Below are 57,671 nucleotides of genomic sequence, written 5' to 3'. Positions count from 1 at the left end.
CAAATTATTAATGTAAAAAAAACCTTTCCCAAAATTGGGAAAGGTTTTTAATTGCATTTTTTTACTTACTTTCAATTTTCACATTATATTCCTTCAGCCACGTATCCATTTGAATCAGGTGTGCAATTAATTGAGGACCGGACATCAATTGTCCGAAATAAGGCTCTTTAAAGGAGGTTCCACTAGTTTCTGCCAACTGATTTAGAACATTTTTGTCAAATAAATCAAACAAAGGAGAATCTTTCTTTAAAATTTCCTTTAATCCGTTTGTCACTAGCTCCGTATATACGGGATGATGCGTCTTAGGATATGGACTCTTCTTTCGATATAAAATTTCATCAGGTAGAATACCCTCTAACGCCTTCCTTAAAATACCTTTTTCTCGATTACCGTGCATTTTAATCTCCCATGGAATATTCCATACGTACTCCACAAGACGATGGTCTGCGAAAGGGACCCGCACTTCCAAACTGGCTGCCATACTCATCCGGTCCTTCCGGTCAAGGAGAGTCATCATGAACCAAATCATGTTCACATAGAACAGTTCTCGCCTTTTTCTGTCTATACCTGTTTCTCCCTCTAATACTGGGACTTCTTCCAATGTCTCCTGATATCTTTTCTGAACATAATCCGCTAATTGAAGTCTGTCTCTCCAATGGGATTTAAGCATAGATTCCCGTTCTAGAACAGACCTCATCCAAGGGAAAGTCGGTTGATTCATCATTTTTTCGTCGTGGAACCATGGATATCCACCGAATATTTCATCGGCACATTCCCCTGATAAACCTACAGTTACATCTTGTTTAATCTGTTTGCAAAACCATAATAGAGACGAATCAATATCTGCCATCCCAGGCAGGTCCCTTGACCGAACCGCATCTTTTAAGTAGTCAAATAATAATTCGTTGGAGAGGATACAGTTTTTATGCTCTGTTCCAAACGCCTTATGCATTTTTTCCACCCATGGGGCATCGGAATTGGGCTGGAACTTACTTTCCTTAAAAAACTTTTCATTCTCTTCATAATCAATGGAAAAGGTTTTTAATGTCTCTCGCCCCTGCTCGTTAAAATAATTGGAAGCGATAGCTGTGATAGCACTGGAATCTACACCACCAGATAGAAAAGTACATACTGGCACATCAGAAACAAGTTGTCTTTGCACTGTATCAGTAAATAAGGAACGGATTTTTTCAGCTGTTTCTTCCACATTGTCCTCATGTTTCTCACTCTTCACTTGCCAGTACCGTCTTATTTCCAGCCCAGTTTGGGACACCCTCATCCAATGGGCAGGACGCAGTTCCTCCATCCCCTTATATACTCCATGTCCTGGTGTTCTTGAAGGACTTAAACCGAGGACTTCACAGAGACCCTCATCATCAATAACAGCATCCACATCAGGATGATTTAAAATGGCTTTCATTTCTGAACCAAACAGAATCCCTTCGCCGAGTTTATAAAAAAATAGTGGTTTAACACCAAGTCTGTCCCTTGCTAAAAAGACTTGTTTTTTATCCCCATCCCATATGGCAAAGGCAAAGATACCATTTAATTTATCAACGCATTGTTCCCGCCAATGTATATATGCTACTAGTAGTACTTCCGTATCGGAATGGGATTCGAATGTATAACCTAGTCGAAGCAACTCTTGACGAATATCATCTGTGTTATACAGCTCACCATTGTAGCATAAAGTAAACGTATTTCCTTGATGTTCCTTTACCATAGGCTGCCTACCACCTGTTGGATCAATTACGATGAGTCGCTTATGGCCAAATGCCACATGTTCCCCTATCCAAGTATTCGTGGCATCAGGTCCCCTGAATTCCAGTGGTTTTGTCATAGTTTCCACCGTTTTTGTGTGATGGGTTAACGGGCGATAAAAGTCGATCCAACCAGTGATTCCACACATACTATTTTATCCCTCATTTCAATATATTTGATCTTTTACCATGCTATTCACTTCCCTTTGTCCAATGTACCTTAACATTTTTAAAAAATAATAAGAAAAGCGTAAGCGCCTTTGGTCACGAGCGTAGGGCAGTGGAGGAATGACAACAGAAGTCCGCTCTTTGACTTCAGTTGTCACTTCCGAAGTGCCCCGTAGCGAGTAGGCGCTGGAGCTAGACAACTTGCCCGAAGGTGCAAAAACTTATACTTTCTACCTTTTAAGAAAAGCGTAAGCGCCTTTGGTCACGAGCGTAGGGCAGTGGAGGAATGACAACAGAAGTCCGCTCTTTGACTTCAGTTGTCACTTCCGAAGTGCCCCGTAGCGAGTAGGCGCTGGAGCTAGACAATAAGAAAACGTGTCTACCTATTCGATAGACACGTTTTCTTATTTAATTTGTCGTCGTTACAGCTTTAAGGATTTCCCCATTTCGTCAAGGCAACATCTTTACATCTAATTTCCCGCTCCCATCCTCTCACGGATGTGAGCTAACAGTCGTTCACACCCTTCTTCCACAAGCGTATATACTTCCTTGAAATTCCCAGTAAAGTAAGGGTCTGGAACATCCACAACGGAGTTGGAAGGAACAAAATCCAATAAACGCCTTATCTCTCCAGTCTTATTATCAGTCCCCTTAAGTCGATGGAGATTTCCCACATTGGATGCATCCATTCCTATAATATAATCGTACTCTTGTAAATCGTCCGGCATAACTTGTCTTGCTAACATCCCAGCATGACTCACGCTATGTTTCTCTAAAATTTCAATGGTTCCCTCATGTGGTCTGTTTCCCACATGCCAATTACCCGTCCCTGCAGAATCCACAACTATGTCTTCGCCTAATTCCGCTTCGTTTACTTTCTGTCTAAAAATAGCCTCCGCCATGGGAGACCGGCAAATATTACCGAGACATACGAATAGAACTTTTATCACAATACCAAACCCCTTTTAAACTTCTTTATCATTGCATTTATTATAACAGTCCACATTAAAAAGTAATACCGACTACAAAAAACCACACCTTTTAGTGTGGTTTTTTTGGGAGATGAATTATTAAATTTGGAATTAGCCTGATTTATTTTAATAAATGTTTATAGTTTTTTCGAATATCGTTTATAACTTCTTCTACGGAAGAGAAATCTTTCCCTACTTGATACGTTTTAATATTTGTTAATGAATCCACTGAGCATCCGGCTAAAATTTGAACCACTTCTTCCGGATCACACTCTATTTCTTCCACTTTCTCCCCATCACAGTGACAATCTGCATTATCAAACAGTTCATATATTACTGCAACATTTTCCCCAACTTCATCTAACATTAACTCTGTGGTTTCGACTAAATCTTTGACAATCATGACAAACGCCCTTTCCCCTCTAAGGTTTTGTACGAACCTCACTTTTATTTACAGCTTAACTATACATCTTTCCAGTACATATTTGGTTATAAATTTATGACGATTCTTTTAACATTTCCTCCTTCAGAATTTAATTAATAATTCAATATCTTAAGACTTTTACCTCCCCTTGCTCTCGATTAAATTTTAGAGTAAAATAAGAACAAACGTTCTTATTTATTGCGTTTTTTTAAGGAGGGATAAACAATGACTAATCGGGATCGGGGAGTAATTAAATGGACCTCCATGATGCTTCCAGAGCATGTTCAAATGTTAAAAAAACTTTCAGAGGAACACCAAAAAATAAAACCACCTGAAATAGATGGCCAAGTTTTAGAAGAATGGAGCAGAACATTAGCGGAGGCCTACCAAGGGGAGTCTCCCCTTCTTATCACTACCGTAACGGCCGGAAGAACAGAAACTTTTCGCGGATTCGTACGGAAATTAGACCAAATGGAGCGGCAACTTTGGCTGGAATGTCCCATCACTTCCAGAAGATTCCGAATTCCATTTCAGGAAATTGTGGATATATATATTGATACAGCCAATGAACAGGAGTCTTTATAATTTGTTGAAAATGATGTGGCGTATACACGAGGCCACTGAAAAAGTATAAAACAACTTTTTCAGTTCCTTTTATTTGTATACACCCACATCATTTTTCATTTCAAAAACCACGGCTCTAGCTCACTTAAAGCCCATTAATTTTTTTACGTGATTACAGTTTTCTTTTGAAGTCAACAGTTCTAGCAGTTTGAATGCCACATCAAATGCTGTTGAAGGGTTGTGGGAAGTAATGATATTCCCATCCATTACAACAGGTTGGTCCGGCAGCACATTCACCCCAAAACTTCTGAGCTGATTTTGTCTGTGTCCGCTACTAAGGTTATAGGTCGTTCCGTTCCTCCCTTTCAAAATACCACTCTTCCCAAGAGGAAGTGCGCCTACACAAATAGAAGCAATGAATTTCCCTTTTTCATGGAACTCTCTGATTAGCGTCAGTACGTCTTCCCGATAAGCATCTTTATAGTAATCGGCATGCTCAAATCCACCGGGAACGGTAAGGGCATCAAACTCATCAGTATTCACTTCAGATATGACCATTTCTGGAATGACAGTAAAATTCCAGGTGCCCTTCACTTGTTCCCTTGTCCCAACGGTTACCAGCTTTGTTGTGCCGTCCCCTTCTAATAGATTCCAACCAAAAACATCAGTAAATACACTTGCTTCCACTTCTTCAAAACCGTTCGGCAACAATAAACATATTCGCTTCACGAGTATCGCTCTTTTCTATCATTGGATGAGTTTATTATAGCACTGGAAAACCACAAAACTTTTTAAAATTTATGGCCTCCAATGAGGGTATTTCGATGTCTAGCTGTTCCCCCTTCAGTATAAGACACACCACGGAGCAGGGCATTGGCACCATGTTTTCTCCGGATCTCATCCATAGCATACCCAAGGGCTCTCTGCCTCGGGCGAGACGTATCGAAAAGGTTTAATTGAATCGAACTGTCCTCACAAACATTCGCTAAGGCAACAGAGATGCGCCTCACAATACTCCCATCATAGTTCCTCTCAAAAAGCTGCAAACAAGCTTCGTAGAGTTCCAATGTAATATTAGTAGGTTCGGCAACCGTTATCTGACGGTTGAATCCGGAATGACTAGCGTCCTTACTGTAACCAATCCCTAAAACGATCGTCTGCCCTGCTTTATGTTCCTTTCGGGCTCTTGCCCCTACCTCTTCACACATCTCTAATATCACACGTTTTACTTGAACAGGATTGTCATAGTCGCGCATTAATATCTGACTTTTTCCGTAGCTAATCTGTCCGTCTAGAAGAGGTGCACCAAGCTCGGAAAGATCTACTCCCCACGCATGGTAATAAAGCTGGTTTCCCATTATATCAAACTTTTTTTCCAGTTTATTCAATGGGTATTTTGCCAGTTGTCCCACTTTAAATATCCCCATTTGATGAAGTCGTTTCTCTAACCGGGAACCAATACCCCACATTTGCTGGAGGGGATAGATAGGCCACAACTTCTGTTCCACATCCTCATACCCCCATTTGGCAATCCCGCTTTTTTGCTTTTTTGCTTCAATATCCAAACAAACTTTAGAAAGGAGCATGTTTGGACCAATCCCAATGGCACAGGATAGTCCAAAATGTTTGTATAGATCTTTTTGAATTTGTCTGGCGAACTCCCACTCATTTCCCCATAGTCGTTCTGTCCCCCCAATATCCAAGAAACTTTCATCTACACTGTAAGTATGAATTGCCTCCATCGGAACATAATGATGAAACAGTTCCGTTACTTGGACAGAAATATTTAAATAGGTGGCCATCGTTGCATTCACTAATTGAATTCGAGAATCCTTCGGTACTTCGAATAGCCTGTTTCCAGTTTTAATGCCAAAATCCCGTTTCAACGCTGGTGTTGCAGCTAAAATGACGCTTCCATCACGGTTTTTATCTCCTACGACACCAAGATGACAGGTTAGGGGGTCTAATCCTAATGCAACTGCTGCGCAGCTGGCGTAAAAGCTTTTCATATCTATACATAGGATCGTCCGTTTAGGAAAAGAGCCATAATCCACATCCATTTTACCACCCCTAATAAAAGAACATACGTTCGAGTGTTTTTATTATATGTTACATTGTTTCTGTTTATCAACAGGAAATTAATAACTTATAATTAATGGTTTTTCCTTTTGTCCACATAGGTTGCAAACTCAGGGATGGCAAGATCAGAAGGGAAACTATCATACTGTCTAATGGAAAAGAAAAAAATTCATACAGTTTGACGAATGGAATCTTCAAGAAAAAATAGTAGGCTATAAGTAGAGATATCTGTATTACACAAAGGGGTGAATGAGATGAAAAAAGAAGGCGATACAAAAGCAAGGAAAGGCACCAGATCAGTTTGGTCTGGAGAAAAGGAATATTTAGTACACGGTGCAACACAAGTTCCAGTCGTGCACAGTGTATCTTTTGGATATGATGACATTGATGAATGGTTCGAAGTTGCAATTGGGAATAAACAAGGCCATATTTATGGTAGAAATACAAATCCGACAGTTCAGGCATTTGAAGATAAAGTGAAAGACTTAGAAGGGGCGATAGCTGCGACAAGTTTTTCCACAGGAATGGCTGCAATCAGTAATGCTCTCTCCACCGTATTAGTACCTGGTGATCGTGTTGTTTCCATTAAAGACACTTACGGTGGAACAAATAAGATTTTTACTGAATTTTTGCCAAGGTTAAATATTGATGTCACTTTATGTGAGACGGGAAATCATGAAGAGATTGAAGCGGAGGTAAATAAGGGCTGCGACATCCTTTATATCGAAACACCTACAAATCCCACAGTTAAAATTACTGATCTCAAGCGGATGGTGAAAGCAGGACATGGTGCAGGGGCTCTTGTTTTTGTGGATAACACATTTGCTACACCTATCCTTCAAAACCCATTAGAATTTGGTGCAGATTTGGTGATTCACAGTGCGACGAAATTCCTTGGAGGTCACGCTGATGCTTTAGGTGGGGTAGTCTGCAGTAATAACAAAGAATTAGTGGAAAGAATATATCATTATCGGGAAATCAATGGGGCAAGTCTTGATCCCATGGCTGCTTATTTACTTTTACGTGGGATGAAAACACTTCATTTAAGAATAAAACAGCAGTGTGAGAGTGCCCATAAAATTGCACACTTTTTACAAGAGCACGATAAAATTGAAGCAGTGTTTTATCCAGGTTTAGAATCTCATCCAAACCATGAAATTGCAAAAAAACAAATGCGTGATTTTGGAGGAATGCTGAGCTTTTCTGTCAAAGGAGAACTGGATTCTATCAGGGAATTCTTCCCTAAACTAAAATATGCCAATAAGGCAGCGAATCTCGGTGCTGTAGAGACTACAGTAGGTCCTGCACGTACCACAAGTCATGTTGAAAATACACCAGATGAACGGGCAGCACTTGGAATTCCAGAAGGGTTGGTCCGTTACTCCGTTGGAATTGAAAATGTGGAAGATCTCATAGAAGACCTTGAGTATGCATTAAGTTTTGTCACCGATAAATAAAAATTCTCACATGCGGCTGGGACATAGTTGTGTCCCAGCCCGTATTATTACGGCTACTATTTCTTTCTGAATTGTTTACCTGCCACCGCTTCCACCAAACCGGGAAACAACTGATATAATTTTGTCCCCATACTCATCCATCCTGGAAGATTAAGTTCTCGCTTTGGCTTTTCAAATAAATTCACTGTTTTTCTTGCAACATCTTCTGCGTCTAACATGTATCGCTCCACATTTTTTTGATATTCTCCAGATTGATCTGCAAGATCAAAAAATGGCGTACGAACAGGACCGGGATTAACAGAACTCACATGAATTCCGCTACCGGCCAACTCCAAACGCAAGCTGTTAGCAAATCCTAAAATAGCATGCTTAGTAGCAGAGTAGCCACTTGATTTGGGAGTAGCCAACTTCCCTGCTTGGGAAGCGATAAAAACAATATGACCCGTTCCATTCCTGTGCATGGATGGAAGTACCTCTTTCGTACAAGCCACCGCCCCAAATACATTAACATCAAACATCGATTTAATCTGATCTAAGGAAGCATCTTGAACATATTCAAAAATAGCAAATCCCGCATTATTAATTAAACCATGGATTTCCCCAATAGTATGTATTTTTTGAAAAATCCTTTCCACTTGTTCCGCATCTGTTATGTCCAGTGCAAATACAATGGGAACTATCCCGGTATCCCTTTCAATCTCTGTGGCTGTTTGACTTAATTTTTCATAAGACCTTGCCAGCATAATTGGAGTACCACCACGTCCTGCCACTTCCCGCGCAATCCATTCCCCTATTCCACTGGATGCACCTGTTATGACAATATGTTTTCCATCCCATGTCCACATAGTAACCTTCCTTTCCAACACATAAGTCTATGCTACTTATTATACTTGAATCTAAAAAAAACACCTCGAAATTTAGCTAATTTTTAAATATATATTGACATATGCGTCAATGCAACTCATAATTAGGAACAATTTATTAAATTAACGCAGATAAGTGAGCAGTAAAGAAAGGGGATTAAGCACCATGAAGTTACGTGTAAGTATGATTGGGGCAGGAAATATGGCTGAAGCACTCCTAAAAGGTTGGCTTAAAAATGGTCACTTAAAAGGGGAACAGCTTACTATTACTAATCGGTCAAATGACGATCGACTGAAAGAATTAAAAAATACGTACGGAATTAAAACAACAAGAAATACTGACGAGTTATTGGCACCAGGAACACTCGTCATACTAGGATGTAAACCGAAGGACTGGCGGGTAGCTATTAAACCATTTAAACCTTATTTCACAAATAATACGCCAATTGTTTCGGTCATGGCGGGTGTTACTACAAGATCGATAGAAGAAGAATTAGTGACAGAAATCCCAGTAATTCGCTCCATGCCTAATACATCTGCTTCTGTTGCTGCATCTATGACGACACTTTGCTACGGTCAACATGTCCCTTATCAAATCCGTGAAGAGGTGCGAACCCTCTTTCAATACATCGGTGAAACGGCAGAAGTACCTGAGGATCAGATGGATGCCATGACAGCGTTAGTAGGTACAGGTCCTGCTTACATCTATTATTTAATGGAATCTATGGAAATGGCTGCAATAAAGATGGGCATTGAACCAGAGTTAGCAAAAATACTTGTGTCCCAAACACTCTTAGGGGCTAGTCAACGAGTGCAGCAAAGTGACGAGCACCCTAAGGACTTATATCAGCAAATTATGAGTCCAGGGGGAACAACCGAAGCGGGATTTAATGTTTTATCAGAGCACAATGTCCAAGACGCTTTATTATCTTGCATCCTCGCTGCTTGGGAAAAATCAAAAGAGCTTGGAAGTCAGAATATATACACGAAGTAATATTCGTCATTCCCCCTTTAATTGATACCTTCCAATCACTTTCATAATAAGCTATAATGAAAGCAATATTGTTGCAGTGTTTAGTTATATCAAAGTACTTGCAAATGGTTTTTCCTGATTAGGAGGTATGAAGTATGAAAAAAAGCCAATACGACGTTGTCATCGTCGGTGGTGGCTTAGCCGGTTTATCTGCTGCTGCTTCCCTGGCTCACCATGGTAAAAAAGTAGCACTTATTGAACGTGGAAAACTTGGCGGACGTGCCATGACTATAAATATGAAAGGATTCCAATTTAACTTTGGAGCCCATGCCATCTACGGCCGAGATCAATCCTATTTAACAACCATGGAACGTGATCTCGGTTTAAAATTGTACTGGTCTGATTTTACACAGATGAAAGCGAAATATGATTTAGGGGAAGACGTATCTGTCGTCCCATCCAACATCGGTGGTCTACTGCAGACCAAACTATTAAAGGGAATGGATAAATTCCGTTTCGCCTATCATATTTTGTTTACAATGTTAGGATTTGAAAAGGGCGACCCTAACGTTTCTATCCAGCAATGGCTTGATCGTAAGAAAGTAAGTCCTGCCGTTAAAGAAATGATGCTAAACTTAGCATCGTCGAATTTTTTCACCGGTGAACCAGAAAAAATACCTTCCGATGTTTTCTTTGGTTATTACCGGAGATTGTTTAAAACAAATATTCCAGTAAGTTATATTCAAGGTGGGTGGAATAAGCTTGTGGAACAATTTGTTAACGTCATCGAAAAAAACAACGGTGAGATCATTACGAAGACTGCAGTGGAACGAATTACAGTTGAAAATGAAAAAGTAAGAGAAGTTCATACAAAAAAGAACACGTTTTATGCAGAGCATTTTATCTTCGCAATTCCTCCAGAGGAATTAAGAACGCTCTTCCAAGGGACCGTCATTGAATCGGATTTGGAAAGCTATTCGGATTATGAACCCACGTATGTTATGTTCTATGATATCGGTTTAAGGAAACGGATTGAGTCTCCTTATACATATATTTTTGATAGAGACCGGCAGATTTTCATTTCTGATATTTCTTATTACGATATGGAAGCCGCACCACCAGGAGGGCAATTGTTACAGGCTGTTGCATATTTAAGATCAAATGATATTCACGATCCTAAAGCACATGAAAGACTAAAAGGGGAAATTGAAGCCTTTTACGATAAACACTTCGAAGGTTGGAGAAAACAACTTGTGATACCAAGAGTGTCAAAAGTTGCTGTAGTACAAGCGATTAAGTGGACGATGCACCAGCGTGGTTTACCTACTTCGTTCTCGAAAATCTCCAACACTTACTTTGCCGGAGATTGGTGCCAAGGGGAAGGGCAGTTATCAGAACTCTCATTTTCCAGTGCATACCAAGTAAGTCAAAGAATCTTAAAAAAATCTGCGGATCAAAAAGGGGCATAATTCCATATCCATAAACCTCCGTTGTTAAATTACGGAGGTTTTCCTTTTTATTGTTTCTTATTTTAAAACTTTCTAGTAGAATAATATTGTATTTTTTGTTTTGGAGGCTTATACATGTTAAACAACACAAACAACTCAACTTCTATGCCAGAATGGAAAAAAAGGATAGGAACTATTGTAGATCATCGTTATTTTTCTAGAACCATTATTATATTAATTTTATTTAACGCCCTCGTCGTAGGAATTGAAACGTATCCACATATTTACGATGACAATAAAATGATTTTCTTTCGAATTGACTTAGCCCTCCTATGGATCTTTACAATTGAAATTGCACTACGATTACTTGCTTCCTCACGGTTAAAAGACTTTTTTAAAAGTCCTTGGAATTGGTTTGATGTATTAATCGTATCCCTTGGTCACATATTTGCTGGTGCCCACTTTATTACCGTACTAAGAATTTTAAGGGTTCTCCGTGTATTCCGGGCCATTTCTGTCATTCCTTCTCTCCGCCGGTTAGTGGATGCCTTATTAATGACTATCCCAGCCTTAGGAAACATTATGCTTCTAATGAGCATTATTTTTTATATTTTTGCCGTAACAGGAACAATGCTGTTTCGGGAAGTTGCTCCAGAGTTTTTCGGTTCCTTACAACTCTCTTTATTAACACTCTTTCAAGTTGTTACATTAGAATCCTGGGCTAGTCAGGTGATGCGTCCGATCTTTGAACAACTTCCATGGTCTTGGGTTTATTTCGTAGCCTTTGTTCTCGTTGGAACCTTCGTTATTTTTAACCTTTTTATAGGTGTTATTGTTAATAATGTGGAAAAAACAGAAGCAGTAGAGGAAAAGGAAAGTACAAAAAAAGAGATTATGGAACTAAGACGGGACATTTCAGAACTAAAATCTTTGATAGAACAACAATATAATCGAAAGTAATCTCACACTACCAATCCTTCTATACAGAAGTTTATGAGATGAAACATACCATAAAGATATGTGAGATAATCTGACAAAATCCCAAACAATCTTACTAACACGTGGTATAGTATTGATTAACTAAATCGTAAATCAATAATTGAAGGTAGGGATTCCTATTGTCATATAAAGATAAGAAAGTGATTGGTATTGGAATTGCAAGTGAACTTACTGGTTTATCAGAACGGAAAATACGCTATTATGAAGAAAGAAAGTTAATCTTCCCTGAGAGAAGTAAAGGTGGAACGAGAAAATATTCCTTTCATGATGTGGAAAGGCTAGTGGAAATTGCCAATAAAATAGAAGATGGTATGCAAACTTTTGAAATACGACGAGAAGAAATGAGAAAACTTAAGAAAACCGATATTCGTGATAAGATGTTACGTGGTCAATTAAATGTTGCATTTAAAATGAGAAAGTAAAAGTTCCCTGTCTCCTTTGGAGCGGGGATTTTTTTTATATCTTCAAAAATCATCTGTCCCCGTTTCCATTTATTTTTTTCATTTCAGGGCAAGATAAACCTACTATTGTCTTTCATTATATAGGAGGAAGCTCTCATGTGGAATTCACTAAGAAATACTATATTACTTCTCACCATCATGAATATTTACTTTATTACTACACCAATTACAGCATCTGCAGAATCTCCAGAAGAAAATAAAAACGGAAAAGTAGCCATTATCATTGATGATTTTGGTGGAGATACAGGAGGTGTAGAGCACTTTTTTGAATCTGACATCCCGATTACAGTGGCTATTATGCCTTTTTTAGAGGAGTCGACAGAACAGGCACACAAAGCCCATGAGTTAGGTCTAGAAGTGATGATTCATCTCCCATTAGAGCCAAAGAGGGGGAAAAAATCATGGCTCGGCCCCCTCCCCATAACAGCAGATTTAGAAACGGATGAAGTTAAAAAACGTGTAGAGAAAGCCATTGAAGATGTACCACATGCCCGGGGGATAAACAACCATATGGGATCAAAAATAGTGGAAGATGAAAGAATTATCCGTGCCATCTTAGAAGTAGTTAAAGACCATGGTTTGTATGTAATAGACAGTGGAACGAGTGGAAAAACAGTAATTCCTAAAATCGCAAAGGAGTTAGAAATTCCTTATTCAGTACGGGATTCCTTTTTAGATGATACACACTCCTCCAGAAGTCATGTCTATAAACAGATGGTTTATGTTTGTAATATGGCACGAAACTATGGAGAGGCAATAGCTATTGGACATGTAGGAGTTAAAGGTTTAAACACATATCATGGAATCACCGATGCTCTCCCTTATTTTAAAAATAAAAATGTCTCCATTGTCCCTGTTTCACATCTTCTGGAGACTAAACTCGAAGAGAAACCAGGGACGTTTTGGCAAGAGAAGGACTAAGGAGGAGATCAGGAAATGGGTGCAATTGACGTAATCAATGATCAATTAATCATGCGTTTTAAGGCAAAAGACGGAACGAATGTCACTCTTCGGCCTGCAGAGATAGAAGATGCATTCGATATCATTACAAATGTGGAGTGTATTATTCAAGAAGGAAAATATATTCAAAAAGAGAAGGTAAGAACAGTGGAGGAAGAGAAAGCGTTTATTGAAGAAATGAAAGTGAAGGATAATATGTATGCAGCAGTTGATGTAGATGGTCATGTTGTTGGTATCGCACGTTGCATTCGTGGTGACTTAAACATGAAACGGCATACTGGTTTATTTCGAACATGGCTCAGTAAGGAAGCACAAGGAAAGGGGTTAGGGAATAAAATTATGGACTACACCCTCGAATGGGGAAAGATCCATCAACTTCACAAAATTTGTTTAACTGTTTTTGCATCAAATCAAATCGCAAAACAATTATATGAAAAATATGGATTTGTTGTGGAAGGAGTTCAGAGAGAACAAGTTCTAATAGGAAATAATTTCGATGATGAAATATTCATGGCTTACTTTTATTCTTAATCATAAAAAGAGACTGGGACAAAAATATTTTAAATTAATGAGAAAACCGAACGAAGTAAAAGTTGATACATCTCATTCATTCCAGAAATATACTTCGCTAAGGTTGTATAAAGTTGGCATTCTCAGATAAACACTTTCATTGTGTCCCAGTCTCCTCTAATTTAAAGGTTTAGTTTGAAAAGATATAACGAATCCCTAATTTTACAATTTTCGGAATGTCGGTAAATGATTTTGAAATATTTAAACGCTCTGTCCATCTATGGGGATCTTTACCAACAGGACCAAAATTCATTACGGCTACATTCAGTTCTTCTATTTCCTCTAATGGTATATCATAAGAAATTTCCCACAAAGGCATACTCTTAGTTAAAGGAGACAAGCCACTAGTGCCTTCCGTCAAGGAGAGATAACTTAAATCAGACAAACCAGGAAAGTACTTAATTACGGTTAACTCTTCCTTCATTACTTCATTTGTCAATTTTTCTAACTCTTCACTTAATCCCTTTATTAATTCGTTACTTGCCGAGCATACAGCGGGGTAGTATGGAGGAGAATAATATAACACTATCATAGGAGCCAGCTCTTTACATATAGTCGAAATTTCATTGACGATTTGATAAGATTTTTCCCGATCATCACCACTGACAGTAGCAAGTACGCGTGAAAGTCTCCGATTTAATTCCTCATTACCCACTTTTTTTAAGGCATATTCCCATAGCTCCTGATAAGAGAGAACTGTTATTTTTCTTTCTTTCACAGAATACCCTGGACTATCAACAAATGCTGCCTCCTTTGCTCTATATTCTATCGTTATTTGTTCAGCCGCCTTTTTTGCGAGATGTAATAACTGATTAGTAATTTCCTCGCTTGATTTTTTCATAGTAAATAAGTTAAAAACAGACACAGCTTTGTGTGGAATTTGCACAGAGTAATCAACTTTTAAGTCTTTTTGTAATAAATTACTTGGAGGTGGTGTTTTCTCATTCTCTACCGTTTCTGAGAGATCTGGATTCAATTCTATTAATCTTGTGATATAAGAAGCCATAAAGTTTCCGTTTAATCCAGAGAAAGGCTCTGCAACGTGTGCTTCTTCTCCCATACAGTAGAACCCAGGGAGCATTTTTCCTAGAGAACCTTGATACACATATAAATGATCATCTCCAGGAAACTTTGCAAACATTGGCTCCGTATTCCATACTAACTCATATTTCAAATGATATTTTTCTTTCAACTCCAATAAAACAGGGACTGCCGCTCTCATTCCTGTAGAATTCACTTCTTCGTCAGGAACACCAAGGAATAAGATATTTCCATCAAATTCTCCATACGCTGCTGCCTCAACTAGACTCATACACAAGGCAATTCCAGCCTTCATGTCCATTACACCACGACCAAAAAGCCACTCTCCACTATTTAGATCATTCTGTACTGCTTTTGGTAGTAGATCGTATTGTTCTTCCATCTGTTTAGTAAATTCCCGAGGCCGAAAAGCCAAGTGTTTCCAATCACCATAATCTTCCACATCTACCACATCTAAATGGCCAGAAACAATTACAGTCTTGTCTGTATTTTTTGTGCTCTTCACTAGTGATGTAACAAATTTCCTTCCATCCTCGGTATGATAGGTTTGTATATGATCCCCATTATCTTGAAAATAAGGAAGAGACCGAAGTTCATGGTCAACAAATTCCACGATTCCCACTTCCTCCTCCGATCCCGTTACACTTCCATATTCCACTAATGCTATAGTTAATTCCTTTAACCCTTCTCTAGACTGCCACTTCTTCACTCACGTCACCTACCCATCGACTTTATCCCTTCTATCATACCAAAAATTCTTCGTTAACCGAATAATTTATTGTTTCATTGTCTGTTTAAAAGGGATAATTACTGCGGGGGGACGCTGGATAAATTCTTCTACCGTCCTGTATCCTTCCTTTTTTCTCTTATCGAACGTTGTTTTAGAAATGGGACGTTTTCTCCCCCATTGTAGAGATGAAATATCTTCCCAAGAGTTATAGGTAATAACTTCTTGTTTAAAGTAATAGCAGTTTCCAGAAGGATATTTTTCACAAATATATTTTACCGTCTGTTTACTGTGCAAATTAATCACCCCATTTGTAGTATGGGTGGACAATAAGAAACATAAACGATAGACAAGCACTAAATATATACATTTCGCACAAAAAGTATTGTAAGCGTTTTCATAAGGCATTGACTTTTCTCTCCATACCCACTAACATAGTAATGGGAAATTGATTTTTATTCGTATTTAGTTTTCGATCATGAAAACAAATCTAAAAAAGAAAGTGTGCATACACATGCAAAAAGTAGACGATTGGGGTATTTTAGAAACATCCATTGCTCCGTTTTTAATTCCCATTGAAAAGGTTGCACATGTTCAGCCTGAGAACTCAATAGAACATGCATTATTGGTATTAGTTAAATCTGGATACACTTCTATTCCTGTATTAGATACACGATTCAAATTGCAAGGATTAATTAGTAAGGCACAAATTTTAGATTCCATTATCGGATTGGAACGGATTGAACCGGAACGCCTTCAAGAAATATTGGTTTCGAGCGTAATGACGACAAAGATTGCCAGAGTAAATAGTTCAGAAAAACTTGAACGTGTCCTTTCCTATTCTATCAATCATCCTTTTATTTGTGTAGAGGATGAATCCGGGGCTTTCTTAGGAATTATTACTCGAAGTAAACTATTAGCCTATTTAAATGGATATTTCCATGAACAGAAGAGAAGAGCAAAAGAATAAGACCATTTCAGATGTGAGATCGAGAATAAAACTTAAAAGGTGCGGAACCTCGAATGGGTTCCGCACCTTTTAACGATCTTTTATCCAGCAGGATTTAATTCGTGAATGGAATGAATAAACTGAATCGTTGTTTTGTTAAATTGTTCCGGTTGGTCAATATTGCAAACATGACCTGAATTTTCAATACATTCTAAAGATAAGGAGTTTATATTTTGCTGTTCCACCAGATCTTCCACTGCTGGCAAGAACAAATAATCTTCCTCTCCCATCACAAATAAGGTAGGTATACTATAAAAATCATGCTGAAGCCGTTTTAATAAAGGGTTGATAGATTTTGTTAATTGAAACCAGCGGACAAATTCCTTTTGGCACATCTTTTTTGCCTGAAGTACAAAGGAATTTCGAGATTCAAGATGGTTTTTTTTTGGCATAATAATCCATGCGAACAGTCGGTATAACCACATATACGGAAGTATATATTTACTTAAGTTACCAAGAAAAATTAACAACTTCGTCCTTGCGTTTAAGTCTATTACTGCTCCACCTAAGATCATGGAATTTATCCGCAACCTATGTTTTTGGGCTATGGTTTGAATGACGATCGTCCCTAATGAAATTCCAACGAAATGGGATGATTTAATCTTTAGGTGATTAAGTACTTTCACTACTTCGTCTGCAACTTCGACAAATGAATCACCTTTTTCCCATGTGATATTTTTTGATTTCCCATGTCCCCTCAAATCCACTAACAATAAATTAAAGTGTTTTTTATATTCCTTGATTTGTTTAAACCATGTTGCAGAATTTCCCCCTGCACCATGGATGAATGTTACCCAAGGTTTTACAGGATCTATGATGTAGTGTCTGTAGTGTAACATTAGCAGAAACTCTCCCTTTCGTTTACAATTTCTAAGATAATACTATTCTATCTATCATTCTATCAAACTTTTAAGCTTGTCACAAAATTGTTTGGGTTAAAAATTGTATGGAGCATGGTCCCTTACATTTCTGTGACAGGTGTTATTGTAAACCAAAACAGCGAAGCTCAGAACCTTCGCTGTTTTGGCTATGTTAATTTACCCTCTTAAACTTTCGTAATCTTAGTGTGTTTAACACAACGGAGACAGAGCTGAAAGCCATTGCAGCACCTGCAAGCATTGGATTTAACAGAATTCCGAATGCTGGATATAGCATCCCTGCTGCGACGGGAATTAAAACAATATTATATCCGAATGCCCAACCAAGGTTTTGCCAAATCATCTTCATCGTAGCTTTGGAAAGGCGTAAAGCTGTCACAACGCTCATGATATCTCCACGCATTAACGTAATATTTGCCGTTTCCATAGCCACATCTGTTCCTGTACCGATTGCAATTCCCACGTCTGCCTGTGCAAGCGCTGGAGCATCGTTTATTCCGTCTCCAACCATGGCCACAACTTTTCCTTCTTCTTGAAGATTTTTTACTTCCTCTGCTTTGTCTTCAGGTAAAACTTCTGCAATAAAACGGTCAACTCCCGTTTCATGTGCAATCGCTTCTGCCGTTTTAAAGTGGTCACCCGTAATCATTACCACTTCGAGGCCCATCTTTTTCATTTCTTGGATCGCACGAATGGAGTCCTTTTTCACTGTATCTGCAACACCAATAATTCCTGCACATTCCCTGTTCACAGCAATAAACATGGGAGTTTTCCCTTGATTCGCTAATCTGTCTGCCTCTTTCCTAATCGTCGATGTCTCTATTTTTCGTTCCTTCATGAGTTTTATATTACCAATCAATACTTCTTTCCCATCCACTGTCGCTTCAATACCGTGTCCCGTTATAGAGTTAAACGTCTCAGGTTCACTAAGGCTAATTTTCCTTTCCCTTGCCCCTTGAACAATCGCATCTCCCAATGGATGTTCTGATGAAGTTTCAACAGAAGCTGCTATCCGCAGTATTTCATTTTCCGAAAGAGATGCTGTCTGGATAATATCTGTCAGTTTCGGCTTCCCTTCTGTAATTGTACCTGTTTTATCAAGAACTATGGTTGTTATTTTATGAGCCTTTTCTAAACTGGATGCATCTTTAATCAGAACTCCATTTTCCGCACCCTTTTCCGTCCCTACCATAATTGCAGTTGGGGTTGCAAGGCCAAGTGCACATGGACAAGCAATAATTAGTACTGCAATGAATGTCGTAAGAGCAAAAATAATTGGAGGTTCTGGACCAAGAAAGTACCATATAACAGCCGACAATGTAGCAATAATCACAACAGCAGGAACGAAATAAGCTGATATTACGTCAACAATCCGTTGGATAGGAGCTTTGGACCCTTGAGCTTCATTAACTAGACGTATGATCTGAGCTAGGGCAGTTTCTTTCCCCACTTTCGTTGCACGAAATCGGAAACTTCCAGATTTGTTCATCGTAGCCCCGATAACTTCATCATCTACTGTTTTTTCCACTGGGATAGATTCACCTGTGAGCATCGACTCGTCCACAGAAGACATCCCTTTAATAACGATACCATCTACAGGTATTCTTTCCCCCGGTTTAACAATAATCTCATCTCCACGGATTACTTGCGTAATAGGTATATCCATTTCATAACCATTACGATAAACCCGAGCTGTCTTTGCCTGCAGATTCATTAATTTTTTTATCGCATTCGAACTCTTACCTTTCGCCTTTGCCTCGAAATATCTGCCTAAAAGTATTAGAGTGGTAATAACTGTCGTGACATCATAGTACAATTGATACGGAAATCCCATTCCTGTCAATGTATTAGGGAAGATGGTTATGGCTCCACTATAAAGCCATGCTGACGTTGTCCCCATGGCAACTAAGACATTCATATCCGCTGATTTATTTTTTAAGATTTTATAACTGTTTTTATAAAATCTCCACCCTGGAACCAATTGGACATACGTGGTTAATAGTAACAAAAATAATGGGCTGGATAACAAGCTTGGAACCCACGTTCCCCATCCATGCATCATATGGGGAATACTTCCAATAAGCACGATAGTTGTTACAATAGCCCCATATGTGAAATCCCTTTTTAACTTGGTGATTTCCATCTCCTGTTCATCATCATCTGATTCTGGATTAGAATCCTCCAGAAGAGAGGTTTCATATCCTAACTTTGTAACACGTTCAACGATAGATTGAGGATTAAAGGAAGAATCATTAACTTCCACTTGGGCCTGATTAGACGCCAGATTCACCGTCGCGTGTTCCACACCATCTATCTTTTTTATAATTTTTTCCACTCGATTAACACACGATGCACAAGTCATTCCCTTGACGGAATACAAATATTTAACTTGATTAGGATCTTTCTTTAATGTTGCTTCAAATCCTATTTTATTGATCCTTTCTACAATATCAGCAGGTTCCACTGAATCTGGGTTAAACTGAACTTGCGCTTGATTTGTTGCCAAGTTTACACTGACTGTGTTAACACCATCTAGTTTTTGGACAACTTTTTCTACCCGCATCACACAGGATGCACAGGTCATACCTTTTATGGCAAATGTCTCTTTCTTTAATTCCATGTTTATCCCTCCTGATTCAAAATAACAAGGGTATCCTTTTCCAGCTACACATATACCTTTGTAAAACAAGGAAATAAGTTATATTTTTCAATATACCATTATGGGGTATAATAAACCAATTATAACTTATAGTTCTTAATATGTCATGGATTAACGACTCTTCATTTGTAAAGCCTACCTATATTATAATAACTCCTAAAGAAAGCAAAGACTAAGGGGTATTAAAGGATTCTTTTTGACGCTCCTTCCATGAAGGATGGCCTTTTTCTGCTCTATTAGTACTGCCAGATAAAATACTTATTAAGAAATAGATAGGAAATGTAAACTTTATGTAAATTTTTGTCGATGCAAAGGATATCCAAGCTTTTACTCGAATTTAATAATAATCAAAACAATGAGGTGATTTTATTGGATACACTTATTTTTGCCCATCGGGGAGCTGCGGGAACCCACCCCGAGAATACAATGGCATCATTTGAAGCTGCATTAAAAGCAGGTGCAGATGGTATTGAGTTGGATGTACAACTAACAAGTGATAATGTGCCTGTTATCATTCATGATGAAACGGTAAACCGCACAACAGATGGGGAAGGATGGATTAAAGACCTCACTTACGAGGAAATCTCTAAGCTCGATGCTGGAACTTGGTTTGATTCATCTTTCAATAAAGCTAGCATCCCTACCCTTGACCAAGTTTTAGACTGGGTAAAGCCTACCCGTTTACTTCTTAATATCGAACTTAAAAATGGTGTAGTACGTTATTCTAATCTCGAAAAAATCATTTTGGACCTTATTAATAAATACGAGATGAAGGATCGTGTTATTATATCCTCCTTTAATCATTATAGCCTTGTGGAAATGCATCAACTTGATCCTGAGGTGGAAACAGCAATCCTATTTATGGAAGGAATTTATGAGCCTTGGAAGTATGCTAAAAGCATTGGGGCAAAGGGATTACATTGTTTTTTACCTGTTGCTGTCCCTGAACTATTAATTGGTGCTGCACAAGCAGAAATGCCTGTTAGACCGTTTACAGTTAATGACGATAATCATATGGAAAATTTAATAAAAGCTGGATGTCCTGCAATAATTACTGACTGGCCAGAAAAAGCAGTTCATATTAGAAATAAAGCAGCAAATACAAAGTAATTTGGAGGGGAAGACATGGAACATGATAAACCTTTTTCCTATGGGAAAATATTTGTAATTGGAAGCGGTTTCTTCGCATTGACACTTATTTGGACTTTTTACAATGCCTATATGCCATTGATTCTTGGGGACTTTATAGAAAGCCGTGCTATCCGCGGAGCAATAATGGGGTTGGATAATTTACTTGCCGTTGTTCTCATCCCTATTATTGGGGCCTGGTCCGATAAGGTGGATACTAAGATAGGAAACAGATTACCTTTTATTGTTGTAGGGATGCCCCTCGCTGCCATATTCTTTATTTTAATTCCTTTTGGTGCATCTGTAGCGTTATGGTTACTCCTTATAGTGGATATTATTTTTCTTCTTGCTATGACGATATATAGGGCTCCTGTTATCGCCTTAATGCCTGATCACACTCCTACCGAGAAGCGTTCAACAGCCAATGGAATTATTAATTTGATGGGTGGTGTCGGTGCTATTATTGCATTGTTTGGTCTTTCTTCACTTTATGGTATGGACAGATCCTACCCTTTTATCGTTGCAGGTCTTTTCTTGTTCTTTTCCTTTGTTCTTCTCTATTTTACAGTAGATCGGAGACCTCCATATGTTGGGACTTCTCAGGAAGAACTAGAAGAAGTACAAGCATCAAAATCTTTTTTTAAAGGACTTGGCAAATTAAAGAATCCTGAGTTTAGAGGACATTTATTTGTACTTATTGCCATTTTTCTTTACTTTATAGGTTACGCTGGGGTGGAAGCACAGTTTACGGTATATGCCGTGGAATACTTAAACATGGAAGAAAGTGCTGCTGGATTTACCCTTGGATTTTTCAGTTTAGCATTTGTTATTTTTGCTATTCCAGCTGGGTTATTAGGGAGCAAAATAGGGAAAGCACCAATCATGCTCATTGGCTTAATTATATTGCCATTAATATTTATTGCCATTCCTTTTCTACCAATATTGAATTCTAGTCTACCAGGAATTAACCAAGTTTTACTACTGCAAATCGTTTTATTTACAGGTGGGATTGCTTGGGCTCTAATCAATGTACAGGCTTATCCATTAGTAGCAGACTTAGGTGGGAAAAGTAAAATTGGCTTCTTTACAGGATTGTATTATTTGTTTTCTATGGCTTCTTCTATTGTGGCACCTGGTTTCCTCGGTCTCCTTATGGATGTATTCGCTCATCCGGCATTATTTTTCGGGGCATCAGCGAGCTTTTTCATCGCCTTTTTCTTTTTACGAAAAGGAAGTATAATTATTCAATCGAAGAAAGAGTTACCTCTCACCAATGAAATTCGTTAAAGCATATCTAAAAGAAAGCATCTCCACAGAACCTGCGGAGATGCTTTTTTATAGAAGATTTTATCGATTTACTTCATCACTTTACATATATTATTCGTAAACTCAACTGGATCTTCTACAGGTAGTCCTTCTATTAACAGAGCCTGATTATAAAGTAGGTTCGTATAAAGATTCAGTTTTTCCTTATCCGTTTCAAAAGCCTGTTTCAGTGATTCAAATACTTCGTGGTTAGGATTAATCTCTAAAACCTTATCTGCTTTCACGTTTTGATTATCCGGCATTGCTTGTAGAATCTTTTCCATTTCAATTGTAACTTCACCTTCAGATGCTAGGCATACCGGATGGTTTTTTAACCGTTTAGACACCCGTACATCCTTCACTTTTTCTGATAAAACTTGTTTCATATGATCAAATATTTCTTTACTTTCCTTTACATCTTCTTCTGATTCGTCCCTTTTCTCTTCTTCAATCCCTAAATCCCCACTGGAAACGGACTTGAATTCCTTCTCTTTATAAGTGACTAACATCCTAATTGCAAATTCATCAATGTCTTCTGTAAAATACAGAATCTCATACCCTTTGTCAGACACCATTTCAGTCTGTGGGAGTTTATCAATTCGATCAATAGAATCCCCCGATGCATAGTAAATATACTTTTGATCCTCTGGCATCCTTGAAATGTATTCCTCTAATGTTACTAACTGTTTTTCTTTGGAAGAGTGGAACAGTAATAAATCCTGCAGATCTTCTTTATTACTGCCAAAATCACTGTAAACACCATACTTTACTTGTCTTCCAAAAGATTCAAAAAACTTCTCATATTTTTCCCGGTCGTCCTTCAATAACTTCTGCAATTCACTTTTTATTTTATTCTTAATGTTTTTCGCAATCATTTTTAATTGTCTGTCTTGTTGCAACATTTCGCGGGAAATATTTAACGATAAATCTTCTGAGTCAACCATTCCTTTAACAAAACTAAAATAATCAGGGAGTAGATCAGAGCACTTATTCATGATCAATACACCACTTGAATATAGTTCCAATCCTTTTTCAAACTCTTTTGTATAGTAATCATAAGGCATATTTTCCGGTATAAATAAAATAGCATTGTAGCGTAATGTTCCATCCACACTAAGATGAATATGTTTTAAAGGTTTATCAAACCCATAATGCTTTTCTGAATAAAACTTCTCATAGTCTTCTGTCGTCAACTCACTTTTATTTTTTCTCCAAATCGGTACCATACTATTTACCGTTTGTTCTTCTGTATATTCTTCTAATTCTTCTTCATTATCTTCTTTTGGTCGTTGTCCGGAAACATCCATTTTAATTGGATAACGGATAAAGTCTGAGTATTTTTTTATGATATTTTTTAGTCGATACTCCTCCAGATAATCATCAAACTGTTCATCCTCAGTATTTTCCTTGATTTTTAGAATGATTTCCGTACCTGTCTCAGCCTTTTCCCAAGGTTCAATTGTATACCCTTCTGTCCCTTCAGATTCCCACTTATATGCTGTATCACTTTCAAGCGCTTTACTAATAACGGTAACCGTTTCAGCAACCATAAAAGCAGAATAAAACCCAACTCCGAATTGTCCAATAATATCATGCCCGTCTTTCAGTTCGGTTTCCTTTTTAAACGCTAACGATCCACTCTTTGCAATAATACCAAGATTATTTTCCAGTTCTTCCTTTGTCATTCCTATACCAGTATCAGTGATTTTCAAGGTTCTATTTTCCTTGTCGGGAGTTACTTTTATGTAGTAACTGTCTTGGTCAAAATTCAACGATTCATCAGTCAGTGCTTTGTAATACATTTTATCAATGGCATCACTTGCGTTGGATATAAGTTCTCGAAGAAAGATTTCACGATGAGTATAAATCGAATTAATCATCATCTCCAACAGTCTTTTTGATTCTGCTTTAAATTCCATTTTTGTAGCCATAGAAACTCTCCTTTCCTAACTCCACCATTTTTTATTCTCCTAATATCAGAGGTAGTACCCCTCCATAAATAGATTAGCACTCAAAGCATCTGAGTGCTAATCTCTATCACTTTATTTACCATATCGTTTTTTCGCTGTCAACTATTGAACAGTTATTTAAGCATAAATATTTACAAGGAGACCTTTAATTTCTCCTACCATGTTTAAGATCTCTAAACCCTTTCGCTGCTCTTTTAAAACTGCATCTGTTAAATCCAGCAATTTGCGATCCACTTCTTTCACAATTTTATAGACCTTCGTACGCCCTCTTCGGTTAAATCCTTTCCTCTCTTCTAAACTTAAACCTAGTTTCACGGCGTCATCCATAAACTCTTTTACTAATTGTTTATATTTTCTCAGTTCGTCCACCGTTCTTGACTCCGAAAGGGTTTTTCCTTGACCTTCTATTTGTTCCAGGAGTTTTCCAAGTCTTTCGTAGGCTTGATTGTCCTTACCTTTTTGCATGATCTCCTGAAAGGAGACACCTGCCTTCGTCTGAGATGTTTTTTTTTCAACCGAATTGACAGTTGTTCTACCTATTTTTTGAACATCCATAAGTTTCTCCTTTTTTTTAAAGGCTAATATTTATTTTTCATAAAAACAAAAAATGAACAATGACATAGTCTAATTATAAGTAAATTCTGGGACAGAACCAAGGGAAAGTTAATAAAAACAAATGGAAGGTGATTTGCTCACCTTCCACTTGCTTATTGTAGTAACTGTAGCACCCCTTGAGGAAGTTGATTGGCCTGTGCCAGCATGGCAGTAGCAGACTGGTTTAAAATGTTATTTCTAGTGAATTCTGTCATTTCTAATGCCATATCTGCATCACGAATTCGTGATTCCGAGGCCGTAAGGTTCTCGTGAGTAATTTGAAGATTATTGATTGTGTGTTCCATCCGATTCTGCGTTGCCCCAAGTTTAGAGCGCGCTTCTGAAATGTTGTTAATCGCCCGGTCTAATTGATAAATAGCTTTGTTAGCACCATCATGTGTAGTGACGTCTACTTCTTCAATTCCTAGAGTCACAATATCCATTCTAGGAATATCAATCATCACTTGTTGATTCGTATTTGGTCCAATTTGAAATGCCAGGGAATTATTGGTAATTGAAAATGTGGAGATAGCTCTATCAACCGTTTCTCCAGAATCTTCCATTGTGTCTTTCATATCATTATGAAATTGAAATTCAATCCCACCGTGCCGGACAATTCCATTTTTTGTAGTCATCGTTTTTCCTGCTGTGATCAGATTCTGCTCTAGTGGTTCTTCACCCCTGTAAATGGAAAATGTAGCTTGTTGCTCAATAGATACCTTCACAGTACCAGCACCAATTATCTTTTTAGTATCAATTGATAGTCCGCCAATATTATAAATATCTCCGTCTTCCTGGCCAACTCTTACCGATCTTTCATCTAAAGGAAGTCCATCTGGACCGATTACTTGTACTAAAGCATTTTGATCATTTGGGGAGTAGTTTCGAACATTTATAGTATATTCTCCAAAAGGCTGTGGGTAAAATGGATTGCCTTCAACAAGGGATGCATCAAACTTAATATCATTTTCCCTATCCGTTAGTCCTGCATTTGGTTGAACAATATGAATGACGTCTTTCTTGTTTGTAACCTCAAGGTGATAAGTACCACTTTGTAATCTAGCATCCATAACGATGGGTAAGCTTGCAATTCTCGCTGCATTGTCTTCAGTAGATGTGATGGATGATAACACAGCGCTATTTCCGTCCAACAGTTTTCTAGTATTAAATTCTGTTTTATCTGAGATGCTGTCAATTTCCAATTTTAATTGATCAATTTCTTTTTGAATTTGCTCACGGTCATATTCCGTATTCGTGTCGTTAGATGCTTGTACTGCCAGTTCGCGCATTCTTTGTAACATAGCATGTACTTCCTGCATGGCACCTTCCGATGTTTGCATAAGTGAAATACCATCTAGAGCATTTCTTTCTGCTTGTTTTAACCCCCGTATTTGAGACCTCATTTTTTCAGAGATTGCTAATCCAGCAGCATCATCAGCAGCACGATTTATCCGTAAACCAGAAGATAGTTTTTCTAAGTTTTTGGAAGTCTTAAATTGATTTTGATAAAGATTTCGGTATGCGTTAAGTGCTTGAATATTATTATTTATTTTCATCGTGTCATCACTCTCCTTTAGTCTTCAAACAGACTATTTTGTTCGTATGCGCTCGCTTGTCGCTTATGAGATCTTGACTGAATATCCTGATTCTTTCCCATTGCCCCTTGCCAAGCAGTAGATAGTGCCAATAAGTGTGTATGTACTTCATCTATCATTGTAATGTCCTTTTTATAGTTTGCCTCTATCACTTTTTCTGCCATATAGTTATATACCGCATCCAATTGATCAGCGATGATCCCTGCTTCATAATTGATTCCCGCACCTAATCGTTCGAGAATATCGTTTACCTTTTGCAAATGATAGTTTCCATTAACAAAGTCTTTCATTACAATAGCATCTCTAGCCTCTTCTAAATGATCTAATCCTGCTCCATATAACAATGCAGTTAACTCTTGTGGTGTCTTTTTATGCAGAGCTTCCTTTGAAATCATAGTTATCTTCCCCCCACTGCTCATTACTTCCTCACACAAAGAATATTGTCGAATAGTATCTAATCTTTTTATCGGCACTTGTTTTGTAATGTTAATAGTTTTGTTCCATTTCTTCTAGTAATAATAGTATCTCAGCCATCACAGCATATAGCTGTGGTGGAATACTCTCTCCTAAATCTAAGTCGATTAAATTTTCCAACAATCCGATATTTTCTTCCATCGGAATATTATGTTCTGTAGCCATATCCATAATCCGTTGTGCCACATACCCTTTGCCATGGGCAACCACTTTAGGATCATCTCCAGAATTTTCATCATATCGGATTACCGCTGCTTGTGGTCCATTCATTTCTCTTCTTTTTATATGATTAAAATGCTTTGATACCATCATATTTTGAAATCAAATCCTTTCTCCGTTAAGGTAGGTGACAGGGAATCCTTATGTAGCTGTGATTCCTTTGTAGCATTTTCATGACCAGTTAATGGTGAATATTTAATACTGTGGATGTGGAAACCAACTTCTTTTAGACGATTCATATACTTCTCGGTTATCGGCAAAACTCTTTTTTTAAAATCAACATGATTATTCTTTAAGGTAACACTTAAGGCCCTTTCCGTGACATTAATGGCTATTCCCACTTCACCCATTTTTTTCGTTTCAATTAAGAAAAATAGGTTGCAATTCTCCCAATCCAGTTTTTCCCCTTCATTCCTACCATTTACATAGACTTGGAGATTTTCAGCATGACCCTTTATAAGAAGTGGCAATTGGAACATTAATAATTGCATGTTTTGCTGATAGTCCATCCTGCTCATTAACTGCTGACCAGTGAGAGACTGCACTCCCTGTTGTGCCTGCTGTTGGAAGTTTCCTTCCCTCTCCCGTTGTGCTAATTCCATTAACAGTGATTTCACGTCTTTTGGATGTGGAATTACATCTCTTCCAGTAACTAATTGTTGCGCCAGTTCAGTCTCCCTGGTTAACCCCATCATCCTCAACCCTTCGTATACTTGGCGTGGAGAGCCATCTTGCTGAAGGAGTATTTTAGAAGTTTGATCCAGTTGGTGAGAAAGACGATGGACGTCTGTGGGTCTTCCTCCCCACTCCTTCATATTCGTCATCAAATGCATTACTTTTTGAGAAGTAGGCTTAAAAAGTATTTTTTCAAGCGACTGCTGAACTTCACGCACGATTTGCCTTGCTTCTTCTGTTAAACCTTTCCCTAAAAATGTTTTAGCTTCTGCCAATCTACTGGTTGCCTCTAACATTCTTTTCTCCGTCTTCATATCTGCATGGAGAAGCCAATCACTTTTTAACAGTGCTCGATCAAGTTGTTTAATGACTGTTTCCAGCATTGGCTTAACTGTTTTGGTTGATGCTGTATTTAACTGTTCCATTAAAATGACAATACGGCCCAATTGTCGAGAAGTCTCCCTTTGAAATACTTTAAACTCATCCGTAGCCAGAGCAAGTCGTTCCGTTACTTCTGTAACAAGGATATCCTTTGATAATCCCGTTACCGTTTGTAATTTCACATCATTATATCCCTGTATTTCTGTTTGATTTAGCAGTTGTACATTTCTTTGAAGGGGCAATTGCCCTTCCATTGCATCTTTTATGGCACTACTTATAATCTGTCGCCCTTTTAACTCTCTTCCCTGATCAAGGCGTTCTTCTGCCTGTTTTATGGCCTGCCCTAACTCATGGTGAACTTTGTCTGGTAAGTTTGCCATTGTAGTAAGAGTAGAGCGAAAGAAATCCAATGTTTTTCTTAAATCAGGTTCGTTCTCCACTTTCCGTTGCCACTCTTGTAATTCTGAATGATTTCCACCTTGTACTAGTTGACTATTTTGACCGCTGATTTGATGTTCTGTCTTTTGGATAATTTCTGCAACTTGTTCCATCAATTTCTTATCGTGAGAATTCGAGATGTCATCTGTTACTCCATTCTGTTGCAACAAATCTTGGATAACTTTCCCATGTAATGCTTGATGAATCTTATTAATGTTATCTCCATTTGGTTCCATCCGTTTTCTGATCAGCATCTCTACGGTATCAAGTCGTTGACTGTCTTCTTTTATGTTAGAAAAATACTTTTGTAATTCTTGAAGGTTGTTTCTTGTTAATGAGATTCCGTTAGTTACGAATTGTTGAATAACTCGTTTTAATTCAATAGATAATTCACGTTGATTTGTGTGTGTAAGCTTTTCATTACGTTCCCCTGTGGGAGTTTGGGGACTAGTTCCTTCCCTTAATTCCTTAGTTGTAGTTGCCCCTTCCACAACACTCACTTTAATCCCATCTTTTGTACGCCCTTCTATTTTCACCATCATCATATCATTGTTAGGTATTTTATCTGTAAATTTCGCTTTTACTTCCTGGCCTCTAATAAGAAGTATTCCTTCCCTGTCTGATACTCTTGTTTCTACTTTCGCTTGATACAGTTCCCCTTCTCTTAGGGCAGACTGGTCTACTTTCTGGAAAGGGATATTTACTTGTTGTGATTGTATTTCCATAGGTGTACACTTCCCGTGATTTTGTCTTATCTATTGTATCGGATAATAACAATGAAAATTGAAGCGTAGACAATAAAAAAAGAATGTTCAAAAAACCACCTTTATTGAACATTCTTCATTATTTTATTCCTTTTGATTAAAAAGATTATCTCTCAAAAAGTCTTTCTCTAGACTTGTTCCCCTCTTTTTCTTATCTCGCAGTAGAGCACTCTTATCGTTTCCCAATTGAATTCCTTTCAAAAGAACATTTTCACCATACTTATTCTTAAGATGGTCCACAACCCCACTTAATTTCTCCTCTTTTTCATCATTATCATAGGAAAAAAGGTCTAATTGCTTGTGAGCATGTCCCTTTTCAACGAGATCCATAGCGGTTATTCCCAATAACCTGACTGATTCTCCACTCCAATATTTTTCCCACAGTTTCCATGCTGCCTCAAATATATCCTGGTGTGTACTTATTGGATAAGCTAATTTGCTGCTTCTTGTAATAGTATTCCAATCATGATAACGAATCGTCAATTGGATATTGCCTGCATACACATTCTTTTTTCGAATTCTCCTCCCAACAGAGTCTGCCAAATTCATCATCACTTTTTTAATGGTAGAAACATTCTTTTCGTCCTTTGGAAGAGTGGTGGAATTGCCAATACTTTTAAAGTCCTCCACCGAATCTGGGTCCACAGGACGTTGATCTATACCATTCGCACGTTCATGTATTCTTACTCCCCCAATCCCTAACTTTCGGTGAAGTAAGTGCGGGTCAGCATTTGCAATATCTCCAATCGTATTTATTCCAAGTTTCGTTAATTTTTCTGCTGTTTTTTTCCCAACCCCATGCATCTCAACAGTTGAAAGTGGCCATAATATCTCTCTTACTTCCCTTTTCCTGAGAACGGTGATCCCCATCGGTTTTTTCATATCACTCGCCATCTTCGCTAAAAACTTATTTGGGGCAATTCCAATACTGCAGGGGAGGTTTAATTCATGTATTAATCGATCTTGTATATGCTTAGCTAGTTGGATTGGATTCATCTTTAATTCTACTGTTGTAACATCCATATATCCTTCATCAATCGAAACTGGTTCCACAAGTGGTGTATACTCATACAACACCTGAAACATTTGAGTAGATGCCGTACGATAACGATCAAAATTCGGTTCCCTGACAATCAGATTAGGGCACAACTTCAACGCCTCCCATAGTGGCATAGGAGCTTTCACACCTCTCCCCCTCGCCTCATAGTTTGCAGTAACTACGATCCCCCTCCGTGCCTCAGCATTTCCGGCAATTGCCAATGGCTTCCCCCTTAAAGTCGGATCATAAGCTGTTTCAACAGAAGCGTAAAAACTGTTCATATCTACATGAAAAATTATTTTGTTCTTTCTGTCGGTCCCGTTCATAACCTATGGTCACCTCCAATCTAACTACATGATACAGCCTAATCCAGTGTCCCTTTTTAATAGTTTTATAATATTTTACATATAGTTGTAAACATTAAAGCCCTTATTTTATGATATGATTAAGGGAATCAATGGTTGGAAGGCGGTCGAAATAATGGAAAATACGCTTCAGCATGACACCATTTATAACAATGTATTGCTTCTAGTGATTGAAGTTTTGGTCCAATATGAGCAGAAAGAGTTGCCTTCACCTACGTTAAAAGACTTATCGAGCTTAATTGGTTATTCTGAAGAAATAATACTTGAATCTATGGAATTAGGTAATGTGGAACCTGAAAGCATTATTCAGTAATGTTTCCAGGTTCTTCTTTTGTTAAGGTAAGAAATTTATAAGTTTTGGCACCATCGTACAATGTCTAGCTCCACTGCCCTACGCTCGTGTTCATAGGCGATTCCGCTTTTCTTTGTCTAGCTCCATCGCCTACTCGCAAGGGAACTGAAAAAGTGGTGCTTTTCCACTTTTACAGTCCCTAAGCAATGAGCGTAGCCGTCGCAATCTTTAAAAAGCCTGATAGGAGCGGTTTTCTCCAATCAGGCGAGCGTCGAGCGTAGCCATTGCCATACAAATAAAAGGAACTGAAAAAGAGGTTTTAAACTTTTTCAGTTCCTTCCTACTCGCTGCGGGGCACTTCGGAAGGAACAACCGAAGTCAAAGAGCGGACTTCGGTTGTCATTCCTCCACTGCCCTACGCTCGTGTTCATAGGCGATTCCGCTTTTCTTTGTCTAGCTCCATCGCCTACTCGCAAGGGAACTGAAAAAGTGGTGCTTTTCCACTTTTACAGTCCCTAAGCAATGAGCGTAGCCGTCGCAATCTTTAAAAAGCCTGATAGGAGCGGTTTTCTCCAATCAGGCGAGCGTCGAGCGTAGCCATTGCCATACAAATAAAAGGAACTGAAAAAGTGGTTTTAAACTTTTTCAGTTCCTTCCTACTCGCTGCGGGGCACTTCGGAAGGAACAACCGAAGTCAAAGAGCGGACTTCGGTTATCATTCCTCCACTGCCCTACGCTCGTGTTCATAGGCGATTCCGCTTTTCTTATTACTGACTTAATTTTTCTGTTGTTTCTTCTACCCAATCCACAAAGTCACTACCATTAAAATGGTAATTCACTTCCCGATGGAAACGGATTAATTCTTCCATAAAATCTGGTTTTTGTTTATAATAATTATCAATGAAATCAAAAAATTTATAGTCTTTCTGTTGTGACTGTTCCCGCTTTCGTTTTCCCTCTTCTGTTAATGTCATATAAGTTACCCTCAAATCACGTTCATCTTTCACCGATTTAACTAAATCTTTATCCTGAAGTCGTTTCATAATTTGCATAACAGTGGACCGATCCCATAAACCTATTTTTGCAACATTGGTTACAGAAATTTTTCCCTTTGAATAAACAATCCACAATACATGCTGTTCAGCTAATGTTAGTCCTAATGTCTGTGCATTATTTTGCCACTCTTCTTCCAACACCTTCGATAACCCGCGCATGTAATTTAAAAGCAAATGTGTACGATCATCAACAGTCATTTTCCCTATCCCCTAACTAGTCAAATAAAATCGCTAACTTATTGGCACAAAAAGTGGGCAACTGTGAGTTGCCCGATTCTATACTGCTTTCTTAATAATTGTTAAAACCAATTCACAAGTTTTTTCTAATTCCTCCACGGGCATTCTTTCATTCGTAGTATGAATCTCTTCATATCCAATTCCTAGATTAATTGTAGGAATGCCATGCCCTGCAATAATATTCGCGTCACTGCCTCCACCACTTGTTGTTAATACCGCTTCTCGTCCAATTTCTTCAATAGCCTGTTTTGCCACTTCAACAACTAGATCCCCATCCTTATGTTTGAATCCAGGATAAACTAAAACCACGTCTACAACTGCTTTCCCACCCATATCCTTTGCTGCCTTCTCAAATGCTAATTTCATGGCAGTAACCTGTTTTTCCAGCTTCCCTGGGACGAGTGATCTTGCCTCTGCCAGTATATCAACACGATCACAAACGATGTTCGTTTGCGTACCCCCTTCAAATCTTCCTATATTCGCTGTCGTTTCACTATCAATCCGTCCTAATGGCATTTGTGCAATAGCTTTGGCTGCTATGGTGATAGCAGAAATCCCCTTTTCTGGAGCTACACCGGCATGTGCTGTTTTACCAAAAATGGTGGCTTTCACTTTAGACTGGTTTGGGGCAGCCACTACAATTGTACCAACCTTCCCATCACTGTCCAGAGCATAACCGTAGGATGCTATCAAATCATCACGATTTAAAGCTTTTGCTCCAACTAACCCTGACTCTTCACCGACAGTAATAATAAATTGAACAGTTCCATGCTTAACACCTGTTTCCTTTAATACTCGAACAGCTTCCAGCATAGCTGCAATTCCAGCTTTATCATCTGCACCCAATATAGTGGACCCATCTGTTTTAATATATTCACCATCCAAGATTGGATTCACTCCGTTCCCAGGAACAACAGTGTCCATGTGAGAAGTGAAATAAATACTATTTCCTTCTACTTCTCCCTTTAATGTACAGATTAAATTCCCCGCAGCATGTCCAGTTTCATCCATTGTATGATCTTCCTTAACCTCTACTCCAAGGGATTGAAATTTATTAATTAGGACGTCTGCAATTTCCCTCTCGTATTTAGTTTCGGAATCCACTTTTACAAGTTCCATAAATTCATTTACTAAACGTTCTTTATTAACCATTATCAAAGAATCCTCCAATTTAAATCGAATGATTTCATTTCATCACTTTAGTTTACTATTGTATCAAAGATTTAATCGTTCGTCTCTTATGACCCCCGATATTGTTATAATGGAATATTGCCATGTTTTTTCTTTGGTCGATGTTCTTCTTTTCTTTGTAACATTTCAAGGCTTTGTTTCAGTTTAATTCTCGTTTCTCTCGGGTCGATAACATCATCCACCATACCATTAGCAGCAGCAATATATGGATTCGCGAATTTATGGCGATATTCCTCAATTTTTTCCAACCGTGTTTCTTCTGGATCCTCACTCTCTCGAATATCTCTGGCAAATATAATATTTGCTGCACCATGTGGACCCATCACTGCAATTTCCGCATTAGGCCAGGCAAACACCACATCAGCACCTATTGCCTTGCTATTCAAGGCCACATAAGCCCCCCCATAAGCTTTACGGGTTATTACCGTTATTTTAGGGACGGTAGCTTCGGAATAGGCATATAAAATTTTTGCTCCGTGACGGATAATCCCCCCATGCTCCTGCTTAATTCCAGGAAAAAAGCCAGTTACATCTTCAAAGGTAACAAGCGGGATATGGAAACAATCACAAAAGCGAATAAACCTAGAAATTTTGTCAGAAGAATCTATATCCAATCCACCTGCCATTACTTTCGGTTGATTTGCAATTATTCCGATGGATGATCCATCTATTCTGGCAAATCCCACAACAGCATTTTTCGCAAATCCTTTATGTACTTCTAAAAAGCTTTCCTTATCAACCACTTGTTCAATAACCTTTCTCACATCATACGGCCTAGTTGGATCCATTGGGACATCTTCCAGTAAATCATACAGAAAATCGTCTTTCTGTTCCACATCGTATTTCGGCGGTTGGTCCTCATTATGCTGTGGTAAATAACTAAGTAATTTCCGAACTTCTTGTAATACCTCTTCCTCTGTTTCACAGGAAAAGTGAGCATTACCGCTTTTACTTCCATGGACGAACGCCCCACCTAATTCTTCAGAAGATATCTTCTCCCCGGTTACCGTTTCGATTACTTTTGGTCCGGTTATAAACATTTGGCTTGTCTTCTCTACCATAAACACAAAGTCTGTGATTGCCGGTGAATAAACAGCACCACCTGCACAAGGACCCATGATGACAGAGATTTGTGGAATGACCCCGGAATAAATTGAATTCCGGTAAAAGATATGGCCATATCCATCCAGTGAAAGGACACCTTCCTGTATCCTTGCTCCACCAGAATCATTTAAACCTACAAACGGTGCTTTATTTTTTACTGCTAAATCCATAACATTTGCAATTTTTTTTGCATGCATTTCACCTAATGCACCACCATATACAGTGAAATCCTGTGCGAACAGAAAAACCATCCTGCCATTTACTTTTCCGTATCCTGTGACAACACCTTCACCAGGAGCAGAACCTGGCTGCATTCCAAAATCAGTGGTGCGATGCTCCATAAATGGATTTAATTCCATGAAAGAGCCCTCATCTAAAAAAAGATGGATTCTTTCTCTCGCTGTTAGCTTCCCCTTCTCATGCTGCTTCTCAATTCTTGCATCACCACCACCCAGTTCTACTTTTCTCCTCTTATCATAAAGTTCATTAATTTTTTCATATATGTCCATTAGTCATTATCTGTCCTTTCGGCATCTTTTACTTCACATAATTCTACTAATACTCCATCTGCAGATTTCGGATGTAAAAAAGCAATCGGATATCCTCCTGCACCATTTTTTGGTACATCATCAATTAATGTTACACCTTCTCTTTTTAATTGATTTAACCGATCTTGTAAGCTTGATACGGAAAAGGCAATATGGTGAAGACCTTCCCCTTTCTTATCTATAAATTTTGCAACAGGACTGTCACGAGTAAGCGGTTCCAACAATTCCAACTTACTATTACCTAAAGGAAGAAAGGCAACCTTTACTTGTTGATCAGGTACTTCTACGATTTTCTCCACTTCTAAATGGAGGTGATTTAAATAAAATGGCAACGTTCCTTCGATGGAACGTACGGCAATACCAATATGATCAATTCCTTTTGGTGGTTCCAGGATTCCTGTGTCCTTTCCCCTTCCTTCCATAACCGCCTTTTCGATGTAAGCAGCAATTGTTATCGTGGAAGTACCAGGTGTAAAAATCTTTTGGATACCCTTTTTCTCCAGTTCCTGAGCATCCTCCATTGGTATAACTCCACCACCGAAGACTAATATGTCCTCTGCCTGTTGTTCCTTCAGCAATCTTAAGACTTCCGGGAACAATACGTTGTGTGCCCCTGACAAACTTGATAAGCCGATGGCATCTACATCTTCCTGGATTGCAGCACGAACAATTTGTTTTGGTGATTGCCTTAATCCAGTGTAGATTACTTCCATTCCAGCATCTCGAAGGGCCTGAGAAATAACGAGGGCACCCCTATCGTGTCCATCCAAACCTGGTTTTGCTATTAAAACGCGTATTTTATCCATTTTGGTATTCCTCCATCCCTCTACTCGTATTCTCCAAACACATCCCTTAAAGTATGGCAGATTTCCCCGATGCTGGCATACCTTCTGACAGCCTCAATAATAAACGGCATCAAGTTTTCTGTACCTTCTGCAGCTTTTTTTAACGCCGACAATGCTTCTTTCACTTCCGTATCAATTCTTTCCTGTTTCACCTTTTGAAGTCTGTCCAGTTGCGCTTCTACTAATTTATCATCAACGCGAAGTAAATCTGGTTGAGGTTCCTCTTCCAATTGATAACGGTTTACACCAATAACAATTTCCTCTTCCCGCTCCAACTTCTTTTGTGTATCGTAAGCTGCACGGTGAATCTCCCTTTGCATATATTGTTGTTCCACCGCTGCAACTGCCCCTCCTCTAGTGGTTATTTCCTCCATATACTCTTGTGCTTTCTGTTCTAATTGATCCGTAAGTGTCTCAATATAATAAGAACCTCCTAAAGGATCGATTGTATCTGCCACACCAGTTTCGTGAGCAATAATTTGCTGTGTCCGTAATGCAATTCGGGCTGATTCCTCCGTAGGTAACGCAAGAGCCTCATCCTTTGCATTTGTATGAAGACTTTGTGTACCACCTAACACTGCAGCCAACGCTTGTAAAGCAACACGGACTATATTATTGTCCGGTTGTTGTGCAGTTAATGTGGACCCTGCAACTTGTGTGTGGAACCTTAGCTGCATACTCTTTTCTTTTTTTGCACCATACTTCTCTTTCATAATTTTCGCCCACATTCGTCTTGCGGCACGAAACTTTGCTATTTCCTCGAAAAACTGATTATGTCCATTAAAAAAGAAAGCGAGTCTTGGTGCAAATTTATCAATATCTAATCCTGCCTCCAACGCAGCATCAACATATGCCATGGCGTTTGATAGAGTGAATGCTAACTCTTGTACTGCTGTGGAACCAGCTTCACGTATGTGATATCCACTAATACTTATAGTGTTAAATTTAGGTGTGTGCTCCGTACAATATGCAAAAATATCTGTAATTAATCTCATGGAAGGCTTAGGGGGGAAAATGTAAGTGCCTCTTGCAATATACTCCTTTAAAATATCATTTTGAATCGTACCTTGGATCTTATTCATTGCAACACCTTGTTTTTCTGCCACCACAATATACATGGCAAGTAACACCGATGCTGGCGCATTGATGGTCATGGAAGTACTAACTTGATCTAATGATATTCCGTCAAAAAGAATTTCCATATCTTTTAATGTATCGATAGCTACTCCTACTTTTCCAACTTCCCCAAGGGACATTGGATCATCGGAATCGTATCCTATTTGAGTCGGCAAATCAAAAGCAACTGACAAACCAGTTTGTCCCTGTTCTAAAAGGTATTTAAACCGTTTATTTGTTTCATCTGCCGAGCCGAATCCAGCATACTGCCTCATCGTCCAAAAACGTCCTCGATACATCGTGCGCCGAATCCCACGAGTATATGGATATTCTCCCGGGAAACCTAATTCCTCATAACTCCCATCCACCTTTTCAGGTAAATAAACACGGTCGATTGGTATGGATGAAGAGGTAGTGAAAGCCTCTTTTCTTTCTGGGTGTTTTTGAACCTCTTCTTTAGCCCGCTCATGCCATTTTTCCTTATCTATCACGATGATAAATCCTCCTTTAACCATTTCGGCAAAAGACTGAAATTTTTTAAGATAATAATTACTTCGATATAATATGCATTATTTCCTCTTTTAAGGACGAAAACAGTGTATCTCTTAAAGGAATATGTCTTGTCCCCCTTGTCACATCGCCTAAATATAAAGTAAAATGGGTATAGCATTATTCAAGGAGGTAAGACAATGCCCCGTAAATATCGAAAAGTTATTATTTATATAATGATTGCAACTATGGCGCTAGGTACCATTCTAGGTTCCGTTGCATTATTCTAATTTAGCAGAATGAGAATAGAAAATGTCGCTCCTTCGGTATCGTTTGAAGAAGGGCGATTTTTTTCATTTCTGAGTTAATGAACCTAAAAGCGTCCGTACAAAGAGAAAGAAGATGTCCCAAAATTTTTATGGGACATCCTTCTTTATATTGCTAATTATTATCTTGAGTTTTTTCTGCAATAGCACCGAATTCTATACCTAGCTCTTGGAATGACTTTTCTGATGTGGTAATTAATACTTTCATACCTAATGGAACTTCTTCAAACAAAATTTCCACATCTCCATTATTCATCCTCACACAACCAGATGTTAAATATTGACCGACAGAAGCAGGATTGTTTGTTCCATGAATTCCGTAAATCCTTCCGTCAGTTCCCTCTGCATCAAACCCGATCCACCTGGTACCCAAGGGGTTATCTTTACTTCCCCCTTCAATATTATCTTTTCGGTAATAAGGCTCCACAGCCTTAACGGTAATCGTGTATTCCCCTTCTGGTGTAAGGGAATCCATTTTACCAGTTGCCACATCGAAGGTTTGCTTAACTTCCCCACTTACAATATACGCCAGTTCGTTTGTCCTTTTATTAACGATTAAATAAGGATCTCCCACTAGCGGATTTTCCCCTAATGGCCAAATGGGTGACACAATAAGGAGAATGGAAAGAAAAAGTGATTTCATAACTGATCACTACCTTCTTAGAGTATCTTCTTTCCTATAGTTGTTGCTTGAGGCAACGTTAATTATTCACCGGAAGATTGAATATTTTTTTATAGGCTTGAATTGTTGCTTAATCAGAAGGTATTCATTTATTTCATATACAAGATGCATTAATGCAGATCTTGCTTCGAATTCCTCTCTCGTTTCAGGAAGGGGCATATTCTTAAATATTTTCTTTAAATGGTCCAATTTTTCAACATATTTTGAAGATGTGTTTCCAGGATTTACTCCTTCACTTAATTCTTTCATATAATCTGCCACCATTTCCCCTTGCTTCAATTGAATTTCAATTGTAGTTAATAATGGCATCATTCTTTCAATAATTTCTAATTGTTTCTCTCGCATTTTAAAATAATGATAGTATTGGTCATCATACCTTAACAGGTGATTTTCTAAATTCTGTGCTGCAATCGTTTGGGCTTCTTCTAATAATGTTGCTGAATTGGTAATTTCCTTTCCACTCCAAGTACTCTGACCGGTTTTCACGTAAACTGAAAATTCTTGAAAGATTTTAGAAAAATTCCGTTCCAACTGCTGCTGCATTTTACTCAACTTCGTTTCAACACTCGGCATATACGCATTCATTAGTAAAGCACAAAATATACCAATTGAAATTAGTGCTAATTCATTTAGTATTAAGTTAAGGGTAACTTGACCAGAAGTGTAAATATGTAAAATAATTACAGAACTAGTTACTATACCAGCTTGTATTTTTAACAACAACGTTGTTGGAATAAATAATAATAAGAGTACACCTACTGTTATCGGATGATAAGCGATGTATTCAAACAGTAGTCCTGCATATAGTAATCCAATGATGCAAGCTAAAAATCTAGCCCATGACATTTGAAAGGATTTCCTTCTTGTCTTCTGAATACATAAAATAGTAATAATTCCTGCAGAAGCAAAAAAGTCCAATTGAAAGGCTTGTGCAATACCAATAGCAATGGCTGCACCAAGTGCTGTTTTTATGGTCCGATATCCAATGCGAAACAACCCTTTTCACCAACTCTCCATATTTAAAATAATTCTCCACTCACATGATGTTAGTATTACATTTCAACAAAAAAAAATTAAAAAACTCCGGGAAGACCCAGAGTTAAGTTTATGTATGGCGCGCCCGCCAGGATTCGAACCCGGAACGCGAGAGCCGAAATCTCGTATGATATCCATTTCACTACAGGCGCAAAGATTAGGCGTTTAGATTATTTTTTGACCATGTTTAAAACATAATCATGTGTACTATAGGAGTATAGCAATCAATCACAAAAAAATCAAGGGATCAGTGATAACTTTAAATTTTCAAATAGTTTAATAAGAAAAGCGCAAGCGCCTATGGTCACGAGCGTAGGGCAGTGCCTCTTCCTCTACAAGCATCGCTCTGAAGAGTATCCGTCGAGGCAACTCGAAGCATATTCGCGAAGTAACCGCTCGTTGGACAGCGAATTCGAAGAAGTAGCTAGAAGTCCGATCTTTGACTTCGGTTGTCACTTCCGAAGTGCCCCGTAGTAATTAAGAAGCAACTGAAAAAGTTTAAAACCACTTTTTCAGTTCCCTTGCGAGTAGTCTAAAAAAGTTACTCCACTTCCTCCTCAAACATCTCTTCAAATCGTTCATTCAGCTGGTCATTTGTATAGCCCATTTCACCTAATCTGGCACTGAAATTTTGAGCCCATAATGAAAGACGTTGCGAAATTTTTTTATATTTCTTCGCATCTGATTTTTTTGCTTCTTTCGCTCGCGCATCGGCATTTGTCATGACATTCTCTGAAATAAATAATCCTTTCCAAAGTGCATCTTCATCGAAATTATCGGCATGCTCATTAAAGTATTCTAAAATCTTTTTATAGTAATCATCAAATTCATCAAAAGAAATTTCTTTATCCATGTTTAAGTAAATATGTATTTGTTTATACAATTCATTCATATTAATACCCCTTTACAAACCTTATTACGATTACAAAGCAAAATTATACCATAAGAAAAGGAGGTTTCCAATAGAACCTCCTTGCGCTTACAGAAAAAAAATTTATTTAAAGTACTGATCGAAGGCTTTCTCCAATTTTTGAACTACCTCGATAGGTTCATGACCCTCTATTTCATGGCGTTCTACCATCGCTTGAACTTTACCATCTTTAATAAGAGCAAAAGAAGGGGATGAAGGCTGGTAACCAGTAAAATATGAACGTGCCTGTTCGGTAGCTTCTTTGTCTTGACCTGCAAAAACTGTAGCGTAATTATCAGCCTGCACCTCATAGTTTTTCATATACAATGCTGATGGGCGAGCAATGCCACCTGCACATCCGCAAACTGAATTAATCATAACAAACGTTGTTCCATTATTTTTGAAAAGAGCATCAACTTCATCCGGAGTTTTAAGTTCTTTATACCCTCCTTCAACCATCTCTTTTCTAGCTGTTTCAACAACATCATTCATAAACATTTGAAAATCCATTTATATACACCCTTTCTGTTTAACCGTTATTTTCATTTTACACTGTATGTACGTTGTTTACCAAGATTTTTGATCCTTCTTATTTTGATCCTTCTTATTTTAATCCATTCTTTTATTTTTAACAAAAGAAATAAGAAAAGCGCAAGCGCCTATGGTCACGAGCGTAGGGCAGTGGAGGAATGACAACTTGAAGTCCGCTCTTTGACTTCAGTTGTCACTTCCGAAGTTGCTTAGGGACTGTAAAAGTGGAAAAGCACCACTTTTTCAGTTCCCTTGCGAGTAGGCGCTGGAGCTAGACATTGCCCGAAGGTGCCAAAACTTATAAATTCTTACCTATTAAGAAAGTGCTAGACACCACTAATCCTCTAGTACAGAAAAACTAAGGGGATAAAGGGTAAATCTACCCCTTATCCCCGTGTATTTATTGAAGTGCTGTCTTTAATGTCTCAATATTCTTTCGCATTAGACTAAAATAGTCATCTCCGGCAGCCACATTCTCTTCTGTGATGGATTCCAAATTATGAATCCATAAAGCCTCTGCACCCACTTCTTGCCTGACTGTTTCAGCGATGTTAGTAGGGATATTCTGTTCAAACATAATGTGATTAATTCCCTTTGTTTCGATAAATTCAATCACATCTTGAATTTGCCTAATGGAAGGCTCGTTAGTTGGTGAGATCCCGGCAATACCAATTTGATGTATGCCATATCTTTCTTCCCAATATCCATATCCAGCATGAGAAACTACAATTGTGTCTTTGGAAATATCCTCTGTCATGGCAAGGAATTCCTCATTAAGGAGTTCCAATTCTCCTTTTAATTCTTCAAAGTTTGCTTCAAATGTGTCACGTGCCTCTGGTCGTAATTCCACTAATTCATTTTTAATATTTTCAGCAACTTGAATTGCTCTAATAGGGTCTAACCATACATGTGGATCTTCGTCTCCATGATCATGACTGTGATCGTCATCATCATGACTGTGACCGTGATCGTCATCATCATGACTGTGACCATGATCGTCATCATCGTGACTGTGGCCATGATCGTCATCATCATGACTGTGACCATGATCGTCATCATCATGACTGTGGCCATGATCGTCATCATCATGACTGTGGCCATGATCGTCATCATCGTGACTGTGACCATGATCGTCATCATCATGACTGTGGCCATGATCGTCATCATCGTGACTGTGACCGTGATCATGATCATGGTGATAATCTATTAATTCAATTCCGTCTGAAGCCGTAAGTACTGTGACCTCATGAGTTTCAATAGTTTCTTTTATTCTTTCCGCAAATCCTTCAAATCCTGCACCGTTATAGATGAACAAGTCTGCCTCGGCTATACTTACCATTTGATTAACAGTTGGTTCAAATGAATGGGCATCTGCACCTACTGGTACTATATTAACCACTTCTACATATTCTCCACCAATTCGATATGTAAAATCTTCTAATGGAAAAAGTGTTGTATATACCAAAATAGGTTCAATCGTTTCTTCAACCACTTCATCAACGACATCTTCCGAATCTGAATCTTCCCCCGCTTCCGACACATCTTCTTCATTTTGTCCACATGCAGCTAGAATAGTAGACAATAATAACATAATTGAAAAAAAGAACGATAATCGCTTCATTTCTTATTTTCCCCTTTCGTAATAATTACGTTTTATGAACAACCCACTACGGATTATATCGTAAATGTTACGTTTTGTAAATAAGAATGACTACGATTAACTCGTCCTTTTTAAAAAGTCGTTAACTATTCTTCTTGTAAAACCCTTTTTTGATCTCTATTCCAACTCTTTTGGAGTTCCAATAATTTGGGTAAAAGGGATTTGATTTTTTCATCATCTCTTATTTTCACTGCTTCTAAAAATGCTTCATGATATTGTTGATGTTTTTCCTTCCACTCCTCACTAATCATGGAGTGATCAAATTCTTTCCCCTCTTTTTTTAATTCTTTCCATTTCTTTAATATCGTTTCCCGTTCCCTCATAATTTCTTTCCATTCCGTTTTTAACTCTGGATGATATTTGTCTAACAATAATTCATAATAAAATTGTATATGTATCCACATATCTTTATGGCGATGTTTAATATCCTGATTCATCTCACATTCTTTATCAATATCATCATCACTGGAATCTTCTGCAATAGTTGAAATAGGGAAAATAATTATCATGATAAGGGAAAATAGTAATGTAATAGTCTGAAACTTTTTCATTCTTGTCATTCATCCTTTCTTTTTGCCCTTAGTATACACATTCAACTATCCTCTATTCATCTAAGTAAACATAAGAAAAGCGCAAGCGCCTAAGCTCACGAGCGTAGGGCAGTGGAGGAATGACAACTAGAAGTCCGATCTTTGACTTCGGTTGTCACTTCCGAAGTGCCCCGCAGAGAGTAGGCGCTGGAGCTAGACAATACCCGAGGGTGCAAAAACGTATACTTATCTTTCAAAAAAAGAGCAAGCTTACATCAATAGAACATCGATGCGAGCTTGCTGGTCGTTCTTCACTGACTACTTCACAATGGTAGACAAGACCCTCTTTTTCATTAATAAATTGAAATAGTTTTTTCATTCATATTCTCTAAGCTGGTTTTTATATGTCCTAAGAATTTGCCGCAAATAAGGCCATCCAATACTCGATGATCTAATGACATGCATAAGTTCACCATATGACGGACAGCAATGGCATCATGCTCCATAATTACCGGACGTTTAACGATTGATTCCACCGATAAAATTGCCGCTTGAGGATGATTAATGATCGGTTGTGACATGATCGATCCAAAAGAACCTGTATTATTTACGGTAAATGTTCCTCCCTGCATGTCCTCTTGCTTTAAAGAGTTATTCCGCACTTTTGACGCAAGATCATTGATTTCCCTCGCCAAGCCTTTAATCGTCTTCTCATCTGCATGCTTAATAACTGGAACAAAAAGTTCCTTTTCCGTAGCAACTGCTAAAGAGATATTAACATCTTTATTACGAAGTATTTTATCTCCCGCCCACATGGAATTTACTTCTGGGAATTGCTTAAGGGCATCCACTGCTGCTTTCACAAAGAATGGCAAAAATGTTAGTTTTATTTCCTCTTTCCTCTGGAACTCGTCTTTCACTTTATTCCGATAACGAACTAGGTCTGTCACATCCACTTCTATCATCATCCAAGCGTGCGGTGCTTCGTGCTTTGATTTAACCATATTGTTTGCAATTGCTTTACGAACACCACTCACAGGAATCTCTTCCACTCTTCCTGATGCTGTTCCACTCACTAAGGATGATGAAACAGGACGTGTCTCTTTTGCAGATCGGGAGTCGCTATTTTCCTTTTCTTTCTTTGCATCTACAGTGGTTACTGGAAATTCTCCACTATCAATGATTGCCTGTAAATCTTTCCTTGTAATCCGCCCGCCTTTTCCGCTCCCATTTACTTGCTCTAAATCAATCCCATGCTCTTGGGATAAACGTAGGACCGCAGGAGAATATCGGCGCTTATTTGATTCATCTTCACCAGTCTGTTGGGCAGAGTCTTGAACAGAAACAGTTTCAGAAGTATCTTGCTCCACTGCAGAAGACTCTTCGTCTCCTTCCACTGTCATCGTACAGATGACTTCACCAACAGCAATCGTCTGATCCTCTTCTGCAACAAGTTCTTTAATCGACCCAGTGTAGGAAGAAGGAACTTCTGCATTCACTTTATCTGTCATTACTTCGGCGATAGGATCATATTTATTAACTTTATCACCAGGTTTAACGAGCCATTTCGTAATGGTACCCTCAGTAACACTTTCTCCTAACTGAGGCATTGTGATCTTTGTGGCCATTGACTGGCACCTCCTTGAAGGTCTCTGTCTTCTATTAGAATTCTGCTAATTCTTTCATTGCCGCTTCTACTTTATCAGGATTCACCATAAAATATTTTTCCATCGTTGGAGCGTAAGGCATTGCAGGTACATCAGGGCCTGCCAAGCGCTTAATGGGTGCATCCAGATCAAACATACAATGTTCTGCGATAATAGCTGATACTTCACTTATAATACTGCCTTCCTTATTATCTTCAGTGACCAATAGCACTTTACCAGTTTTTCTTGCAGCCTCGATTATCGCTTCTTTATCTAAAGGATAAACCGTACGCAAATCAAGAATATGTGCCTGGTAACCTTGCTTCGCTAGATTCTCTGCGGCTTGCATCGCGAAGTGAACACATAATCCATACGTTATGACGGTAATGTCATCTCCTTCTCGTTTTACATCCGCTTTTCCTATAGGGAGGGTGTAATCTTCATCGGGAACTTCTCCTTTGATTAAACGATAAGCCCGTTTATGCTCAAAAAATAGGACTGGATCATTACTGCGAATGGCTGCTTTTAATAATCCTTTAACATCATAAGGTGTGGATGGCATTACTATTTTGAGACCTGGAACATTTGCAAAGATTGCTTCTACGGATTGGGAGTGGTATAAAGCACCATGAACACCTCCACCGTACGGTGCCCTTATTGTAATTGGACATTGCCAATCATTGTTGGAACGATAACGAATCTTTGCAGCTTCCGATATAATTTGATTTACAGCAGGCATAATAAAATCGGCAAATTGCATCTCTGCAATTGGTCTTAGTCCATACATGGCCGCACCAATGCCCACTCCAGCAATTGCTGATTCAGCAAGTGGCGTATCAATAACCCGCTCCTCTCCAAACTGTTCATATAGACCATTGGTGGCACGGAAAACGCCCCCACGTTTCCCCACGTCTTCCCCTAGTACAAATACGTTTTCATCCCGTTCCATCTCTTCTCTTATGGCACGGGTTACAGCTTCAATATAAGATATAATTGGCATTGTCATCACTCCTCCCCATAAACGTATTTCAAGGCACTTTCTGGTTCAGCATATCCTGCTTTTTCTGCATAATCTGTTGCCTCATCAATTTCTTTACGCAGATTGGTCCGGAGTTCTTCTTCCGTTTTATCAGATAATAGACCTACTTCCTTTAAATAAGAGCCAAACGTTATTATAGAATCAATTTTTTTAGCTGCCTCCACTTCTTCCTTCGCGCGATAAACACTATCATCATCGTCACTTGAATGAGGAGTTAATCGATAAGATACCGTCTCAATAAGCGAAGGTCCCCCACCTTCGATTGCACGTTTTCTTGCTTTCGAAATTGCTTCATACACAGCCAACGGATCATTCCCGTCCACCGTTTCACCATGAATACCATATCCCACCGCACGGTCCGATACATTTTCACAGTTTAACTGTTTTTCTAATGGAACAGAGATGGCGTATTTATTGTTCTCGCACATGAAGATACACGGGAGATCGTGTACACTGGCAAAGTTTATCCCCTCATGGAAATCTCCTTGATTAGATGAACCCTCTCCGAAAGTAGTGAATGCTACCCAATCTTCCTTTTTCATTTTCGCGGCAAGTCCAAAGCCAACGGCATGAGGTACTTGTGTTGTCACAGGAGAAGATCCAGTTACGATTCTGTTCTTACTTTTGCCAAAGTGACCTGGCATTTGTCTACCTCCTGAGTTTGGATCTTCTGCTTTTGCAAAACCCGATAGCATTAACTCTTGTGTCGTCATTCCAAAGTGAAGTACAACACCCATATCCCGATAATATGGGAGAACATAATCCTTGTCTTTGTTTAATGCCATGGCCGCCCCTACTTGAGCTGCCTCTTGTCCTTGACAAGATATAACAAAAGGTATCTTCCCTGCTCGATTTAGTAGCCACATACGTTCATCAATCATTCTTGCTAAAACCATTGTTTTAAACATTTGAAGTACATCTTCATCAGATAATCCCAATTGGTGATGCCGAAGTTTAGTCATAAAATTCCCTCCTTGTTTCAAAAAATATTAATTTATATCAGTGGTTTTATCCACCATGAATCGCTTTTCCGTCTACTGCCAATGCCGCTTCCCCAATTGCTTCCGACAAGCTTGGATGCGGGTGAATAGTATCTGCCACTTCCCAGTGCGTGGCATCTAAAACTTTAGCTAATGCTGCTTCTGAAATCATATCTGTAACATGAGGTCCAATCATATGCACCCCTAACAAGTCATCATTTTTACTATTGGAAACAAATTTAACAAATCCAGATGTATCCCCATAAACAAGTGCTTTTCCGATTGCTTTAAATGAGAAAACACCTGTTTTCACATTGTATCCCTGGTCCTTAGCCGCATCTTCCGATAATCCGACACTTGCCACCTCAGGGGAAGAGTATGTACATTTTGGAACCATGTTTGGATCTACTGGATGGGCGTCTTTCCCTGCCAGATGTTCAACAGCTGCAATTCCTTCATGGGACGCAACATGGGCTAGTTGTAATCCGCCAATAACATCTCCAATGGCGTATATGTGAGATTCTTTCGTCTGATAAAATTCATTCGTGACGATAAATCCGTTTTCAATCTTTATATCTGTGTTTTGCAATCCTATATCGTCTATGTTTGCTGATCTGCCCACAGATACAAGTACCTTATCAGATTGTAGTGTCTTAACTTCCCCTTTATGTTCATATGGTACAGACATCAGCTTCCCTTCCACCTTGACCTGGTCCGATAAAACTTTTGCACCTGTAATTACTTTGACACCTTTTTTCTTCATGGCACGGAGCATTTCCTTCGAAATATCGGAATCTTCTGTGGGTAATATTTTTGGTAAGTATTCCAAAACCGTTACTTCAACTCCAAAATCTGCAAGCATAGAAGCCCATTCAATTCCAATGACTCCTCCGCCAATGATTGTAATAGTTTTTGGTAATTCTTCTAACTCAAGGGCGTCATCTGAAGTGAGTACATGAACATGATCAATTTCTAGCCCTGGCAAGGTTCTAGGCCTGCTTCCGGTTGCTATTATCACATTCTTAGGAACTAACATCTCATTGTTGCTCCCATCCGCCATTTCTACCGAAATCGTTCCTGGAGAAGGGGAGAAGATGGAAGGTCCAAGAATACGTCCGAAACCTTTATACACATCAATTTTCCCTTGTTTCATTAAATGTTGAACCCCCTTGTAAAGCTGGTCAACAATTTTTTCTTTTCGCTTTTGTACTTTTGAAAAATTTAAACTGGATTCTCCTATTTCCACCCCGAAGTCATTACTTTTTTGAACCGTCTTATAAACTTCTGCACTTCGCAATAATGCTTTACTTGGAATACAGCCCTTATGTAGACATGTTCCCCCTAATTTTTCCTTTTCTACTACAGCTACTTTCATACCAAGTTGAGAAGCACGGATAGCAGCAACATATCCCCCAGTACCTGCTCCAAGAATAACTAAATCATAATCAACGGCCATTGTATATCCTCCTAGTGAGTTTTTGCATTTTTAGACTCTTTCTCCGTTCCACCTAGATATTCCTTTGCATTTTCTTCATTTCTTAGAACTCGTAGCGCTCCTTCAGCTAACGCCTGCAGTTCGTTTTCACCTGGTTTTACAATTACTTCTGCAATCCACTTCACACGGTCAATGATTTTGGAGACAAATTGTTTACCATAAGCTAAGCCACCAGTAAGGACAATACTATCGATTTTACCTGCCAATACCGTGGAAGCAGCACCAATCTCCTTCGCGACTTGGTAAGCCATTGCATCATAGACCAATTCCGCTTTCTCGTCTCCTTTGGAAATTCGGTTCTCCACCTCAATCGCATCATTAGTTCCTAAATAACCAACGAGACCACCTTGTCCTACAATTTTCTTCATTATCTCATCTGCAAAATATTCTCCCGAAAAACACATGGAAACGAGGTCTCCGGCAGGAACAGTTCCCGCACGCTCCGGAGAAAATGGACCTTCTCCATGAAGTCCGTTATTTACATCAATGACACGACCATCTTTGTGAACACCAACTGTGATCCCTCCCCCCATATGAACGACTATTAAATTTAGGTTTTCATAAGGTTGTTGAAGATCCGTTGCTACACGCCTGGCCACAGCCTTTTGGTTAAGCGCGTGGAAAATACTTTTTCGGTCAACATCTGCAAAACCAGATACCTTTGCAATCGGTTCCATTTCATCCACGACTACTGGATCAACAATATAGGCATTAATATTTAATTGAGATGCAATTTCATGTGCTAATATTCCACCTAAATTAGAGGCATGCTGTCCTGAATATCCCTTTTTCAAATCTTCTAGCATGACTTCATTCACAGAGTATGTTCCACCTTCAATCGGTCTCAGTAAGCCCCCTCTTCCAACAACAGCTGAAAGCTTTGAAAGGTTAATTCCACTTTTGTCGAGTGTTTCCAAAATCATATTTTTTCGGAAAGGGTATTGCTGAATGATCGAGTCAAACTCATTTAAGACCTTTCTGTCATGGCGGATTGTTTCCTCCACAATGATATGCTCATCATCAAATACTCCAATTTTCGTAGATGTGGATCCTGGATTTATCGTTAAAATTCTAAATTCTTTCTGTTCCACTTCATTACCTCCATCGTATTGAAACGACTTTGTAGATGAACCCTTGTCAAAAGACAAGGGTTCCGAACCTATTTAGGAATCATCTGCCGCGGCTAAGGATGTTCATTCCGTTAGATAAAAATTGCTTTCTCGATTTACGCATTGTTTCGATCCGTTCTTCTGCCATTCTGTCAGCAGCAACATAGGTTGGGATTTGATCCCGCTTTGAAATTTCAAAAATGGTGGAGATACTGTCGTAAATTGTCTCTACTTTTTTCAATGCACGTTCACGGTTATATCCTAAAAGTTCATCGGCCACATTGATTACTCCACCGGAATTAATAACATAATCTGGTGCATATACGATGCCCATCTCCTGAATAATATCCCCATGTCTTGTTTCTTTTAATTGATTATTCGCTGCCCCTGCAATTACTTTCGCCTTAAATTGAGGAATTGTTTCATCATTGACTGTCGCACCAAGAGCACATGGGGAATAGATATCACAATCAACACGATAAATATCTTCTGTATTCACTGCTTCTGCACCGAATTCTTCCACAGCACGTTGAACTGCCTGTTTGTTAATATCCGTTACAATTAACTTCGCTCCTTCTTCATGAAGATGTCGGCAAAGGGTATAAGCAACATTTCCAACTCCCTGAACTGCCACACGTTTTCCTTCGAGAGAGTCGTCTCCAAATGCTTCCTTTGCTGCAGCCTTCATTCCTACATAGACCCCGTACGCTGTTACTGGAGAAGGATTTCCAGAAGAACCAAAGGCAGGGGAAATTCCTGTTACAAAATCCGTTTCTTGATATACAAGGTCCATGTCCTCAACGGTTGTTCCCACGTCTTCCGCAGTTATATAACGTCCATTTAAACCTTGAATAAATCTTCCGAATGCCCTGAACATTGCTTCATTTTTATCTTTTCGAGGGTCACCGATAATAACTGTTTTTCCTCCCCCGAGATTTAAACCTGCTGCTGCATTTTTATAGGTCATACCCTTAGCTAGACGAAGTGCATCTTCAAATGCTGCTTCTTCCGATTCATATGTCCACATCCTTGTTCCACCAAGAGCAGGCCCTAAAGTTGTATCGTGAATCGCTATGATAGCTTTCAATCCAGATTGTTTATCCTGACAAACGACAACTTGTTCATAATCATACATCTCCATATACTTAAATAATTCCATCATTTATTCCTCCTCTATTTTCTTCGTTAATAAGTCTATTTATTGACTGATGACGAACTGACTGCCATAGCCATGGAAAACAACTTACTGTCTACTGAATCCGATCTTGAAGTAAGAATTACAGGTGCTTTAGCACCAACAATCATTCCTCCCACAATGGCACCACCAAAATAAGTTAAAGACTTATAAAGGGTATTTCCCACTTCAATAGTGGGTACAAGCAATATATCTGCCATACCAGCAACACTTGATGTAATTCCTTTTTGCTTCGCAGCTTCGAGGGATATGGCATTGTCAAAACCCAATGGGCCATCTACAATACATCTTGTAATTTGACCCCGTTGGTTCATCAATGTCAATGCAGCTGCATCTAACGTTGCCTCCATTGCAGGATTAACCGTTTCAACCGCTGCAATAACAGCAACTTTTGGCCGATGGATACCGATTAAATGTACGGTATTCACTGCATTCTGTAAAATTTCAGCTTTCTCTTTTAGGGAAGGATGAATATTCATCGCAGCATCGGTTACGAATAAAATATTATCCTTATTTGGAATCGAAAATCCAGCAATATGGGAAAGGATTTTCCCTGTTCTTAACCCATATTCTTTATGTAACACTGCTTTTAATAAAATTGAGGTGGACAGCATTCCCTTCATCAATACATCTGCAAGTCCACTCGAAACATATTGAACAGACTTTTGTGCCGATTCATGGGGAGACTTAGAATCAACCCATTCTATTTTTGCTTCGGTCTCCTCCGTAAAACCTGATTCCAGTTTCAGATTATTCATAACATCCATAGGTCCTATAAAGATAAAAGAACCGATTTTTCCCTCAATGGCCTGTTTGGCTGCCAAAAATAATGATAAGTCTGTTGCATGGGCAATGACAATAGAACGGTTTGATTGTTCTTTTACTTTTTGTAATAAATCATCTAACGTCATATTCAATCCTGTCCACCTTTCATAAGACCTTAGCATCCAAGTATATATCATGCAAAACACGTGCCAACTTTAATATAAAAAGAATTAAGCCAATCTGAACAGATTATATTGTTGATGCCTGCAAAACTTTTCACACTAAGCAATTGTTTGCATGCAGTTTACTGCAAGCTTTACAATCCTTAATCCCTTTGTAAATTATACTTGTCCAATTTATAATATAAATTTCTTATTGAAATTTGTAATTGTTTTGCTGTTTTCGTTTTGTTTCCATCATTTTGTTGGATGGCTAGGATAATCAGGTCTTTTTCTGTTTCATCTAACACTTCCTGCAATGTTTTACCGGAAAAGTTATTATCCTTATTTATTATCTTATTATTACTATTTAATGCCTCTTCTGTAGGTCCCAGTAACGGTATGTGTGATTGATTAATTTGATTTTCTAAATAGTGCATATGAATCATTGCGCGTCCAAGGATATTTTCTAGTTCTCTCACATTCCCAGGCCAATTATATTCAGTTAACTTTTTCATTCCTGCTGGACTGATCCCCACCACATTCCGACCATAGTCTTGATTTAATTTCACTAAGAGGTGCTGAGATAAAATAGGAATATCTTCTTTTCGGTTTCGTAGAGGCGGAATAACTATTGGCATTCGATTCAGACGGTAGAATAAATCATTTCTAAATTCCTTATTATGTAATTTCTGTTCCATATTCACATTAGTCGCAGCTATAATACGAACATCAATTGGGATGGACTTCGTACCACCAACTCTTACAATTTCCTTTTCTTGTAATACCCTTAGTAATTTGGCTTGTGTTTGAGGTGATATCTCCGCAATTTCATCTAAAAAGACACTCCCTTTATCTGCCTCTTCAAAAATACCTTTTTTTCCACCCCGCTTCGCACCGGAAAAGGCCCCTTCTTCGTATCCGAATAATTCACTTTCTAATAAAGATTCTGATATGGCGGCACAGTTAACACGAATAAATTTGTTATACTTACGATTACTTGCATTATGTATCGCATGGGCGAATAATTCTTTACCAGTTCCAGATTCCCCTTGTAATAATATTGTTACTGGAGTAACAGCAGCCATTCTAGCTTGTTGAATTGCTTTTTTTAATCCGTCAGAGTTTCCAATAATATCTTCGAAACTATACTTCGCTTCCAATTTCCGAATAATATGTTTCGCTTTTTCTAATTCCATATTTAATGTTTCTATTTCTGACATGTCATGAATGACACCGACACTGCCCTTTATATCCCCGTCCACAATCACAGGAGCCACATTGACAATCACATCTTTTCGATTTGGTCCCACTTTCATCTTTGCTCCCCGAACAGCTTTGCCTGTTTCAAGAACATGCATGTGCATGCTTTCCCCTTCTGAAATATCTGTCGTTGCAGGTTTACCAATGATATCTTCCTCTGCTAAACCAGTTAGTCTTGTATATGCCGGATTAATTAATATGCCCTTTCCTTCTTCATCAACAACAGAAATAGCGTCATCTGAAGATTCAATAATTGCCTCAAGCATCTCTTGAATACTCTTTAAATTGGTTACTTCTTCTGCCATGTTAACGATCTCGGTTATATCCCTAAAAACTGCAAGTGCACCAGTTAATTGTGAACCTTTATACATAGGTACTCTCGTAGTTAGTATCTTTCTTCCATTCGTTAGAATTTGGTGACGGTTCGTTTCTGGTTTTCCAGTTTTAAGCACATTCGGTAATTGACTTGTAGGGAGGACCGTATCGATTTTTTTGCCTAAAATATCTTCCCGACTCAATCCGGAAATCTCTTCTGCCCGTTTATTTATCAAAGTTATTTGTTGTTCCATATCTACAGAAATCATACCATCATAAGTCGAGTTTAAAATAATATCCATTTTTGTATTATGACGAGTAACTTCCTCAATCAATTTCTTTTTTTCCTCTATGAGATAAAACATCACAGAGGCAATAGTACTAGGGATGAGAGTTATTGGTTTGTCCTTAAGGAACTCTCTAATCTCGTTATATAAATTTTTATTACCAGTGACTTCCACCACTATATCTAATGGAGAGAGTGTCGCCAAGGCGTCTTTCCAACCTTGAAATGTTGGTATGTTGTACTTTTTTGCGATTCTTAACCCTTTAGCATTAATGTTCCTGTCAACCACTCCCACAATGATGAATTGCTGGGTTTCCTTCAGGACATCAATTAGTGAAGCTCCCCCTTCACCTGCTCCAATTAACAAGATCCGTTTCAACCGTGTTCCCCCCTCGTTAACACATACAGTAAGTTTGCCAATTGACTAGTTAAATAAATCATGATTTTCTGTGTGCAAATTTTTTCACACTTCATTCTCACTATACACGATTCTACAAAAAAAGGACAATCTTTCATTTGCGGTACATGATCTAATTCGTATAAAATAATAGGGGAAGAGATGATAGTAGGAAAGCAACAGAAAGGAAACTTAACATGACTATTCAGCGTTTTTTGGCTTTATGTGTCTTATTAATACCTGGTTTTATTGCAGGGTATGGAATTAAACTGATGAGAGATACTATTTTTCAAATAAAAATATGGCCTTATGAATGGCTATGGCTTCAATTCATTGTGGGAGTGTTGGCTTTAGTGTTTGGTGTTTGGTTTATTGGGGGATTTATTCTACATCGAGATCGTAAAAACAATAAAGTGGCACCTAGATTTAGACGTACAAACAATTAGTAATTAATTTTAGAAGGGTATCAATAACATCATGGTTATTGGTACCCTTCCTATTCCACTCTCCCCCATTGATCAAAAGTTCGAATGATCGGTGTCCGTTCAACCCATTCCTGTATTGATTTCCTTTCAGCAATCCATGTGATAAAAACACTGAAAAGAAGGACTGTAATTTGATAAATCATAGATTCTGATTGAAGAGATACAAGGGCAACCCAAGCTCCAATTAGCATTGCTCCATTGTCCCCCAACATTCCTTTCATTGCGGATTCATATATTGCCCATAGAAGAAATAGCAGTATAGTCACAAAAATAGATAAAAAGCTTGCATTTAAAACAATAAGTGGTACAAACAGTAATACAAAAGCCGTTTTCCAGACACGGAGTGGTTTCGTATCTAATAGGTTCATTGAATGGGGAATAAATATTAACAAGGCCACAGAATAATACGGAAAATGTCCAGTATGAACAATCGCGTATACAAGTGCTCCAAGTGTTATCCCAAGTGCTTTTACCAATCCTGTTGTACATTTTTTTTCTGTGAAAAACAGGCCAAAATGACCTTTTATTCCCTTAGGGAGTGGGTTTCCATAAACATCGTCAATCAATCCTAATCCCCAAACAAGGAAAAGGTACACCATGTTCCAGCCTGTTTGATAAAGAGTTTTAAAAAACAGATAATCTACAAACAAAAAAATCATCAAAATTGCACCAATACTGTACGGTACTTCTCTACTTTTATAGTTTCTTACCGTCCATTTGAGATTGTTAAAACAAAATGTAACTAGATAAAAACATAATAAGATAATTATTGAAAATGCCATACCGTTCTCTCCAATTCAATCCATTGCTTCGCACGGTGATAAAATCCCCTTATATCTTTTCCTGTGGTCCGGTGTTTCATTGATGTATGTACTTCCTCAATCGTTGCTCCATTCAACAAAAATGTTAAATTTAAATGTATCTCCAATCCATATCCCACTACACCATGATTTATTATTTTACCAATCCAGTTCCTGTGAAAGACCCTTTGTCCAGATAATGGGGCTTCTAAATGTTTTCCTGTTTTTTTAAGAATGATGCGTTGCGCCCTCTTTTTCACAAGTCCTAAACCTTTTTCCATTTGTTGCGGAAAAATGGCAATCGTCATGTCTGCCCTTCCTTTTATGATAGGTTCCAATAATTTAATTGCATCTGAAGCAGATTCCCCTAAATCAGCATCTAAGAGCATCACCCATTCTCCTTTAGAATGGGTTAATCCCGTTATGATGGCATTTCCTTTTCCTTCATTTTTGTGATGCTTTAAAACGATGTTTGTGTATTTCTTTGCTATATCAAATGTATTATCACTACTACCATCATCCACTACAATGATTTCATTAATCCAGGATTGAGCGATTAGACTTGTGAGAGTTGTTCCAATCATGTCTTCTTCATTGTAGGCTGGTATAATTACATCTACTTTCATTTATTCGATACTCCATCATCATAATTCATAGATTGATCATAAAAAAATGGTATTTTCGATAATGAAACAAGCCGATGAATTTGCTTAATATCTGAAACCTTGTCCCCCACATACATTCTGGTTAATAACGTGGACCCCATTCCTTTTCTGCCTTTCTCCACAAGTTCAACCACTGAGGTGCGGCATCCAATCGTGTAAATATGTTGTGCTTGAGAGACATAGGCTAACATGATCGCTAAGTCTTCGCTTAGTCCAGGAAATGGAATTGCCTCGGATTCAATGGACAGTTTTTTTAACCGTTCTTGACCTGGACTCGTCCCATTCAGATATGAATGAGAAATAAATCTACATTGATATTTTGTTACATCTTCCGGTATGGAATCCATATCACCTATTATATATTCCGGCTTAATGTTGTATTCGGAAAGTAGTACCGATGCCCCATCAACAGCCAATACGACACAATCAGGGTTTTTTAAAAGGGGTCTTGCCATACGTATATCTTCCTCAAGGCTCGCACCCCTTGCAATTATAAATACATTTTTCCCTTTAATTTCTGGTAATATGGGAAGCTGGTTTATGAATTTTAAAAAAAGCTCCATCTCTTTTTCGGCAAAATTAAAGCTATTAGCAACAAAATGCTTATATAATTCCGGGTAATTTAATCTCCCTTCCGAAATTTTCTTTTGAAAAAAATCCAAAGTATAAGGTACTAAATCTCCAACTAATACCCAATCTTGTCCTTTTCTTTGAAATAATTTATCTTCTATAACTGTAATATCAAGTAAATTCCCTAGTTTCATTTTAGGCTGATCTAAATCAAAAACTGGAATCCCAAAGTGGAGCAAATGATCTACTCCAGATCTTGGTATCTTCCCAGTCACAGAAATTTTCGTATTAATAACTGCTTTCACACCTTTACGGACCATCTCTTCTGCTGCAACAATGTCAATATCTTCATGTTCCAGTATTATGATTGCGCCCTTAGGAATAATATGCAGTAATTTTTTCGTACTTTTACCAAAATAAGCTTCACCTTTTATACGATTCATTCCATTCATTCTCCTTTATCACTGCTTCCTAATTGTTAGTATTAGCAACAAATCCAGAATCCATGAAAAAAAGACCAATTGAATAAGAAAAGCGCAAGCGCCTATGCTCACGAGCGTAGGGCAGTGGAGGAATGACAACTAGAAGTCCGCTCTTCGACTTCAGTTGTCACTTCCGAAGTGCCCCGCAGCGAGTAGGCGCTGGAGCTGGACAACTTGCCCGAAGGTGCAAAAACTTATGCTTTCTTACCTTTCAAGAAAAGCGCAAGCGCCTATGGTCACGAGCGTAGGGCAGTGCCTCTTTCTCTACAAGTATCGCTCCGTTGTTTATCCGTCGAGGCAACTCGAAGCTAACTCGCGAAGTAAACGCTCGTTGGACAGCGAATTCGAAGAAGTAGCTAGAAGTCCGCTCTTCGACTTCAGTTGTCACTTCCGAAGTGCCCCACAGGGAATATGAAGAAACTGAAAAAGTTTAAAACCACTTTTTCAGTTCCTTTTATCTGTATGGCAATGGCTGCGCTCGTCGCTCGCCTGATAGGAGAAAACCACTCCTA

General features: G+C 38.5%; 53 protein-coding genes and 1 tRNA gene. 14 read left to right on the top strand and 40 right to left on the bottom strand.

Features of this window, described 5'->3' with window-relative positions; genetic code table 11:
• Nucleotides 1-61: 61 nt before the first annotated feature.
• The 3 genes from asnB to KS419_RS23615 all read right to left on the bottom strand — a co-directional run bounded on the left by asnB (nt 62) and on the right by KS419_RS23615 (nt 3,302).
• The gene (gene asnB, locus KS419_RS23625; protein WP_217069554.1) at nt 62-1,909 is read right to left on the bottom strand and encodes an asparagine synthase (glutamine-hydrolyzing); all 1,848 of its coding nucleotides are present in this window, start codon (nt 1,907-1,909) and stop codon (nt 62-64) included.
• A 489-nt stretch (nt 1,910-2,398) separates the two neighbouring features.
• On the bottom strand, nt 2,399-2,878 hold the full coding sequence (locus tag KS419_RS23620; protein WP_217069552.1) for a low molecular weight protein-tyrosine-phosphatase: 480 nt from the start codon (nt 2,876-2,878) through the stop codon (nt 2,399-2,401).
• Between the two features lie 142 nt (nt 2,879-3,020).
• On the bottom strand, nt 3,021-3,302 hold the full coding sequence (locus KS419_RS23615; RefSeq protein ID WP_217069550.1) for a hypothetical protein: 282 nt from the start codon (nt 3,300-3,302) through the stop codon (nt 3,021-3,023).
• A 246-nt stretch (nt 3,303-3,548) separates the two neighbouring features.
• Here KS419_RS23615 and KS419_RS23610 point away from each other — a divergent pair, with 246 nt between their 5' ends.
• On the top strand, nt 3,549-3,908 hold the full coding sequence (locus tag KS419_RS23610; protein ID WP_217069548.1) for a YolD-like family protein: 360 nt from the start codon (nt 3,549-3,551) through the stop codon (nt 3,906-3,908).
• Nucleotides 3,909-4,028: 120 nt separating this feature from the next.
• Here the strand turns inward: KS419_RS23610 and KS419_RS23605 are convergent, their stop codons facing one another.
• Nucleotides 4,029-4,616, bottom strand: coding sequence for a DJ-1/PfpI family protein (locus KS419_RS23605; protein WP_217069546.1), 588 nt, complete (start codon nt 4,614-4,616; stop codon nt 4,029-4,031).
• 62 nt (nt 4,617-4,678) lie between these two features.
• Nucleotides 4,679-5,947 carry a Y-family DNA polymerase gene (locus KS419_RS23600; RefSeq protein ID WP_217069544.1) on the bottom strand — a complete coding sequence of 423 codons (1,269 nt, stop codon included), beginning with the start codon at nt 5,945-5,947 and terminating at the stop codon, nt 4,679-4,681.
• 273 nt (nt 5,948-6,220) lie between these two features.
• On the opposite strand from KS419_RS23600, the gene KS419_RS23595 reads away from it, so the two are divergent.
• A complete protein-coding gene (locus tag KS419_RS23595) occupies nt 6,221-7,423 on the top strand; it encodes a cystathionine gamma-synthase family protein (RefSeq protein ID WP_217069542.1) in 1,203 nt (400 codons plus the stop codon).
• A gap of 56 nt (nt 7,424-7,479) precedes the next feature.
• Here the strand turns inward: KS419_RS23595 and KS419_RS23590 are convergent, their stop codons facing one another.
• Complete coding sequence (locus KS419_RS23590) at nt 7,480-8,268, bottom strand: SDR family NAD(P)-dependent oxidoreductase (RefSeq protein ID WP_217069540.1); 789 nt, start codon at nt 8,266-8,268, stop codon at nt 7,480-7,482.
• Between the two features lie 184 nt (nt 8,269-8,452).
• Here KS419_RS23590 and proC point away from each other — a divergent pair, with 184 nt between their 5' ends.
• The 6 genes from proC (at nt 8,453) to KS419_RS23560 (ending at nt 13,658) form a co-directional block, all read left to right on the top strand.
• Complete coding sequence (gene proC, locus KS419_RS23585) at nt 8,453-9,280, top strand: pyrroline-5-carboxylate reductase (protein WP_217069538.1); 828 nt, start codon at nt 8,453-8,455, stop codon at nt 9,278-9,280.
• A 134-nt stretch (nt 9,281-9,414) separates the two neighbouring features.
• A complete protein-coding gene (locus tag KS419_RS23580) occupies nt 9,415-10,728 on the top strand; it encodes a phytoene desaturase family protein (protein ID WP_217069537.1) in 1,314 nt (437 codons plus the stop codon).
• Nucleotides 10,729-10,842: 114 nt separating this feature from the next.
• Nucleotides 10,843-11,667, top strand: a complete 825-nt coding sequence (locus KS419_RS23575; RefSeq protein WP_246594695.1) for an ion transporter — start codon at nt 10,843-10,845, stop codon at nt 11,665-11,667.
• A gap of 158 nt (nt 11,668-11,825) precedes the next feature.
• Nucleotides 11,826-12,128, top strand: a complete 303-nt coding sequence (locus KS419_RS23570; RefSeq protein ID WP_217069535.1) for a MerR family transcriptional regulator — start codon at nt 11,826-11,828, stop codon at nt 12,126-12,128.
• Nucleotides 12,129-12,263: 135 nt separating this feature from the next.
• Complete coding sequence (locus KS419_RS23565; protein ID WP_246594687.1) at nt 12,264-13,088, top strand: divergent polysaccharide deacetylase family protein; 825 nt, start codon at nt 12,264-12,266, stop codon at nt 13,086-13,088.
• Between the two features lie 15 nt (nt 13,089-13,103).
• A complete protein-coding gene (locus tag KS419_RS23560) occupies nt 13,104-13,658 on the top strand; it encodes a GNAT family N-acetyltransferase (RefSeq protein ID WP_246594677.1) in 555 nt (184 codons plus the stop codon).
• A gap of 169 nt (nt 13,659-13,827) precedes the next feature.
• On the opposite strand, the gene KS419_RS23555 is transcribed toward KS419_RS23560, so the two are convergent.
• Together KS419_RS23555 and KS419_RS23550 are read right to left on the bottom strand one after the other, a co-directional pair.
• Entirely contained in the window at nt 13,828-15,447 is a 1,620-nt protein-coding gene (locus KS419_RS23555) for a M20/M25/M40 family metallo-hydrolase (protein WP_217069533.1), read from the bottom strand.
• 66 nt (nt 15,448-15,513) lie between these two features.
• Nucleotides 15,514-15,771 carry a hypothetical protein gene (locus tag KS419_RS23550; RefSeq protein WP_343215118.1) on the bottom strand — a complete coding sequence of 86 codons (258 nt, stop codon included), beginning with the start codon at nt 15,769-15,771 and terminating at the stop codon, nt 15,514-15,516.
• 208 nt (nt 15,772-15,979) lie between these two features.
• On the opposite strand from KS419_RS23550, the gene cbpB reads away from it, so the two are divergent.
• On the top strand, nt 15,980-16,435 hold the full coding sequence (gene cbpB, locus KS419_RS23545) for a cyclic-di-AMP-binding protein CbpB (RefSeq protein ID WP_217069529.1): 456 nt from the start codon (nt 15,980-15,982) through the stop codon (nt 16,433-16,435).
• 80 nt (nt 16,436-16,515) lie between these two features.
• Here cbpB and KS419_RS23540 read toward each other — a convergent pair whose 3' ends face one another.
• Both KS419_RS23540 and KS419_RS23535 read right to left on the bottom strand, forming a co-directional pair.
• Nucleotides 16,516-17,313: an alpha/beta fold hydrolase gene (locus tag KS419_RS23540; protein WP_217069527.1), complete on the bottom strand. Its 798-nt coding sequence runs from the start codon at nt 17,311-17,313 to the stop codon at nt 16,516-16,518.
• A 193-nt stretch (nt 17,314-17,506) separates the two neighbouring features.
• Nucleotides 17,507-19,972 carry a heavy metal translocating P-type ATPase gene (locus tag KS419_RS23535; protein WP_217069525.1) on the bottom strand — a complete coding sequence of 822 codons (2,466 nt, stop codon included), beginning with the start codon at nt 19,970-19,972 and terminating at the stop codon, nt 17,507-17,509.
• Nucleotides 19,973-20,371: 399 nt separating this feature from the next.
• Between KS419_RS23535 and KS419_RS23530 the strand changes: the two genes are divergently transcribed.
• Nucleotides 20,372-21,121 carry a glycerophosphodiester phosphodiesterase gene (locus tag KS419_RS23530; RefSeq protein WP_343215117.1) on the top strand — a complete coding sequence of 250 codons (750 nt, stop codon included), beginning with the start codon at nt 20,372-20,374 and terminating at the stop codon, nt 21,119-21,121.
• A gap of 15 nt (nt 21,122-21,136) precedes the next feature.
• Entirely contained in the window at nt 21,137-22,426 is a 1,290-nt protein-coding gene (locus KS419_RS23525) for an MFS transporter (RefSeq protein WP_217069521.1), read from the top strand.
• A 68-nt stretch (nt 22,427-22,494) separates the two neighbouring features.
• On the opposite strand, the gene htpG is transcribed toward KS419_RS23525, so the two are convergent.
• From htpG to KS419_RS23490, 7 genes are all read right to left on the bottom strand, one after another.
• The gene (gene htpG, locus KS419_RS23520; protein ID WP_217069519.1) at nt 22,495-24,375 is read right to left on the bottom strand and encodes a molecular chaperone HtpG; all 1,881 of its coding nucleotides are present in this window, start codon (nt 24,373-24,375) and stop codon (nt 22,495-22,497) included.
• Nucleotides 24,376-24,531: 156 nt separating this feature from the next.
• Complete coding sequence (locus tag KS419_RS23515; protein WP_217069517.1) at nt 24,532-24,969, bottom strand: YaaR family protein; 438 nt, start codon at nt 24,967-24,969, stop codon at nt 24,532-24,534.
• 152 nt (nt 24,970-25,121) lie between these two features.
• Nucleotides 25,122-26,564, bottom strand: a complete 1,443-nt coding sequence (locus KS419_RS23510; RefSeq protein ID WP_217069515.1) for a flagellin N-terminal helical domain-containing protein — start codon at nt 26,562-26,564, stop codon at nt 25,122-25,124.
• A gap of 17 nt (nt 26,565-26,581) precedes the next feature.
• Nucleotides 26,582-26,998, bottom strand: coding sequence for a flagellar export chaperone FliS (gene fliS, locus KS419_RS23505; protein ID WP_217069514.1), 417 nt, complete (start codon nt 26,996-26,998; stop codon nt 26,582-26,584).
• A 91-nt stretch (nt 26,999-27,089) separates the two neighbouring features.
• Nucleotides 27,090-27,389 (bottom strand): EscU/YscU/HrcU family type III secretion system export apparatus switch protein, encoded by a 300-nt coding sequence (locus KS419_RS23500; protein WP_217069512.1) that lies wholly within the window; start codon nt 27,387-27,389, stop codon nt 27,090-27,092.
• Complete coding sequence (locus KS419_RS23495; protein ID WP_217069510.1) at nt 27,386-29,515, bottom strand: hypothetical protein; 2,130 nt, start codon at nt 29,513-29,515, stop codon at nt 27,386-27,388. Before KS419_RS23495 ends, KS419_RS23500 begins: the two co-directional genes overlap by 4 nt.
• A 123-nt stretch (nt 29,516-29,638) precedes the next feature.
• Nucleotides 29,639-30,919 carry a DNA polymerase IV gene (locus tag KS419_RS23490; RefSeq protein ID WP_217069508.1) on the bottom strand — a complete coding sequence of 427 codons (1,281 nt, stop codon included), beginning with the start codon at nt 30,917-30,919 and terminating at the stop codon, nt 29,639-29,641.
• A gap of 154 nt (nt 30,920-31,073) precedes the next feature.
• Between KS419_RS23490 and KS419_RS23485 the strand changes: the two genes are divergently transcribed.
• Nucleotides 31,074-31,271: a hypothetical protein gene (locus KS419_RS23485; protein ID WP_217069506.1), complete on the top strand. Its 198-nt coding sequence runs from the start codon at nt 31,074-31,076 to the stop codon at nt 31,269-31,271.
• Between the two features lie 746 nt (nt 31,272-32,017).
• Here the strand turns inward: KS419_RS23485 and KS419_RS23480 are convergent.
• The 5 genes from KS419_RS23480 to KS419_RS23460 form a co-directional block, all read right to left on the bottom strand.
• Nucleotides 32,018-32,503, bottom strand: a complete 486-nt coding sequence (locus KS419_RS23480) for a BlaI/MecI/CopY family transcriptional regulator (protein WP_217069505.1) — start codon at nt 32,501-32,503, stop codon at nt 32,018-32,020.
• A 78-nt stretch (nt 32,504-32,581) separates the two neighbouring features.
• Entirely contained in the window at nt 32,582-33,694 is a 1,113-nt protein-coding gene (locus KS419_RS23475; protein ID WP_217069503.1) for a M20/M25/M40 family metallo-hydrolase, read from the bottom strand.
• Between the two features lie 104 nt (nt 33,695-33,798).
• Nucleotides 33,799-35,346, bottom strand: a complete 1,548-nt coding sequence (locus KS419_RS23470) for an acyl-CoA carboxylase subunit beta (protein WP_217069502.1) — start codon at nt 35,344-35,346, stop codon at nt 33,799-33,801.
• Entirely contained in the window at nt 35,346-36,191 is an 846-nt protein-coding gene (gene mce / locus KS419_RS23465; RefSeq protein WP_217069500.1) for a methylmalonyl-CoA epimerase, read from the bottom strand. The genes KS419_RS23470 and mce overlap by 1 nt, the downstream gene beginning before the upstream one ends.
• Before the next feature lie 20 nt (nt 36,192-36,211).
• Nucleotides 36,212-37,837 (bottom strand): acyl-CoA mutase large subunit family protein, encoded by a 1,626-nt coding sequence (locus KS419_RS23460; protein WP_343215113.1) that lies wholly within the window; start codon nt 37,835-37,837, stop codon nt 36,212-36,214.
• 198 nt (nt 37,838-38,035) lie between these two features.
• Between KS419_RS23460 and prli42 the strand changes: the two genes are divergently transcribed.
• Nucleotides 38,036-38,125 (top strand): stressosome-associated protein Prli42, encoded by a 90-nt coding sequence (gene prli42, locus KS419_RS23455; protein WP_217069496.1) that lies wholly within the window; start codon nt 38,036-38,038, stop codon nt 38,123-38,125.
• Between the two features lie 151 nt (nt 38,126-38,276).
• On the opposite strand, the gene KS419_RS23450 is transcribed toward prli42, so the two are convergent.
• The 15 genes from KS419_RS23450 to KS419_RS23380 all read right to left on the bottom strand — a co-directional run bounded on the left by KS419_RS23450 (nt 38,277) and on the right by KS419_RS23380 (nt 54,139).
• Entirely contained in the window at nt 38,277-38,804 is a 528-nt protein-coding gene (locus KS419_RS23450; RefSeq protein WP_217069495.1) for a L,D-transpeptidase, read from the bottom strand.
• 66 nt (nt 38,805-38,870) lie between these two features.
• Entirely contained in the window at nt 38,871-39,839 is a 969-nt protein-coding gene (locus KS419_RS23445) for an aromatic acid exporter family protein (protein ID WP_217069493.1), read from the bottom strand.
• A 116-nt stretch (nt 39,840-39,955) separates the two neighbouring features.
• Nucleotides 39,956-40,030: transfer RNA gene (locus KS419_RS23440), tRNA-Arg, on the bottom strand.
• 389 nt (nt 40,031-40,419) lie between these two features.
• Nucleotides 40,420-40,770 (bottom strand): hypothetical protein, encoded by a 351-nt coding sequence (locus tag KS419_RS23435; RefSeq protein ID WP_217069492.1) that lies wholly within the window; start codon nt 40,768-40,770, stop codon nt 40,420-40,422.
• A gap of 102 nt (nt 40,771-40,872) precedes the next feature.
• Nucleotides 40,873-41,298: a BrxA/BrxB family bacilliredoxin gene (locus tag KS419_RS23430; RefSeq protein WP_217069490.1), complete on the bottom strand. Its 426-nt coding sequence runs from the start codon at nt 41,296-41,298 to the stop codon at nt 40,873-40,875.
• Between the two features lie 421 nt (nt 41,299-41,719).
• A complete protein-coding gene (locus KS419_RS23425) occupies nt 41,720-42,940 on the bottom strand; it encodes a metal ABC transporter solute-binding protein, Zn/Mn family (protein ID WP_217069489.1) in 1,221 nt (406 codons plus the stop codon).
• A 125-nt stretch (nt 42,941-43,065) separates the two neighbouring features.
• The gene (locus KS419_RS23420; RefSeq protein WP_217069487.1) at nt 43,066-43,530 is read right to left on the bottom strand and encodes a hypothetical protein; all 465 of its coding nucleotides are present in this window, start codon (nt 43,528-43,530) and stop codon (nt 43,066-43,068) included.
• 332 nt (nt 43,531-43,862) lie between these two features.
• Nucleotides 43,863-45,137, bottom strand: a complete 1,275-nt coding sequence (locus KS419_RS23415; RefSeq protein WP_217069485.1) for a dihydrolipoamide acetyltransferase family protein — start codon at nt 45,135-45,137, stop codon at nt 43,863-43,865.
• A gap of 34 nt (nt 45,138-45,171) precedes the next feature.
• Nucleotides 45,172-46,155 (bottom strand): alpha-ketoacid dehydrogenase subunit beta, encoded by a 984-nt coding sequence (locus tag KS419_RS23410; RefSeq protein ID WP_217069482.1) that lies wholly within the window; start codon nt 46,153-46,155, stop codon nt 45,172-45,174.
• Between the two features lie 5 nt (nt 46,156-46,160).
• The gene (locus tag KS419_RS23405; RefSeq protein ID WP_217069480.1) at nt 46,161-47,156 is read right to left on the bottom strand and encodes a thiamine pyrophosphate-dependent dehydrogenase E1 component subunit alpha; all 996 of its coding nucleotides are present in this window, start codon (nt 47,154-47,156) and stop codon (nt 46,161-46,163) included.
• 46 nt (nt 47,157-47,202) lie between these two features.
• Nucleotides 47,203-48,630 (bottom strand): dihydrolipoyl dehydrogenase, encoded by a 1,428-nt coding sequence (gene lpdA, locus KS419_RS23400; protein ID WP_217069478.1) that lies wholly within the window; start codon nt 48,628-48,630, stop codon nt 47,203-47,205.
• 11 nt (nt 48,631-48,641) lie between these two features.
• On the bottom strand, nt 48,642-49,760 hold the full coding sequence (buk, locus tag KS419_RS23395; protein ID WP_217069477.1) for a butyrate kinase: 1,119 nt from the start codon (nt 49,758-49,760) through the stop codon (nt 48,642-48,644).
• A 79-nt stretch (nt 49,761-49,839) separates the two neighbouring features.
• On the bottom strand, nt 49,840-50,937 hold the full coding sequence (bcd, locus tag KS419_RS23390; protein ID WP_217069475.1) for a branched-chain amino acid dehydrogenase: 1,098 nt from the start codon (nt 50,935-50,937) through the stop codon (nt 49,840-49,842).
• Nucleotides 50,938-50,972: 35 nt separating this feature from the next.
• Complete coding sequence (locus tag KS419_RS23385; protein WP_217069602.1) at nt 50,973-51,884, bottom strand: bifunctional enoyl-CoA hydratase/phosphate acetyltransferase; 912 nt, start codon at nt 51,882-51,884, stop codon at nt 50,973-50,975.
• 179 nt (nt 51,885-52,063) lie between these two features.
• On the bottom strand, nt 52,064-54,139 hold the full coding sequence (locus KS419_RS23380; RefSeq protein WP_217069473.1) for a sigma 54-interacting transcriptional regulator: 2,076 nt from the start codon (nt 54,137-54,139) through the stop codon (nt 52,064-52,066).
• 221 nt (nt 54,140-54,360) lie between these two features.
• Here KS419_RS23380 and KS419_RS23375 point away from each other — a divergent pair, with 221 nt between their 5' ends.
• Nucleotides 54,361-54,603, top strand: a complete 243-nt coding sequence (locus tag KS419_RS23375; RefSeq protein ID WP_380086061.1) for a DUF2627 domain-containing protein — start codon at nt 54,361-54,363, stop codon at nt 54,601-54,603.
• A gap of 50 nt (nt 54,604-54,653) precedes the next feature.
• Here KS419_RS23375 and KS419_RS23370 read toward each other — a convergent pair whose 3' ends face one another.
• From KS419_RS23370 to steA, 3 genes are read right to left on the bottom strand one after another with little or no spacing between them, the layout of a single operon-like run.
• A complete protein-coding gene (locus KS419_RS23370) occupies nt 54,654-55,424 on the bottom strand; it encodes a hypothetical protein (RefSeq protein WP_217069470.1) in 771 nt (256 codons plus the stop codon).
• Nucleotides 55,409-56,068, bottom strand: a complete 660-nt coding sequence (locus KS419_RS23365; RefSeq protein WP_217069468.1) for a glycosyltransferase family 2 protein — start codon at nt 56,066-56,068, stop codon at nt 55,409-55,411. The genes KS419_RS23370 and KS419_RS23365 overlap by 16 nt, the downstream gene beginning before the upstream one ends.
• Nucleotides 56,065-57,120 carry a putative cytokinetic ring protein SteA gene (gene steA / locus KS419_RS23360; protein ID WP_217069466.1) on the bottom strand — a complete coding sequence of 352 codons (1,056 nt, stop codon included), beginning with the start codon at nt 57,118-57,120 and terminating at the stop codon, nt 56,065-56,067. The genes KS419_RS23365 and steA overlap by 4 nt, the downstream gene beginning before the upstream one ends.
• Nucleotides 57,121-57,671: the final 551 nt, after the last annotated feature.

Source organism: Evansella tamaricis (assembly GCF_019042215.1).
Lineage (GTDB): Bacteria > Bacillota > Bacilli > Bacillales > Salisediminibacteriaceae > Evansella > Evansella tamaricis.
Note: the sequence above shows the minus strand (reverse complement) of the source record. Positions and strands in the feature narration are given on the sequence as shown.

What these genes read in the sequence shown, in the direction of transcription:
- fliS (WP_217069514.1), bottom strand. Translation starts at nt 26,998, where the DNA reads ATGATTTCAAAGGAAGCTCTGCATAAAAAGACACCACAAGAGTTAACT.
- prli42 (WP_217069496.1), top strand. Translation starts at nt 38,036, where the DNA reads ATGCCCCGTAAATATCGAAAAGTTATTATTTATATAATGATTGCAACT.
- KS419_RS23595 (WP_217069542.1), top strand. Translation starts at nt 6,221, where the DNA reads ATGAAAAAAGAAGGCGATACAAAAGCAAGGAAAGGCACCAGATCAGTT.
- KS419_RS23495 (WP_217069510.1), bottom strand. Translation starts at nt 29,515, where the DNA reads ATGGAAATACAATCACAACAAGTAAATATCCCTTTCCAGAAAGTAGAC.
- KS419_RS23515 (WP_217069517.1), bottom strand. Translation starts at nt 24,969, where the DNA reads ATGGATGTTCAAAAAATAGGTAGAACAACTGTCAATTCGGTTGAAAAA.
- KS419_RS23540 (WP_217069527.1), bottom strand. Translation starts at nt 17,313, where the DNA reads ATGTTACACTACAGACACTACATCATAGATCCTGTAAAACCTTGGGTA.
- KS419_RS23575 (WP_246594695.1), top strand. Translation starts at nt 10,843, where the DNA reads ATGTTAAACAACACAAACAACTCAACTTCTATGCCAGAATGGAAAAAA.
- KS419_RS23450 (WP_217069495.1), bottom strand. Translation starts at nt 38,804, where the DNA reads ATGAAATCACTTTTTCTTTCCATTCTCCTTATTGTGTCACCCATTTGG.
- KS419_RS23420 (WP_217069487.1), bottom strand. Translation starts at nt 43,530, where the DNA reads ATGAAAAAGTTTCAGACTATTACATTACTATTTTCCCTTATCATGATA.
- KS419_RS23470 (WP_217069502.1), bottom strand. Translation starts at nt 35,346, where the DNA reads ATGGACATATATGAAAAAATTAATGAACTTTATGATAAGAGGAGAAAA.
- KS419_RS23490 (WP_217069508.1), bottom strand. Translation starts at nt 30,919, where the DNA reads ATGAACGGGACCGACAGAAAGAACAAAATAATTTTTCATGTAGATATG.
- steA (WP_217069466.1), bottom strand. Translation starts at nt 57,120, where the DNA reads ATGAATCGTATAAAAGGTGAAGCTTATTTTGGTAAAAGTACGAAAAAA.
- KS419_RS23430 (WP_217069490.1), bottom strand. Translation starts at nt 41,298, where the DNA reads ATGGATTTTCAAATGTTTATGAATGATGTTGTTGAAACAGCTAGAAAA.
- KS419_RS23425 (WP_217069489.1), bottom strand. Translation starts at nt 42,940, where the DNA reads ATGAAGCGATTATCGTTCTTTTTTTCAATTATGTTATTATTGTCTACT.
- KS419_RS23370 (WP_217069470.1), bottom strand. Translation starts at nt 55,424, where the DNA reads ATGGCATTTTCAATAATTATCTTATTATGTTTTTATCTAGTTACATTT.
- KS419_RS23475 (WP_217069503.1), bottom strand. Translation starts at nt 33,694, where the DNA reads ATGGTTAATAAAGAACGTTTAGTAAATGAATTTATGGAACTTGTAAAA.
- KS419_RS23600 (WP_217069544.1), bottom strand. Translation starts at nt 5,947, where the DNA reads ATGGATGTGGATTATGGCTCTTTTCCTAAACGGACGATCCTATGTATA.
- KS419_RS23560 (WP_246594677.1), top strand. Translation starts at nt 13,104, where the DNA reads ATGGGTGCAATTGACGTAATCAATGATCAATTAATCATGCGTTTTAAG.
- KS419_RS23535 (WP_217069525.1), bottom strand. Translation starts at nt 19,972, where the DNA reads ATGGAATTAAAGAAAGAGACATTTGCCATAAAAGGTATGACCTGTGCA.
- asnB (WP_217069554.1), bottom strand. Translation starts at nt 1,909, where the DNA reads ATGTGTGGAATCACTGGTTGGATCGACTTTTATCGCCCGTTAACCCAT.
- KS419_RS23385 (WP_217069602.1), bottom strand. Translation starts at nt 51,884, where the DNA reads ATGACGTTAGATGATTTATTACAAAAAGTAAAAGAACAATCAAACCGT.
- KS419_RS23485 (WP_217069506.1), top strand. Translation starts at nt 31,074, where the DNA reads ATGGAAAATACGCTTCAGCATGACACCATTTATAACAATGTATTGCTT.
- lpdA (WP_217069478.1), bottom strand. Translation starts at nt 48,630, where the DNA reads ATGGCCGTTGATTATGATTTAGTTATTCTTGGAGCAGGTACTGGGGGA.
- proC (WP_217069538.1), top strand. Translation starts at nt 8,453, where the DNA reads ATGAAGTTACGTGTAAGTATGATTGGGGCAGGAAATATGGCTGAAGCA.
- KS419_RS23410 (WP_217069482.1), bottom strand. Translation starts at nt 46,155, where the DNA reads ATGCCAATTATATCTTATATTGAAGCTGTAACCCGTGCCATAAGAGAA.
- KS419_RS23500 (WP_217069512.1), bottom strand. Translation starts at nt 27,389, where the DNA reads ATGATGGTATCAAAGCATTTTAATCATATAAAAAGAAGAGAAATGAAT.
- KS419_RS23405 (WP_217069480.1), bottom strand. Translation starts at nt 47,156, where the DNA reads ATGACTAAACTTCGGCATCACCAATTGGGATTATCTGATGAAGATGTA.
- KS419_RS23435 (WP_217069492.1), bottom strand. Translation starts at nt 40,770, where the DNA reads ATGAATGAATTGTATAAACAAATACATATTTACTTAAACATGGATAAA.
- KS419_RS23525 (WP_217069521.1), top strand. Translation starts at nt 21,137, where the DNA reads ATGGAACATGATAAACCTTTTTCCTATGGGAAAATATTTGTAATTGGA.
- KS419_RS23610 (WP_217069548.1), top strand. Translation starts at nt 3,549, where the DNA reads ATGACTAATCGGGATCGGGGAGTAATTAAATGGACCTCCATGATGCTT.
- KS419_RS23615 (WP_217069550.1), bottom strand. Translation starts at nt 3,302, where the DNA reads ATGATTGTCAAAGATTTAGTCGAAACCACAGAGTTAATGTTAGATGAA.
- KS419_RS23580 (WP_217069537.1), top strand. Translation starts at nt 9,415, where the DNA reads ATGAAAAAAAGCCAATACGACGTTGTCATCGTCGGTGGTGGCTTAGCC.
- KS419_RS23510 (WP_217069515.1), bottom strand. Translation starts at nt 26,564, where the DNA reads ATGAAAATAAATAATAATATTCAAGCACTTAACGCATACCGAAATCTT.
- htpG (WP_217069519.1), bottom strand. Translation starts at nt 24,375, where the DNA reads ATGGCTACAAAAATGGAATTTAAAGCAGAATCAAAAAGACTGTTGGAG.
- cbpB (WP_217069529.1), top strand. Translation starts at nt 15,980, where the DNA reads ATGCAAAAAGTAGACGATTGGGGTATTTTAGAAACATCCATTGCTCCG.
- KS419_RS23480 (WP_217069505.1), bottom strand. Translation starts at nt 32,503, where the DNA reads ATGACTGTTGATGATCGTACACATTTGCTTTTAAATTACATGCGCGGG.
- KS419_RS23565 (WP_246594687.1), top strand. Translation starts at nt 12,264, where the DNA reads ATGTGGAATTCACTAAGAAATACTATATTACTTCTCACCATCATGAAT.
- KS419_RS23415 (WP_217069485.1), bottom strand. Translation starts at nt 45,137, where the DNA reads ATGGCCACAAAGATCACAATGCCTCAGTTAGGAGAAAGTGTTACTGAG.
- mce (WP_217069500.1), bottom strand. Translation starts at nt 36,191, where the DNA reads ATGGATAAAATACGCGTTTTAATAGCAAAACCAGGTTTGGATGGACAC.
- bcd (WP_217069475.1), bottom strand. Translation starts at nt 50,937, where the DNA reads ATGGAATTATTTAAGTATATGGAGATGTATGATTATGAACAAGTTGTC.
- KS419_RS23590 (WP_217069540.1), bottom strand. Translation starts at nt 8,268, where the DNA reads ATGTGGACATGGGATGGAAAACATATTGTCATAACAGGTGCATCCAGT.
- KS419_RS23365 (WP_217069468.1), bottom strand. Translation starts at nt 56,068, where the DNA reads ATGAAAGTAGATGTAATTATACCAGCCTACAATGAAGAAGACATGATT.